This window comes from Mycobacterium sp. NGS50, assembly GCF_059812545.1.
The window spans coordinates 1-57,114 of the sequence record NZ_JCALCW010000009.1; the positions used below are offsets into that span (position 1 = coordinate 1).

At 68.2% G+C, this 57,114-nt stretch carries 50 protein-coding genes (1 of these 50 only partly in view); 28 read left to right on the top strand and 22 right to left on the bottom strand.

The window, feature by feature from the left end:
- Positions 1-65 precede the first annotated feature (65 nt).
- From AC5Y36_RS08260 to AC5Y36_RS08270, 3 genes are all read right to left on the bottom strand, one after another.
- The gene (locus AC5Y36_RS08260; protein ID WP_500040522.1) at positions 66-869 is read right to left on the bottom strand and encodes a phthiotriol/phenolphthiotriol dimycocerosates methyltransferase; all 804 of its coding nucleotides are present in this window, start codon (positions 867-869) and stop codon (positions 66-68) included.
- Positions 870-932: 63 nt separating this feature from the next.
- Complete coding sequence (locus tag AC5Y36_RS08265; protein WP_500040388.1) at positions 933-2,294, bottom strand: cytochrome P450; 1,362 nt, start codon at positions 2,292-2,294, stop codon at positions 933-935.
- 93 nt (positions 2,295-2,387) lie between these two features.
- Positions 2,388-3,224 carry a phthiotriol/phenolphthiotriol dimycocerosates methyltransferase gene (locus AC5Y36_RS08270; protein ID WP_500040389.1) on the bottom strand — a complete coding sequence of 279 codons (837 nt, stop codon included), beginning with the start codon at positions 3,222-3,224 and terminating at the stop codon, positions 2,388-2,390.
- A gap of 339 nt (positions 3,225-3,563) precedes the next feature.
- Here AC5Y36_RS08270 and AC5Y36_RS08275 point away from each other — a divergent pair, with 339 nt between their 5' ends.
- The 3 genes from AC5Y36_RS08275 (at position 3,564) to AC5Y36_RS08285 (ending at position 7,537) form a co-directional block, all read left to right on the top strand.
- A complete protein-coding gene (locus tag AC5Y36_RS08275) occupies positions 3,564-4,001 on the top strand; it encodes an MmpS family transport accessory protein (RefSeq protein WP_500040523.1) in 438 nt (145 codons plus the stop codon).
- Positions 3,998-6,982, top strand: a complete 2,985-nt coding sequence (locus tag AC5Y36_RS08280; RefSeq protein WP_500040390.1) for an MMPL/RND family transporter — start codon at positions 3,998-4,000, stop codon at positions 6,980-6,982. The genes AC5Y36_RS08275 and AC5Y36_RS08280 overlap by 4 nt, the downstream gene beginning before the upstream one ends.
- 90 nt (positions 6,983-7,072) lie before the next feature.
- Positions 7,073-7,537, top strand: a complete 465-nt coding sequence (locus tag AC5Y36_RS08285; protein WP_500040391.1) for a hemerythrin domain-containing protein — start codon at positions 7,073-7,075, stop codon at positions 7,535-7,537.
- A 49-nt stretch (positions 7,538-7,586) separates the two neighbouring features.
- Here AC5Y36_RS08285 and AC5Y36_RS08290 read toward each other — a convergent pair whose 3' ends face one another.
- On the bottom strand, positions 7,587-8,870 hold the full coding sequence (locus tag AC5Y36_RS08290) for a PE-PPE domain-containing protein (RefSeq protein ID WP_500040392.1): 1,284 nt from the start codon (positions 8,868-8,870) through the stop codon (positions 7,587-7,589).
- 185 nt (positions 8,871-9,055) lie between these two features.
- Between AC5Y36_RS08290 and AC5Y36_RS08295 the strand changes: the two genes are divergently transcribed.
- Positions 9,056-10,192 carry an NAD(P)H-dependent flavin oxidoreductase gene (locus tag AC5Y36_RS08295; protein WP_500040393.1) on the top strand — a complete coding sequence of 379 codons (1,137 nt, stop codon included), beginning with the start codon at positions 9,056-9,058 and terminating at the stop codon, positions 10,190-10,192.
- Here AC5Y36_RS08295 and AC5Y36_RS08300 read toward each other — a convergent pair whose 3' ends face one another.
- A complete protein-coding gene (locus AC5Y36_RS08300; RefSeq protein WP_500040394.1) occupies positions 10,193-11,191 on the bottom strand; it encodes an alpha/beta hydrolase in 999 nt (332 codons plus the stop codon).
- 132 nt (positions 11,192-11,323) lie between these two features.
- Here AC5Y36_RS08300 and AC5Y36_RS08305 point away from each other — a divergent pair, with 132 nt between their 5' ends.
- Both AC5Y36_RS08305 and ileS read left to right on the top strand, forming a co-directional pair.
- The gene (locus AC5Y36_RS08305; protein WP_500040395.1) at positions 11,324-11,698 is read left to right on the top strand and encodes an ACT domain-containing protein; all 375 of its coding nucleotides are present in this window, start codon (positions 11,324-11,326) and stop codon (positions 11,696-11,698) included.
- A 253-nt stretch (positions 11,699-11,951) separates the two neighbouring features.
- Positions 11,952-15,068, top strand: coding sequence for an isoleucine--tRNA ligase (gene ileS / locus AC5Y36_RS08310; RefSeq protein WP_500040396.1), 3,117 nt, complete (start codon positions 11,952-11,954; stop codon positions 15,066-15,068).
- A gap of 16 nt (positions 15,069-15,084) precedes the next feature.
- Here the strand turns inward: ileS and AC5Y36_RS08315 are convergent, their stop codons facing one another.
- Positions 15,085-15,651 (bottom strand): class I SAM-dependent methyltransferase, encoded by a 567-nt coding sequence (locus tag AC5Y36_RS08315; protein WP_500040397.1) that lies wholly within the window; start codon positions 15,649-15,651, stop codon positions 15,085-15,087.
- Positions 15,652-15,874: 223 nt separating this feature from the next.
- Here AC5Y36_RS08315 and AC5Y36_RS08320 point away from each other — a divergent pair, with 223 nt between their 5' ends.
- Positions 15,875-16,597 (top strand): hypothetical protein, encoded by a 723-nt coding sequence (locus tag AC5Y36_RS08320; protein ID WP_500040398.1) that lies wholly within the window; start codon positions 15,875-15,877, stop codon positions 16,595-16,597.
- Positions 16,598-16,684: 87 nt separating this feature from the next.
- On the top strand, positions 16,685-18,073 hold the full coding sequence (locus AC5Y36_RS08325) for a DNA polymerase IV (protein WP_500040399.1): 1,389 nt from the start codon (positions 16,685-16,687) through the stop codon (positions 18,071-18,073).
- A gap of 7 nt (positions 18,074-18,080) precedes the next feature.
- Here AC5Y36_RS08325 and AC5Y36_RS08330 read toward each other — a convergent pair whose 3' ends face one another.
- A complete protein-coding gene (locus AC5Y36_RS08330; protein WP_500040400.1) occupies positions 18,081-18,545 on the bottom strand; it encodes a hypothetical protein in 465 nt (154 codons plus the stop codon).
- Positions 18,546-18,553: 8 nt separating this feature from the next.
- A complete protein-coding gene (locus AC5Y36_RS08335; protein WP_500040401.1) occupies positions 18,554-19,498 on the bottom strand; it encodes an asparaginase in 945 nt (314 codons plus the stop codon).
- Positions 19,499-19,543: 45 nt separating this feature from the next.
- Here AC5Y36_RS08335 and lspA point away from each other — a divergent pair, with 45 nt between their 5' ends.
- Together lspA and AC5Y36_RS08345 are read left to right on the top strand one after the other, a co-directional pair.
- Complete coding sequence (gene lspA / locus AC5Y36_RS08340) at positions 19,544-20,140, top strand: signal peptidase II (RefSeq protein WP_500040524.1); 597 nt, start codon at positions 19,544-19,546, stop codon at positions 20,138-20,140.
- 62 nt (positions 20,141-20,202) lie between these two features.
- Positions 20,203-21,123 (top strand): RluA family pseudouridine synthase, encoded by a 921-nt coding sequence (locus tag AC5Y36_RS08345; RefSeq protein ID WP_500040402.1) that lies wholly within the window; start codon positions 20,203-20,205, stop codon positions 21,121-21,123.
- Between the two features lie 21 nt (positions 21,124-21,144).
- On the opposite strand, the gene AC5Y36_RS08350 is transcribed toward AC5Y36_RS08345, so the two are convergent.
- Complete coding sequence (locus tag AC5Y36_RS08350) at positions 21,145-21,906, bottom strand: class I SAM-dependent methyltransferase (protein ID WP_500040403.1); 762 nt, start codon at positions 21,904-21,906, stop codon at positions 21,145-21,147.
- A gap of 72 nt (positions 21,907-21,978) precedes the next feature.
- Here AC5Y36_RS08350 and AC5Y36_RS08355 point away from each other — a divergent pair, with 72 nt between their 5' ends.
- The 3 genes from AC5Y36_RS08355 to dnaE are packed head-to-tail and all read left to right on the top strand — an operon-like array spanning position 21,979 to position 27,194.
- Positions 21,979-22,359 carry a YciI family protein gene (locus tag AC5Y36_RS08355; RefSeq protein WP_500040404.1) on the top strand — a complete coding sequence of 127 codons (381 nt, stop codon included), beginning with the start codon at positions 21,979-21,981 and terminating at the stop codon, positions 22,357-22,359.
- The gene (locus tag AC5Y36_RS08360; protein ID WP_500040405.1) at positions 22,325-23,599 is read left to right on the top strand and encodes an RNA polymerase sigma factor; all 1,275 of its coding nucleotides are present in this window, start codon (positions 22,325-22,327) and stop codon (positions 23,597-23,599) included. The genes AC5Y36_RS08355 and AC5Y36_RS08360 overlap by 35 nt, the downstream gene beginning before the upstream one ends.
- Positions 23,600-23,657: 58 nt before the next feature.
- Positions 23,658-27,194, top strand: a complete 3,537-nt coding sequence (dnaE, locus tag AC5Y36_RS08365; protein WP_500040406.1) for a DNA polymerase III subunit alpha — start codon at positions 23,658-23,660, stop codon at positions 27,192-27,194.
- On the opposite strand, the gene AC5Y36_RS08370 is transcribed toward dnaE, so the two are convergent.
- From AC5Y36_RS08370 to AC5Y36_RS08380, 3 genes are all read right to left on the bottom strand, one after another.
- On the bottom strand, positions 27,191-28,114 hold the full coding sequence (locus AC5Y36_RS08370; protein WP_500040407.1) for an MBL fold metallo-hydrolase: 924 nt from the start codon (positions 28,112-28,114) through the stop codon (positions 27,191-27,193). The genes dnaE and AC5Y36_RS08370 overlap by 4 nt on opposite strands.
- Positions 28,107-28,559, bottom strand: coding sequence for a PPOX class F420-dependent oxidoreductase (locus AC5Y36_RS08375; RefSeq protein ID WP_500040408.1), 453 nt, complete (start codon positions 28,557-28,559; stop codon positions 28,107-28,109). The genes AC5Y36_RS08370 and AC5Y36_RS08375 overlap by 8 nt, the downstream gene beginning before the upstream one ends.
- A 155-nt stretch (positions 28,560-28,714) precedes the next feature.
- Positions 28,715-29,362, bottom strand: a complete 648-nt coding sequence (locus tag AC5Y36_RS08380; RefSeq protein WP_500040409.1) for a fasciclin domain-containing protein — start codon at positions 29,360-29,362, stop codon at positions 28,715-28,717.
- A gap of 168 nt (positions 29,363-29,530) precedes the next feature.
- Between AC5Y36_RS08380 and AC5Y36_RS08385 the strand changes: the two genes are divergently transcribed.
- Positions 29,531-29,935 (top strand): helix-turn-helix domain-containing protein, encoded by a 405-nt coding sequence (locus tag AC5Y36_RS08385; RefSeq protein ID WP_500040410.1) that lies wholly within the window; start codon positions 29,531-29,533, stop codon positions 29,933-29,935.
- A gap of 10 nt (positions 29,936-29,945) precedes the next feature.
- Here AC5Y36_RS08385 and AC5Y36_RS08390 read toward each other — a convergent pair whose 3' ends face one another.
- On the bottom strand, positions 29,946-30,779 hold the full coding sequence (locus tag AC5Y36_RS08390) for a class I SAM-dependent methyltransferase (RefSeq protein WP_500040411.1): 834 nt from the start codon (positions 30,777-30,779) through the stop codon (positions 29,946-29,948).
- A 98-nt stretch (positions 30,780-30,877) separates the two neighbouring features.
- On the opposite strand from AC5Y36_RS08390, the gene AC5Y36_RS08395 reads away from it, so the two are divergent.
- The 7 genes from AC5Y36_RS08395 (at position 30,878) to AC5Y36_RS08425 (ending at position 38,227) form a co-directional block, all read left to right on the top strand.
- Entirely contained in the window at positions 30,878-31,687 is an 810-nt protein-coding gene (locus tag AC5Y36_RS08395; RefSeq protein ID WP_500040412.1) for an enoyl-CoA hydratase/isomerase family protein, read from the top strand.
- Positions 31,684-33,510, top strand: coding sequence for a fatty acid--CoA ligase FadD11 (fadD11, locus tag AC5Y36_RS08400; protein WP_500040413.1), 1,827 nt, complete (start codon positions 31,684-31,686; stop codon positions 33,508-33,510). Before AC5Y36_RS08395 ends, fadD11 begins: the two co-directional genes overlap by 4 nt.
- 61 nt (positions 33,511-33,571) lie before the next feature.
- Entirely contained in the window at positions 33,572-34,048 is a 477-nt protein-coding gene (locus tag AC5Y36_RS08405) for a DUF488 domain-containing protein (protein ID WP_500040414.1), read from the top strand.
- Between the two features lie 64 nt (positions 34,049-34,112).
- Positions 34,113-35,036 carry a metal-dependent hydrolase gene (locus AC5Y36_RS08410; RefSeq protein WP_500040415.1) on the top strand — a complete coding sequence of 308 codons (924 nt, stop codon included), beginning with the start codon at positions 34,113-34,115 and terminating at the stop codon, positions 35,034-35,036.
- 10 nt (positions 35,037-35,046) lie between these two features.
- Complete coding sequence (locus AC5Y36_RS08415; RefSeq protein WP_500040416.1) at positions 35,047-35,484, top strand: nitroreductase family deazaflavin-dependent oxidoreductase; 438 nt, start codon at positions 35,047-35,049, stop codon at positions 35,482-35,484.
- Positions 35,485-35,512: 28 nt separating this feature from the next.
- On the top strand, positions 35,513-36,793 hold the full coding sequence (gene ilvA, locus AC5Y36_RS08420; protein ID WP_500040417.1) for a threonine ammonia-lyase IlvA: 1,281 nt from the start codon (positions 35,513-35,515) through the stop codon (positions 36,791-36,793).
- Between the two features lie 75 nt (positions 36,794-36,868).
- Positions 36,869-38,227 (top strand): threonine/serine exporter family protein, encoded by a 1,359-nt coding sequence (locus tag AC5Y36_RS08425; RefSeq protein ID WP_500040418.1) that lies wholly within the window; start codon positions 36,869-36,871, stop codon positions 38,225-38,227.
- Here AC5Y36_RS08425 and treZ read toward each other — a convergent pair whose 3' ends face one another.
- The 5 genes from treZ to ripD form a co-directional block, all read right to left on the bottom strand.
- A complete protein-coding gene (treZ, locus tag AC5Y36_RS08430; RefSeq protein ID WP_500040419.1) occupies positions 38,228-39,976 on the bottom strand; it encodes a malto-oligosyltrehalose trehalohydrolase in 1,749 nt (582 codons plus the stop codon). It lies immediately after the preceding gene.
- Positions 39,969-42,263 (bottom strand): malto-oligosyltrehalose synthase, encoded by a 2,295-nt coding sequence (gene treY / locus AC5Y36_RS08435; protein WP_500040420.1) that lies wholly within the window; start codon positions 42,261-42,263, stop codon positions 39,969-39,971. The genes treZ and treY overlap by 8 nt, the downstream gene beginning before the upstream one ends.
- Before the next feature lie 3 nt (positions 42,264-42,266).
- Positions 42,267-44,402, bottom strand: a complete 2,136-nt coding sequence (gene glgX, locus AC5Y36_RS08440; protein WP_500040525.1) for a glycogen debranching protein GlgX — start codon at positions 44,400-44,402, stop codon at positions 42,267-42,269.
- Positions 44,403-44,466: 64 nt separating this feature from the next.
- Entirely contained in the window at positions 44,467-46,632 is a 2,166-nt protein-coding gene (gene sucT / locus AC5Y36_RS08445) for an acetyltransferase SucT (protein WP_500040421.1), read from the bottom strand.
- Between the two features lie 81 nt (positions 46,633-46,713).
- Positions 46,714-47,475: an NlpC/P60 family peptidoglycan-binding protein RipD gene (gene ripD / locus AC5Y36_RS08450; RefSeq protein WP_500040422.1), complete on the bottom strand. Its 762-nt coding sequence runs from the start codon at positions 47,473-47,475 to the stop codon at positions 46,714-46,716.
- Positions 47,476-47,798: 323 nt separating this feature from the next.
- Here ripD and AC5Y36_RS08455 point away from each other — a divergent pair, with 323 nt between their 5' ends.
- From AC5Y36_RS08455 to AC5Y36_RS08470, 4 genes are all read left to right on the top strand, one after another.
- Complete coding sequence (locus tag AC5Y36_RS08455; protein WP_500040423.1) at positions 47,799-49,097, top strand: adenosylmethionine--8-amino-7-oxononanoate transaminase; 1,299 nt, start codon at positions 47,799-47,801, stop codon at positions 49,095-49,097.
- Between the two features lie 32 nt (positions 49,098-49,129).
- Positions 49,130-50,281 carry an 8-amino-7-oxononanoate synthase gene (locus tag AC5Y36_RS08460; protein ID WP_500040424.1) on the top strand — a complete coding sequence of 384 codons (1,152 nt, stop codon included), beginning with the start codon at positions 49,130-49,132 and terminating at the stop codon, positions 50,279-50,281.
- A gap of 67 nt (positions 50,282-50,348) precedes the next feature.
- The gene (gene bioD, locus AC5Y36_RS08465; protein ID WP_500040425.1) at positions 50,349-51,029 is read left to right on the top strand and encodes a dethiobiotin synthase; all 681 of its coding nucleotides are present in this window, start codon (positions 50,349-50,351) and stop codon (positions 51,027-51,029) included.
- Positions 51,029-51,550 (top strand): 2'-5' RNA ligase family protein, encoded by a 522-nt coding sequence (locus AC5Y36_RS08470; RefSeq protein ID WP_500040426.1) that lies wholly within the window; start codon positions 51,029-51,031, stop codon positions 51,548-51,550. The genes bioD and AC5Y36_RS08470 overlap by 1 nt, the downstream gene beginning before the upstream one ends.
- Before the next feature lie 66 nt (positions 51,551-51,616).
- Here AC5Y36_RS08470 and AC5Y36_RS08475 read toward each other — a convergent pair whose 3' ends face one another.
- The gene (locus tag AC5Y36_RS08475; RefSeq protein ID WP_500040427.1) at positions 51,617-52,192 is read right to left on the bottom strand and encodes a TetR family transcriptional regulator; all 576 of its coding nucleotides are present in this window, start codon (positions 52,190-52,192) and stop codon (positions 51,617-51,619) included.
- A 32-nt stretch (positions 52,193-52,224) separates the two neighbouring features.
- Between AC5Y36_RS08475 and bioB the strand changes: the two genes are divergently transcribed.
- Complete coding sequence (bioB, locus tag AC5Y36_RS08480) at positions 52,225-53,238, top strand: biotin synthase BioB (protein WP_500040428.1); 1,014 nt, start codon at positions 52,225-52,227, stop codon at positions 53,236-53,238.
- Positions 53,238-53,465, top strand: a complete 228-nt coding sequence (bsaP, locus tag AC5Y36_RS08485; protein ID WP_500040526.1) for a biotin synthase auxiliary protein BsaP — start codon at positions 53,238-53,240, stop codon at positions 53,463-53,465. The genes bioB and bsaP overlap by 1 nt, the downstream gene beginning before the upstream one ends.
- A gap of 6 nt (positions 53,466-53,471) precedes the next feature.
- On the opposite strand, the gene AC5Y36_RS08490 is transcribed toward bsaP, so the two are convergent.
- On the bottom strand, positions 53,472-54,197 hold the full coding sequence (locus tag AC5Y36_RS08490) for a hypothetical protein (protein WP_500040429.1): 726 nt from the start codon (positions 54,195-54,197) through the stop codon (positions 53,472-53,474).
- 365 nt (positions 54,198-54,562) lie between these two features.
- Here AC5Y36_RS08490 and AC5Y36_RS08495 point away from each other — a divergent pair, with 365 nt between their 5' ends.
- Entirely contained in the window at positions 54,563-55,126 is a 564-nt protein-coding gene (locus AC5Y36_RS08495) for a DUF2567 domain-containing protein (RefSeq protein WP_500040527.1), read from the top strand.
- Here the strand turns inward: AC5Y36_RS08495 and AC5Y36_RS08500 are convergent.
- Positions 55,092-56,429, bottom strand: coding sequence for a lipase family protein (locus AC5Y36_RS08500; protein WP_500040430.1), 1,338 nt, complete (start codon positions 56,427-56,429; stop codon positions 55,092-55,094). The genes AC5Y36_RS08495 and AC5Y36_RS08500 overlap by 35 nt on opposite strands.
- Positions 56,430-56,680: 251 nt before the next feature.
- On the bottom strand, positions 56,681-57,114 hold the 3' portion of the coding sequence (locus tag AC5Y36_RS08505) for an NUDIX hydrolase (RefSeq protein WP_500040431.1). Its footprint extends 307 nt past the window's final position; only the last 434 of its 741 coding nucleotides appear in the window; its start codon lies beyond the right edge, outside the window — the gene reads right to left on this strand; it ends in the stop codon at positions 56,681-56,683.

The window sequence follows — 57,114 nt, forward strand, 5'->3', positions numbered from 1 at the left end:
AGCTGAATTTAGGGCACTTTTGCGTCTGCTCGCCGGGGTTTCTCGCCGGGATTACGTGCCGCGGGTCAGTCCTTGGTGAAGCAGTAGATGCGGTATTCGGCTTCGCCGCTTTCGAATACGTTGTACAGCCCGGTGCCCGGCACTCCGGCGAACCGGCGGCCGAACGGCCGGAACACCACCGGCAGCTTGCTGCCGATCAACTCGAGTTTCTGCTGTGAACTGCGGTCCAGCGAACGCAGCACGCTGGCGTTGATCACCCGCTGCGAAACCTGGCGTAGCGGCATGGCGGCCAGTGCGCCGTCCCAGCCGGGGAACTCGTTGCGCCCGCGGAAGTCGGTGTACAGGAAATGCCCCCCGGGCCGCAGCACCCGGGCGACTTCGGCGAGGAAGCGCGACAGCTCCGGGTAGGCGTGTGAGGCCTCGACATTGAGTACCGCGTCGAAGGATTCGTCGTCGAAGGGCAGGTTTCCGGCATCGCCGTGCACGAACGTCAAGCCGGGCAGGTTGTGTGTCTTCTGACAGTAGGCCACGCCGTCCGGGTTGTAGTCCAGGCCGGTGTAGGTGCCCGGCTTCAGGGTCCGGGTCAGGTAGGAGGCGCCACCGCCGTGGCCGCAGCTGACCTCCAGCACCGCCTTACCGGTCAGATCCACCTGGGTCGCGGTTTGCTGGTAGAGCTGAATGGAGTAGCGGTTGGGCTCGTCGGCTTCGTCGAGCGGGATACCCAGCGGTGGTTCGTCCTCGTAGCCGTAGTTGAGGAAGGTGACGCCCTGCGCATCGAGCCGGCGGGTCAGGTACGGATACCAGAACTTGCTCATGAAGGCTTTGAACACGCGGGCAACGACATCGGTGACGCGTTCCGTGGCAGTCATTGTCATGCGAGGCAGTATGCCAGGCTCAGTTGAGCAGACGCCGTCCGGTTGGCCGCGGCGCACTCAGCTGCGGTGTTCGGTGGCCGACATGGAGCGACGATCCCCGGGGGCCCCGGCATTTCGGCGGTACACCACCGCGCGTCCGCCTCGCGACGGCATGATCGCCACGCCGCGGTAGCGGCGCCGCTCACCGTCCTCGGTGGTCGGCTCGAATCGGAATTCACGCAGCAGCGTCCGCAGCGAAATGTCCATCTCCATGTTCGCGTAGGACGCCCCGGGGCACCGGTTCACGCCGCCGCCGAACGGCATCCAGCGAAAGGGCTTCGGGTTGACGTTGAGGAAGCGGTCCGGGTTGAACGACTCCACGTCGGGGAAGTTCTCCGCGGACTCATGGGCCAACTGGAAGTTTACGGTCACATTGGTGCCCTCCGGAAGAACCCACTCTCCCAAGCGAATCCGCTGCTTGGCGCGGCGGAACGATGCCTCGATGCTGGGCCGCATCCGCTGCGCCTCGTAGATGGTCGCCTGCCGCAGATCGGATCCACCCTCGTCCACCTCATCGACCAGGCGCTGCAGCACCTCGGGATGGCGACGCAGCTGCTCCAGGATCCAGGCCAGCTGGTTGGCGGTGGTCTCATGTCCGGCGCCCACCAAAGTCAGTAGCTCGTTGGCGATGTGGCGGTCCGGAATCGGCTCGCCGTCATCGTTGCGCACCCGCAACAGCAGCGCGAGCACATCGGTGCGCTCTTGCAATGCCGGGTCGGAACGTGCCTGGGCGATCAGCGAGTCGATGACGGCATCAAAACGACGCCGGTACTGCGACAGTCGGCCTCCCGGGCTCCACCGGCCCAGATCACGCCGCACCACCGCAGGCAACTGGTGCAGGAACGAGCCGACCGTGACCATCGTCGGTACCACGTTGCGCAGCTCGTTGAGGGCGGACGGCTCGTCGCCGAACATAGTGCGCAGAATCGCGTTGAGTGCGATGCGGTTCATCGACTCATGCGTTTTGAACTCGCGGCCCTCGGGCCAGTTCGCGGTTTCGGCCAGCACCTCTTCTTCGATGATGTGTTCGTAGGCGCCCACCCGCTTGCCGTGGAACACCGGCAGGATCACCCGCCGGCGCTCGAGGTGCGCTTCGCCATTGAGCATGAAGGTGGATCCGGGACCGAACACCTCGCCGAGGTTGGTCGGGCGTTCGAGCAGCTCACCGCTGGTCGAGAAGACGTCTTTGACCAGCGCCGCGTCGCTGACCACTACCGTCTTGCCGAAGACCGGCAGGTTGACAGTGAACGTGCTGCCGTAGCGACGGCCCAGCACCGGTACCACTTCGCATAGCGCGGTCAGACCCACGACGCCTTGGATGGTCTTGGGAATCCGCGGCCCCGGTGGTAGCCGTACCGGCTCGGTTGTCGCCGTTGCCATGTCATCCCCCTCTTTCCTACGGGTATCAAACGTACGCCGGGCTGCCCGCGGGCGGGAACGTACGCTCGGTCGCCCGCGGGAGGGGACGTCGCGTCAGTCCTTGGCGAAGCAGTACGTCCGGTAGTTGAACTCGCCGCGCCGCAGCGCCCCGTTGAACGCCCAGTCGGTCATGTCGCTGGCAAAGCGGGCGAAACCACGCTGCACCGCGGACCCGTGGTGGCTGATGCGGGCCTGCTTGAGCGGGGTGTTCTTCTGGTTTCCGCGCAGCACGTCCGCGCTGATGTCGCGCTGGGACACCATCCGCAGCGGGACGCTGGCCAGCGCCGCATCCCACTCGGGCAGGGCGTGACGACGGCCGAAGTCGGTGTACAGGAAATGGCCGCCGGGCCGCAGCACGCGGGCAACCTCCGCCAGGAAGCGGGGAACGTCGGGGTACAGGTGCGAGGCTTCGACGTTGAGTACCGCGTCGAACGACTCGTCGTCGAAGGGCAGGTTCTGGGCATCGCCGTGCACGAAGTCCAGGCCGGGCAGGTGGTGGCGGTTCTGGCAGAACTCGATACCGGCGGGGTTCAGGTCCAGGCCGGTGTAGGACGCCGGCTTGAGCGTGCGCACCAGATAGGAAGCGCCGCCGCCGTGCCCGCAGCTGGCTTCCAGCACCTTCTTGCCCGCCAGATCCACCTGGGTCGCGGCCTGGTGGTACAGCTGGATGAAGTAACGGTGCGGCTCGTCGGCCTCGTCGAGGGGGACACCCATGGCGGGGTCTTCCTCGTAGCCGTAGTTGAAGAACAACCAGTCATCGCCGCCCAGCAACCGGGTTTGGGAGGCGAATCGCTTGGTGACGAACGACGTGAACAGCAGCCGGAAGGCGAGCGGGTTCGTGACCAGTCGATTGACGAACGGGCTCGATGCCAGACGGTTGGTGGTGACCATCGGGGCAGTATGTCACGCATCGCGGCCCTGGCAGCCAACGGGCCATCGACCGCCGGGTGAGCGCGAACGAAACGCTACGCTCACAATCCCCGCCCGGCCGGCGTGCACCGAAACCGGCCCCCGCCCCGCTGGGCCCGAGCTCAAGGAGACGGAAGCATCGGTATAACTGCAGGTAGTAACCGTCGTGATAGCGTGTCCCGATTTCAGCGAAGCAGACACATTCGCCGCACGACATGGTTTACTCGTGGGTACTGGACGCGGGGTCACCGAGGCGCCGCCCACGTGGTGTGCCCAGTGTGCAGTAAGCGCAGTGTGCAGTAAGCGGAACGGGTGAAGGGGATGGCGATTGTCAGGATCTTGGGGCGGATCTGGATACCGCTGGTTGTATTGCTGGTGATCGGCTGTGGGGGGCTAATCGTGTCGCGAGTTCATGGGATCTTCGGGTCTGAGAAGCGGCCGTCGTACGGCAGCGGGCCGGTCGCCGACAACGACCGTTACAACCCGAAGGAAGTCCTCTACGAGGTCTTCGGCCCGGCGAACACCGTGGCGAGCATCAGCTATTTCAACGCCAACGCTGAACCGCAGGAAGTCAAGCGCGCGTCACTGCCGTGGTCGGTGACGATCACCATGAATTCGCCCGCGGTGGTCGCCAACGTGGTGGCGCAGGGCGACACCAACAGCATCGGCTGCCGCATCGTGGTCGACGGTCAGGTCAAAGCGGAAAGAATCACGAACGAAGTGAACGCCTACACGTATTGCCTGGTGCAGGGCGCATGAGCAGCATGCAACGAGGTTCCGAGCGGTCGCGGGCCGCCGTCGTCGTCCGCCGGTATGCCGGTCTGATCATTCTCGCCTGGCTGGCGATCACGGTTCTGGTCAGTGTGGGCGTTCCGGCGCTCGAACAGGTCGCCAAAGAGCGGTCCGTGTCGATGAGCACCAAGGAAGCGCCGTCGATCCAGGCGATGTCGCGCATCGGCAAAGTCTTCAAGGAGTCCGACAGCGACAGCGTCGCGATGATCGTCCTGGAAGGCGACGAGCCGCTGGGCGAGGCGGCCCACCGGTACTACGCAGACCTCATCGGTCAGCTGGGCGCGGACACCAAGCACGTGCAGCACATCCAGGACTTCTGGGGCGACCCGCTGACCGCACCGGCAGCGCAGAGCCCGGATGGCAAGGCCGCCTACGTCCAGCTGAACCTGGCCGGCAACCAGGGTGAATCGCTGTCGCTCGAATCGGTCGACGCGGTACGCAACATCGTCAAGCACACCCCGCCGCCAGCCGGGGTGAAGGCCTACGTGACCGGGCCGGCACCACTGGTCGCTGACTCCAACGCCAGCAGCAACCGCACGGTCATCAAGATCACCGTAGCCGCGGTCGCGGTCATCACCATCATGCTGCTGCTGGTCTACCGATCGATCACGACGGCGCTGTTCCTGCTCGCGATGGTCGGCGTTGAGCTCGGGGCGGTCCGCGGAGTCGTTGCGGCGCTAGGCCATTACGGCGTCATCGGGCTGTCCAGCTTCGCCGTCAACATCCTGATCACCCTGGCGATCGCGGCCGGCACCGACTACGGCATCTTCTTCATGGGCCGCTATCACGAAGCCCGGCAGGCCGGCCAGGACCCGGAGCAGGCCTACTACACCACCTATCGCGGCGTGGCCCATGTGATCCTGGCATCGGGCCTGACCATCGCCGGGGCCACGTTCTGCCTCAGCTTCACCCGACTGCCGGCCTTCCAGACCATGGGTATTCCGTGCGCGGTCGGCATGCTGGTCGCGGTCGCGGTGGCGCTCACGCTGGTTCCCGCCGGACTGAGCGTGGCCAGCCGATTCGGTCTGCTCGAGCCCAAACGTACCGTGTCGGTCCGCGGCTGGCGCCGGGTCGGCACCGCCGTGGTCCGCTGGCCCGCCCCAATCCTGCTGGCCTCGTGCGCGATTGCACTGGTCGGGTTGTTGGCGCTGCCTGGATACCAGGTGAGCTACAAAGACCGCCAGTACATGCCACAGGACGTCCCGGCCAACCTCGGCATGGTGGCCGCCGAACGGCACTTCTCGCAGGCCCGGATGCTGCCCGAGGTGCTGATGGTCGAAACCGACCACGACATGCGCAATCCGGCGGACTTCCTGGTGCTGAACCGGCTGGCCAAAGGCCTGTTCGCGGTTGAGGGGGTGGCGCTGGTTCAGGGCGTCACCCGCCCGGAGGGCTCGCCGCTGCAACACACCTCGATCCCGTTCCTGCTGAGTATGCAAAGCGCCGGCACGGCGCAGAACATGCAGTTCGTCAAGGACCGCATGGACGACATGCGTTCGCAAGCAAAGGAATTGGGCGGAACCATCGGCACGATGGAGCGCGCGTTCGGGCTGATGCGACAGCTGTCCGACACCACCCACCACATGGTCGGTGTCACCAACGAAATGGTGGACATCACCAAGCAGATGCGGGATGACCTCGCCAACTTCGACGACTACTACCGCGGGTACCGCAACTCCTACTACTCGGAGCCGCACTGCTACGAGATTCCGTCGTGCGCGGCGATGCGGTCGGTGTACGACGCTTCCGACGGTGTCGACAAGATCACCGAGCAGCTGGATCGCCTGCGCCCCGACCTGAGCAACATCGACACCATCATGCCGCAGCTGATCGACCTGCTGCCGCCGCAGATCAGCGCGCTCAAGAGCGTGCAGAACATGATGATGACGATGAACAGCACCATGTCCGGAATCATGGACCAGATGGACCAGCTGAGCGGCGACGCCAGCGCGATGGGCCAGGATTTCGACGCCGCGCAGAACGACGACTCCTTCTACCTGCCGCGAGCGGTGTTCGACAACCCGGAATTCCAGCGGGTGATCAGCCTGTTCGTGTCTCCGGACGGCAAGGCGGCGCGGTTCATCATCACGCACCGCGGTGACCCGGCGACCAAGGAAGGCATCGCGCGCATCGACGCGATCAAGACCGCTGCCGAAGAGTCGCTCAAGGGGACGCCGCTGGCCGCGTCCAAGATCTATGTGGCCGGTACGGCGGCGATCTTCAAAGATCTCCGCGAAGGATCCAACTACGACCTGTTGATCGCGGGCACCGCGTCGCTGTGCATCATCTTCATCATCATGCTGCTCATCACCCGCAGCCTGATTGCGGCGCTGGTGATCGTGGGCACCGTGGTGCTGTCGCTGGGGGCGTCCTTCGGGTTGTCGGTGTTGCTGTGGCAGCACATCCTCGGCGTCAACCTGCACTGGCTGGTGCTGGTGATGGCCGTGATCATCCTGCTGGCGGTCGGTTCCGACTACAACCTGCTACTGGTGTCACGGTTCAAAGAGGAGATGGGCGCGGGGCTCAAGACCGGCATCATCCGCAGTATGGGCGGCACCGGCAAGGTGGTGACCGCAGCCGGCCTGGTCTTCGCGTTCACGATGGCGTCGATGATCGTCAGCGATCTGCGGGTGGTCGGCCAGGTGGGCACCACGATCGGGCTGGGACTGCTGTTCGACACGCTGATCGTGCGGTCGTTCATGATGCCGTCGATGGCGGCGCTGCTGGGCCGGTGGTTCTGGTGGCCGCTGAACGTCCGGACGCGGCCGCTGCGGGACAGGCCGATCCCCGGTGGTGGCTCCGGCGGCGGTGCGCCGAAGGCTGCGGTCGAACAGGAAGTGCTGCCGTCCGAGCCGGTGCTGGCCGATCTGCCGACGCTGCAGTTGCCCGCCCGGGCCATGAGCGGCTCAGGTCTGCAGCGGGTGCTGCACCGCCTGAATCTGTGGTGACGATTACCGGCCTGCCCCGGTAGCCAATCCCGAAGGCGCAGGAGTATTTTCACAGGTAGGATTTGTAACAACTACCTGTGAGGTGATGCCGTGTCGGAGAGCCTGTCGGTCGCGCTAGAACGAGAACATCGCGAGATCGATGGCGGCATCGAGGCATTCCTCGATGCGCTGGATGCCGGCACCCTGCGCCCCGAACCGCTGACTGCGGCCCTGGAGGCGCTGCGCCGGCACATCTACGCCGAAGAGGTCTTCCTGTTCCCGCCGGTTCGCGAGGCCGGTCTGGTGATGCCGATCTTCGTGATGCTGCGTGAACACGGTGAACTGTGGAAGCGGATCGACACGCTGTGCGGGCTCCTGACCGACGGCACCGACACCGAGCAGCTGCGCGACACCTGCCGACAGCTGCTCGATCATCTGGCCCAGCACAACGCCAAGGAAGAACCGATCGTGTATCCGCACGCGGACTCCGCGCTGCCGTCACACACCAGTGCGGAGTTGACCCGGTTCCTCAACACCGGAAGCACTCCGGACGGATGGGTGTGCCAGCTGGCCTGACCGCCGGCGCACCCCGCCGGGAATGCCCCGGTGGGCCCGATCAGCCCAATTAGCCCAGCCAGCCCCAGTATTGGTTGATCCAGTCGTTGAGCGCGTCGATGACCGGTGTTCCGTCGAACAGCGGCTGCCCGTCGAACAGGAAGTCCGGATCCAGGACGGACCAACCCGGCAATGCCGACAGCTGGGTCAGTCCGGAGAGCATCATCTGGTCCATCCAGACGGTGAGGTCGTACCCCGTGGTGGCCTTCAAGATGTCGGTGACATAGTCCGGCAACGAGCCCAGCCCGCCGTAATGCAGCAGGTCGTTGGTGTAGTTGACGGTTCCCTCGATCTGCCCCAGTTGTAGAGCGGCGGCCACGGCGAGCGGGTCCAGTTTCGGCACGAATCCGATCAGTCCGGCCCCATCCACGCCGCCGGGGTCGGCCACCTCGCCGTGCTGCAGGTTGCCGTAGCCCATGTCGATGAGCACCTTCAGTTGCGGCTGGATCAGGTCGACGAGCATCTTGCCCGCGTCACCGCTGTCGTACAGCGGCTGCAGCAGCGGCAGGACCTTGGTGGGGATCATGTAGAAGTCGGTCAGCCCGTCGTGGCCGAGGTGCGTCGCCGACTCGACCTCATCTGCGGTGAGGTTCCCGTAGTTGAGGTGCACATACTGCATGCCCGCGAATGCGTTGAGCACCGCCAGGATGTTGAGCGGGTCGCGGGGGAAATCCGAGACGCCGTCGTACTCGCCGCTGTAGATATCGGTCTTGAACAGGTCGGTCGGCGTCGGGGGATAGTAGGAGAAGTGCACGCCCGGAATCTCCAGGCCGCTGAAGCGCTCGAAAATGCCGCCCATCGGGTTGTCGGGACCGCCCAGCAACGCGAAGTGCACATCACCCAGACCGGCGGGCCGGTTATCGGCGAGGTTCTGCATCTCGCGGGCGGCGATCAAGGCGCTTTGCGAGACGCCGAAGATCAGCAGGTTGTCGCCCTCATAGGTGTGGGTGATCGCGGTGTTCAGATCCTTGACACCCATGGCGACCGACTGGTCGCCGGTCAGCCAGCCGAAGATCGGCCAGGCCTCGGCCGGCGTGTGTAGGGCGACCGTCTCGTAGCCCGGGAAGTTGGGGTCGACGTAGATGTCGTTGACCTTGTCCAGGTACCACTGCGGCGGGTCCGGCATACCGGTTCCGCCCATGATCAGTGCGATGTCATCGGCGAGCAGCTTCGGCGCTGCCGCAACGGTTTTCACGCTGGAATCGGATGCCGACGTCGTCAACGGCATGGTGGTCAGCATGGCGGCGGTTGCCGCCACCACCATCGTCGAAAGACGAAACCTTTGAAGAACCATCTCAATTCCTTGGAGTCACCGAGCAGCCAACTGAGCGCACACTAAATTACCGCACACGTAGATTCGCACGTTAACTCATGTGACGCTAATTCGTCACCGTTTTGGGTGTGCAAGTTGAGGCGGGAGGGGAGGCTGTGCCGACGATCCGGTCCGGTGCCCGACCCTCACCGGCTACCGTCGGATCCATGCGAACCAGAGTTGCCGAACTCCTCGGCGTCGACTTCCCGATCTGCGCGTTCAGCCACTGCCGTGATGTGGTGGCGGCGGTGTCCAATGCCGGCGGGTTCGGCGTGCTCGGGGCCGTCGCGCACACGCCTGAACGCCTGGAGTCCGAGCTGACCTGGATCGAGGAACAGACCCACGGCCGGCCGTTCGGCGTGGACCTGCTGCTGCCGCCGAAGTATGTGGGGGCCGAACAGGGCGGGATCGACGCACAGCAGGTCCGCGCCCTGCTTCCCGTCGAGCACCGCGAATTCCTCGACGACCTGCTGACCCGGTACGGCATCGCTCCGGCGGCCGCCGACCCGAGCCTCTCGCCGCGCGCCGGCCTGAACGTGTCCCCGAAGGGCTACGAGCCGCTGTTGGAGGTGGCGTTCGCGCACAACATTCGGCTGATCGCCAGCGCGTTGGGCCCACCGCCCGCCGATTTGGTACAGCGCGCCCACGCCAACGGGGTTCTGGTCGCCGCACTGGCCGGAACCACGCGGCACGCGCTGCGGCACGCCGAATCCGGCGTCGACCTGATCGTCGCGCAGGGCACCGAGGCCGGCGGGCACACCGGTGAGGTGGCGACCATGGTGCTGGTGCCCGAGGTCGTGGATGCCGTAGCCGCCGTCGGGAAGGTGCCGGTGCTGGCGGCCGGAGGAATCGGAAACGGCCGACAGATGGCTGCCGCACTGGCGCTGGGCGCCGAGGGAGTGTGGTGCGGGTCGGTGTGGCTGACCACCGAGGAAGCCGAGACGTCGCCGGTCGTGCGGGACAAATTCCTGGCCGCCGGCTCCTCGGACACGGTGCGGTCCCGGTCACTGACCGGCAAACCGGCCCGGATGCTGCGCACCGCCTGGACCGAGGAATGGGAGAGCCCGGACAGTCCCGCGCCGTTGGGCATGCCGCTGCAGAGCGCCCTGGTGTCCGAGAGCCAGCTGCGGATCGGGCAGGCCGCCGCTCACCCCGACGCCAAGGCCCGCGAATTGGCGACCTACTTCGTCGGCCAGGTCGTCGGCTCGATGACCAAGGTGCGACCGGCCCGGGCCGTGGTGCTCGACATGGTCAACGAATTCATCGACGCCGTGCAGCGCCTCGACAGCCTCGCGGAAGGCTGATCAGGCGCCTGCGGCTTGCAGACCCGCGCCGCCCTGGTCGGCTTGGGCCAGCAGGGCCCAGGCGAACCGGGCGATGCAATCCATGGCGTCCTTGCTTTCCGGCAGGAACGGGAAGATCGCCGGGAAGGCGTGTACCTGGCTGCGCCAGGTCCGCAACTCGCAGGGCCGGCCCGCGGCGGTCAGCGCGTCGCGCAGCCGTTCGGCATCGCAGCGCAGGATCTCCGAGTCGGCGGCGATCAGCAGCGACGGCGGCATCGCCTGCAGGCGGCCGTTGATCGCCGACAAGGAGTGCACCAGCTCGGCAGACGGGCAGACGTTGTCCACCAGGGACGGCAGCGCCGCGGAGATGCCGAGCGCATCCAGGTCGAAGTTGACGTGCGTGCTGCGGGCGGTGCTGTCCAGCTCCAGCAGCGCGGAGACACCGACGACGCCGGCCGGCGCCGGCAGACCCAGCTCCTGCACCTGCAGCGCCGTCGCGAAGGCCAGGAATCCGCCAGCGGAGTCACCGGCGAAGATCACCTTCGCGGGATTGGCGCCCTGGGTGAGCAGCCAACGGTAGGCCTGGCAGCAGTCCTCGACCGAGATGTCGACCGTCCCGACCGGAAATTGCCGGTATTCGACGTGCACCACCGGAAGGCGGGTTCGCCGGGCCAGGGCGGCTACCGCACCCAGGTGGGTGTCCAGGCCGCCGGTGACGAAGCCGCCGCCGTGGAAGTACAGGATGACGCCGTCGCTGATCGGCGCCGTGCACTCGGTGCTGCGGACCATTTCGGTGAGGGGCTCGCTGGTGTGCCGGGTGATGGTGATGCCGCGAAAGGGCCGCCGTCGCTGCAGGCGGGCAAGGGCGTTGACACGCTGCCCGGTGCGGCTGAGCCGGTCGGGGAACGGTCGGCTGCTGGTGCTGGTGACCATGCGGTTCACCATCAGCGGTGTCATTCGGCGCGAGGCGCCATAGATCATCCTGGCGCGCAGGCTTGCTTTGCCCGGTGATACCGACATCTGGCCCCCTCCGGTGCTGCGCCGGTCCACGCCGGGCACGTAATCGCGCAATGTAGCCAGCGGGCGCCGGGAAAGTCAATGACGGCCGAATCCGCAGTAGCGTGTTGGCAGGACCCGCGAAGGGAGCGTGCGATGGCCACCGATCTGACGCTCTATCTTGACCACGAGCCGGGCGAGTTGGCCCGGGTGGGGGATTTGTTGGGCGAAGCGGGCGTCAACATCGCCGGCCTGTGCGCGCTGGACAGCGGCGGCGGCCAAGCCGAACTGCACATCCTGGTCGCCGATCCCACGCCGGCCTTTGAAGCCCTGCAGCGTGCCGGGATCCGGGTCGCCGAGGAGCAGGAGGTCATCGTGCTGGACATCGAGGACCGGCCCGGTGCCCTGGCCGAGTCCATTCACAAGCTCGGCGCGGCGAACGTCAATCTGGACACCGTCTACCTGGCGTCGCACACCCGGCTGGTGCTCGCCGCCGACGATCTGGCCGGGGCCAAGGCCGCGCTGGGCTGACGGCACCCGGGCTGCCCCGTCCCCGGACGTCGTGGTCCGTACAATCGAGCCAACGGCATCGATCCGGCCATCACCGGGGAGCCTTCGGAAGAACAGCCCAGCTCGCCGAGGCGAGCAGGCCCAGTAGAACCGAACGGGTAGGCCCGTGACAGCCGTATGAGCGGTCGCGCTGCGCGCGGCAAGCGGGGTGGTACCGCGGCGCTCGCGCACCTGCGCGTCGTCGTCCCCGGCCGGAGCGCACAGGAGACGACGCGTGGTGCAAAACGCCTACCCCAAGCTGGCTGGTGGGGCTCCCGACTTTCCGGCGATGGAAACCGGGGTCCTCGAGTACTGGGCGAACGACGACACGTTCCGCGCCAGCATCGCCCGCCGCGACGGCGCGCCGGAATACGTGTTTTACGACGGACCGCCGTTCGCCAACGGGCTGCCGCACTACGGGCACCTGCTGACCGGCTACGTCAAGGACATCGTGCCGCGGTATCGCACCATGCGCGGCTACAAGGTGGAGCGCCGGTTCGGCTGGGACACCCACGGGCTGCCCGCCGAACTCGAGGTGGAACGCCAGCTCGGGATCACCGACAAGTCGCAGATCGACGCGATGGGTATCGCCGCGTTCAACGAGGCCTGCCGCGAATCGGTGCTGCGCTACACCGCCGAATGGCAGGCCTACGTCACCCGGCAGGCCCGCTGGGTGGACTTCGACAACGACTACAAGACGCTGGACCTGCCGTTCATGGAGTCGGTGCTGTGGGCGTTCAAGCAGCTGTGGGACAAGGACCTGGCCTATGAGGGCTACCGGGTCCTGCCGTACTGCTGGCGCGACGAGACCCCGCTGTCCAACCACGAGCTGCGGATGGACGACGACATCTACCAGAGCCGACAGGATCCGGCGCTGACGGTCGGATTCAGGTTCGCCGGTGGCGCATTGGACGGTGCCCACCTGCTGGTGTGGACCACCACACCGTGGACGTTGCCGTCCAACCAGGCCGTCGCGGTCAACCCGGACGTCACCTACGTGCAGATCGCGGTGGGGGAGCGGCGGTTCGTCCTGGCGGAGGCGCGACTGGGGGCCTACGCGCGCGAGTTCGGGGAAGAGCCGCAGATCCTGGGCAGCTACCGCGGCGCCGACCTGCTCGGCATGCGTTACCTGCCGCCGTTCGACTATTTCGCGGACTCGCCCAACGCCTTTCGGGTGCTGGCCGCCGACTTCGTATCCACCGAGGACGGCACCGGAATCGTGCACCTCGCGCCGGCCTACGGCGAAGACGACAAGAACACCACCGACCCCGCCGGAATCGTCCCGGTCACCCCGGTCGACGCCAAGGGGCGCTTCGACGCCACCGTCCCCGACTACACCGGACAGCACGTCTTCGAGGCCAACAAGGCGATCATCGCCGACCTGAAGAACAGCACCGGCCCGGTCGCCGCCAACGGGGCGGTGCTGGTGCGCCACGAAACCTACGAGCACCCGTATCCGCACTGCTGGCGGTGCCGCAACCCGTTGATCTACCGGGCGGTGTCGTCGTGGTTCGTCGCCGTGACGCAGTTCCGGGACCGCATGGTCGAGCTCAACCAGCAGATCACCTGGTATCCCGAACACGTCAAGGACGGAATCTTCGGCAATTGGCTGCGCGGCGCACGGGACTGGTCGATCTCGCGAAACCGCTACTGGGGCACCCCGATCCCGGTGTGGAAGTCCGACGACCCGGCCTACCCGCGGATCGACGTGTACGGCAGCCTCGACGAACTCGAGCGCGACTTCGGGGTGCGTCCGGACAACCTGCACCGGCCCTACATCGACGAGCTGACCCGGCCCAACCCGGATGACCCGACCGGCCGTTCGACGATGCGGCGCATTCCCGACGTACTCGACGTGTGGTTCGACTCCGGCTCGATGCCGTATGCCCAGGTGCATTACCCGTTCGAGAACTCGGACTGGTTCGAGACGCATTACCCCGGCGACTTCATCGTCGAATACATCGGCCAGACCCGCGGCTGGTTCTACATGATGCATGTGCTGGCGACCGCGCTGTTCGACCGGCCGGCGTTCAAAACCTGTGTGGCGCACGGCATCGTGTTGGGCAGCGACGGGCAGAAGATGAGCAAGTCGCTGCGCAACTACCCGGATGTCACCGAGGTGTTCGACCGCGACGGCTCCGATGCGATGCGCTGGTTTTTGATGTCGTCGCCGATCCTGCGCGGCGGCAACCTGATCGTCACCGAACCGGGCATCCGCGAGGGTGTGCGCCAGGTGATGCTGCCGTTCACCAACGCCTACAGCTTCCTGGCGCTGTATGCCCCGAAACCCGGTCGCTGGCGGGCCGACTCGACGCACGTGCTGGACCGCTACATCCTGGCCAAGCTGTCCGCCCTGCGCGACGGCCTCACCGCGGCGCTGGACGTCTGCGACATCTCCGGTGCCTGCGAGCAACTGCGGCAGTTCACCGAGGCACTGACCAACTGGTACGTGCGACGCTCCCGGCAGCGGTTCTGGGACGAGGACGCCGACGCCATCGACACCTTGCACACCGTCCTGGAGGTCACCGCACGACTGGCGGCGCCGCTGCTGCCGTTGACCGCCGAGAAGATCTGGCGCGGCCTCACCGGCGAACGCTCGGTGCACCTCACCGACTGGCCCGAGGCCGGTGTCGTGCCCGCAGATCCCGCGCTGGTCGCGACGATGGACCAGGTGCGGGAGGTATGTTCGGTCGGGTCGTCGCTGCGTAAGGCACACAAGCTGCGGGTGCGGTTGCCGTTGCCGAAACTGTCGGTGGCGGTGCACGATGCGCAACGCCTGGCGCCGTTCGTCGACCTGATCGCCGACGAGCTCAACGTCAAGGCGGTCGAGCTCACCGATGACATCGACCGGTACGGCCGCTTCGAGCTCACCGTCAACGCCAAGGTCGCCGGCCCCCGATTGGGCAAAGACGTCCAGGCCGCGATCAAAGCGGTCAAGGCCGGGGAAGGCATCGTCAACCCGGACGGCACCCTGAGCGTCGGACCGGCGCTGCTACAGCCGCAGGAGTACAACTCCCGGTTGGTCGCCGCCGAGCCCGAGTTCACCGCCGCACTGCCCGAGGGCGCGGGCCTGGTGGTACTGGACAGCGCCGTCACCCCCGAACTGGAGGCCGAAGGCTGGGCCAAGGACCGGGTCCGCGAACTTCAGGAGTTGCGCAAGTCGACCGGCCTGGAGGTATCCGACCGGATCAGTGTGGTGCTCGCGGTGCCCGCCGAACGGTTGGCCTGGGCGCAGACGCACGCTGGGCTCATCGCCGGTGAAATCCTGGCCACCCGCTTCGAATTCGGCGAGCCCGGTTCGGAGGCCGCCGAGATCGGCGACGGCGTGCGGGTGGCGATCGCCAAGGCCTAGCGGTGCGGGTACGGCATCACGCCTTGGCGGCCCGCCAGCGTTGGGTCCCGTCGCGGATCTCGACCTGCACATCGGTGAATCCGGCGCGTTGCAGCCGTTCCGGCAGCGTTTCCGGCGGGACCGGGTTGTAGGTGTCGCGCAGGTGTAGCAGGCGGAAGGTTCTCGAGTGCACGCCGTCGCTGCCGGCGAACACCCCGCCGGGCGCCAACACACGAAACGCTTCGGTGAACAACTGGTCCTGCAGCGACGGTGTCGGCACGTGATGCAGCATCGTGAAGCACACCACCGAGCTGAACCGGTCGGCGGACAGCCCGGTGTCGGTGCCGTCTGCGTTGATGATGCGGGCCTTCGCGCCGTACTTGGCCTGTAAGCGCTCGGTCATCGGCGGGTCGATCTCCACGGCGGTCAACTGCGGTGTCATATCCACCAGGCACCGCATGTTGGCGCCGTAGCCGGGTCCGATCTCCAGGGTGTCGTCACCGAGGTCGACGTCGGCCAGCGCCCACGGCAACAGCTTGCGCTCCACCCCGCGCGCCCAGTACTGCGAACTGCAACACAACCGGTGAACCAGATTCATCGCCATGCCGACGACGTTAGGGCATTGCGCAACTGATTTTGGGGGCTACCTGGCGCAATCCAGGCGCAATCCAGCGGCCGTTCGGCTGCCGGCCCCGGGCGCTGCGGGGCCGGCCCTTCCCTTAAGGTTTCCTTCGATTATGATGACGATTCCATATCACCCAGGTAACTTTGGCACCGTCCTGCACACCGGTAATTCCCGTACCTCCAACCTCCCCTCGGAGATCCTTATGGCAAGGCCACACCGTTTCATTGCTTCGCTCGGCATCGCCGCCGGCGCCATGCTGGGCGCCTTCGCGCTGTCGACAGGTGTCGGGCATGCGACCGACCTGATCGACTTCGACCCGAGCGACTACTACACCTGTGACGGCGATGTGTGCCTGGTGATGGGTGATGCGGCCTGGTCCGACTGGAGCTACACCGGCGTTCGCCCGTTCATCACCGATTGGCACGGCGACCCGCAGCCGTACAACGTCGTCGTGCAGGGGGCGGACGGCTCGTCGGTCACCGCCGGCAGCTACGACATCACCATCCAGGACTTCTGGTCGCCGGTCTTTTCGCTGTACCAGTACCACTACGGTGACTTCACCGCGACCGACGGCGCGGCCGGACTCGACCTCGGCTGGATGGGCGACCTGTCCGGCGCCACGGTCTACGACCTCACCCTGGGCGATTTGCACAGCCTGGTGCTGGAGAACGTCGGACCGCACGACGCGAGCTACTTCGTCACCACGATCGGCGACTTCACCAACACGATCGTGCTGGCCGGCGGCACATCCGCGGACTTCATCCAATCCGGCGACGGCCCCCAGATGTTCTTGTGGAACAGCCTGTTCCACGGTGACCTGCTCGAGGCGCAGGTGCCCGACTACGTCGTTCCCGCCGATCCGTTCAGCGGCGTCGACTTCGATCCCAGCCAGTACCTCGGCGGTGATCTGATCGACGGCATCTAGGGCTTGAGCACCGCTGCGCGCGGGTCGCGTCGGCAACGCAGCTGAGCGTCTCGGACGTGGCGGTGGCGACGCTCTAGCATCGCGGTTGTGGAGTCCCGCTGGGTCCTGCATTTGGACATGGACGCGTTTTTCGCGTCGGTGGAACAGTTGACCCGACCCACCCTGCGCGGCCGCCCGGTCCTGGTCGGTGGGCTCGGCGGGCGCGGTGTGGTGGCCGGCGCCAGCTACGAGGCGCGGGTATTCGGGGCGCGCTCGGCGATGCCGATGCATCAGGCCCGACGCCTGGTCGGTGGACCGGCGGTGGTGCTGCCGCCGCGCGGTGCGGTGTACGGGATGGCCAGCCGCCGGGTCTTTGCGACCGTGCGTGCGGTGATCCCGGTCGTCGAGCAGCTGTCCTTCGACGAAGCGTTCGGCGAACCGGCGGAGCTGGCCGGGGCCCCAGGCGAGCGGGTCCGACGGTTCTGCGAGCGGCTGCGGCACCGGGTACTCGACGAAACCGGTCTGGTGGCCTCGGTCGGGGCGGGGTCGGGCAAACAGATCGCCAAGATCGCGTCGGATCTGGCCAAACCCGACGGGGTGCGGGTGGTCGACCGCGCCGAGGAACGCATGCTGCTGGACGCGCTGCCGGTGCGCCGGTTGTGGGGGATCGGGCCCGTCGCCGAGGAGAAGCTGCACCGGCTGGGCATCGGTACCATCGGGCAGTTCGCCGCCCTGACCCACACCGAGGTCGCCAGCATCCTGGGTGCCACGGTCGGGCCCGCCCTGCACCGGTTGGCCAGCGGAATCGATGATCGTCCGGTCGCCGAACGCGCCGAAGCCAAACAGATCAGTGCGGAGTCGACGTTCGCGGTCGATCTGACCACCCTGGAGCAGCTGCGGGCCGAGGTCGGCCCGATCGGCGAACACGCCTACCGGCGCCTGCTGCGCGACGGTCGCGGCGCCCGCACCGTCACGGTCAAGCTCAAGAAGGCCGATATGAGTGTCCTGACCCGCTCGGCCACCCTGCCCTACGCGACGACCGACGCCGCCGCGCTGACCTCGGCGGCCGGCCGGCTGTTGCTCGACCCGCAGGACATCGGCCCGATTCGGCTGCTCGGGGTGGGGTTTTCCGGGCTGACCGACGTCCGGCAGGAGTCACTGTTCCCCGAGCTGGTGTTCCCGGACGCGGCCGCGGCGCCGGAGGCTCCGGAACTGCACGCGCCGGCACCGACCTCACCGGTGCCGGAGGCCGGCACCCCGTGGCGAATCGGCGACGACGTCGCACACCCCGAACTGGGGCACGGCTGGGTCCAGGGGGCCGGACACGGAGTGATGACCGTGCGGTTCGAGACGCGCAGCTCCGGTCCGGGCGTGGCGCGGACGTTTCCCGCCGACGCCCCGGACATCACCCGCGCCGATCCGCTCGACAGCCTGGACTGGCCGGCGTTCGTCGCCACCGCGGCCGGCGAGGCGGCGCATCCCGAGCCCGCCGGTTAGGGCCGATTCACCACAGCACGCCATACACGCTGGAAATCGTGAAACCGTGGTACCCGTAGCCTTTGCAGGTCACCGTGCCCTGGTGGCCGACAGCGCAGCTGGAACCCCAGTTCTCCAGCCGGTAGCCCTCGGGCAGGACGTCGACGTTGCGGGTGAACGACGCGGTGTTCCAGTGCCGGTAGGCGGCGGGCACCCCGCCGACCTCGACGATCGTCTGGTTGGTGTGCGCGGGTGCGTCCATCGGCACCGCATCGCACCCGATCGGGCCGCCGTTCGGGCCGATGCCGCAGGACCTGCCGTCGGGTGCTTTGAAAAAGACCCAGTAGAAGTCGCTGGGTGACGCGTAGTGGCCGGTTGTGGCGAGCGGGTAACTGTCGATATCGTCCGCGCCGGGCGGCGGTTCGGCGGGAACGGCGGCAGCGGTGCCGATCGCGAGGACGGCGGCACCGATCATCGGCAGCACAGGGCGCATGGGTCCTACTAATACTCGCGGCCGGCGGGCCACGTCAGCCGGTTGACGACATCGCCGACGGTCAGCCCCGCAGCCAGCGCTGCCATCACCAGCACCCGGGCCTGCGCGGCCCGCAGCCCGGGCACCATGACCGCGCCGGCGTCCACCAGTGCCCGGCCCGGACCGTAGTCGGGGGCGACCGAGCCGCCGGGCACCCGCGTGCACACCGCCACCGCCACCCCGTCGGCACAGTGCCGACGAACGCCCGCGATCGCCGGCGCTCCGGCGTTACCGGCCCCCATCGCCTCCAGCACCAGGCCGCGGGCGCCGGCGTCCACAGCCGCATCCATCCCGGCCTGGTCCGCGCCGGGGTAGAGCGCCACGATATCCACCCGCGCCGTCGCGGTCAGATCACCGAGGTACAACCCGGTTTTGGGCCGGGACACGGTGAACTCGCCGTCGGCGACGGTGCCGACCTGCGGACCGGTGAAGCCGCTGAGATCAGCGGTGGCCGTCTTGTACAGGCCCAGCGGCTGCCACACCCGCCCGGCGAAACAGACCAGCACCCCCAGCGCGGCGGCGGCCGGGCTGGCCGCCACCGCCAGCGCGTCCCGCAGGTTGCCCGGGCCGTCCGCGTCGGGGGTGTCGGCGCTGCGCTGTGCCCCGGTGATGACCACCGGGACCTCGCCGGTGTGGGTGAGGTCGAGCCACAGCGCGGTTTCCTCGCAGGTGTCGGTGCCGTGGGTGAGCACGACACCGTCGGCTCCACTGTCTGCGGCGGCCCGCACCGCCGCGCGGATTCGGTCCCAGTCGGCCGGCGTCAAATCGGAGCTGTCGAGCGCCATCAGGTCGGTGACCTCGACGTCCAGACCGGCGGTCAATGCGGCACCGCTGCGGGTGGGACGACGCACGCCGTCGTCATCGACGCTGGTGGCTATGGTTCCGCCGGTGGTGATGACGGCCAGGCGACTCATGGCTCAAATCATCCCCGAACGTCGGGCAATCCGGTTTAAGGGATGATGGTGGGCGTGGCTGACGAATCAACGGGCGAGACCGAACCGGCGGTCGAGGCGGCCGAGGCGCCGCCGCGGCGTCGGCTGCGACTGCTGCTGTCGGTCGCGGTGGTGGTGCTGGTGCTCGACGTCATCACCAAAGTCCTCGCCGTCAAGCTGCTCACCCCCGGGCAGCCGGTATCGATTCTCGGCGACACCATCACCTGGACATTGGTCCGCAATTCCGGGGCCGCGTTCTCGATGGCCACCGGCTACACCGCGGTGCTGACCGTGATCGCCAGCGGCGTGGTGGTCGGTATCTTCTGGATGGGACGCCGCCTGGTGTCGCCCTGGTGGGCGATCGGGCTGGGCATGATCCTGGGCGGCGCGATGGGCAACCTGGTCGACCGCTTCTTCCGCTCGCCGGGACCATTGCGCGGCCACGTGGTGGATTTCCTGTCGATCGGCTGGTGGCCGGTGTTCAACGTCGCCGACCCGTCGGTGGTGGGCGGGGCGATCCTGCTGGTGGTGCTGTCGGTTTTCGGCTTCGACTTCGACACCGTGGCGCGGCGGACCTCCGGCGATGACGCCGAGCGCAGCGATGCCGAGAAGCGGCACGTATGACGAGCCGGCGATGACCCCGCGCCGGTGACGATGCAGAGCGAAGCGATGAGGAGGAACGGCGCTTGAGGCATCGTTCGATGCCGATCCCGGAGGGATTGGCCGATATGCGGGTGGACGCCGGGTTGGCCCGGCTGCTGGGGGTGTCGCGCACCGTCGCCGCCGCACTGGCCGAATCCGGCGATGTCGAACTCGACGGCGTCGCCGCCGGCAAATCGGATCGGCTGACCGCCGGCGCCTGGCTGGAGGTCCGTCTCCCGGATGCGCCCCCGCCGCTGGAGAACACGCCCGTCGAAATCGAGGGCATGACGATCCTGTACTCCGACGACGACATCGTGGCGGTCGACAAACCCGCCGGGGTGGCCGCGCACGCATCGGTCGGCTGGACCGGGCCCACCGTGCTGGGCGGTTTGGCGGGCGCCGGCTACCGCATCACCACCTCCGGCGTCCACGAACGCCAGGGGATCGTGCATCGGCTGGATGTCGGCACCTCCGGGGTGATGCTGGTGGCCCTGTCCGAACGGGCCTACACGCTGCTGAAGCGCGCCTTCAAGCAGCGCACCGTCGACAAGCGTTACCACGCGCTGGTGCAGGGACATCCGGACCCCTCCAGCGGCACCATCGACGCTCCGATCGGCCGGCACCACGGCCACGACTGGAAGTTCGCGGTCACCGCCGGCGGCCGGCACAGCATCACCCACTACGACACGGTGGAAGCCTTCGTCGCCGCCAGCCTGCTCGATGTGCACCTGGAAACCGGGCGCACCCACCAGATCCGGGTGCATTTCGCCGCCCTGCACCACCCGTGCTGCGGGGATCTGACCTACGGCGCCGACCCGAAGCTGGCAGCCAAGCTGGGGTTGGATCGGCAGTGGCTACACGCCCGGTCGCTGGCGTTCACCCATCCCGGAGACGGGCGGGCGATGGAGATCACCAGCCCCTACCCGGCGGACCTGCAGCACGCTTTGGACGTTCTTCGCTGTTGACACTGCGCCCAGGGCGGATAGTCAACGGGCCGGTTTGCGGGCGTCGATAAGCACCCGGGTGGCGTGCGCGACGAACGGGCCGCTCGCCTGGATCTCGTCGTGCATGTCGCGCAACCGGTCCCGGTATCCGTCGACGCTGAAACCCGGCACGATCCAGATGACCTTGCGCAAGAAGTAGATCACCGCGCCGACGTCGAAGAACTCGACCCGCAGCCGCTCCATCCGGGCATCGACCAACCGCAGTCCCGCAGCCTGCGCCTGGGCGACCTGCTCGTCCAGGCTGGCCGCGGCGTGCCGCCCGGACGGTGCGACGTCGAAGTATTGCGCCAGCTCGTCCACGGTCGCCGGCCCGATGTGCTGGGCCAGGTAGCCGCCGCCGGGGCGCAACACCCGGACGATCTCGCGCCACAGCACCTCGATGGGATGCCGGCTGCTCACCAGATCGAAACATTCGTCGGCGAACGGCAGCACCGGCTCGCCGTTGGTCGCCACGAGCACCACGCCCCGCGGATGCAGCAGCTCGGCGGCGCGTGCGGCATTCGGTGGCCACGATTCGGTGGCGGCCATGGTGGGCGGAAAAACGTCGGCACCGGCCAGTACCTCGCCGCCGCCGGTCTGCAGATCCACCGCGGCGCAGACCCCGGCCAGCCGCTCGGCCAACAGCCGCTGATATCCCCACGACGGGCGCTCCTCGGTGGCCCGACCGTCCAGCCAGGAGAAATCCCAGCCTTCCACCGGTTCTGCGGCGGCGCCGGCCACCAGGTCATCGAACGTCGCGGGCATCCGCACATTGTCGATTACGCCGGGTCTGAATCGTCATAGAAATGACATCATCGACACGGGAAGGACATCACCATGCAGTACTGCCTGCTCACGCACTACATGGAGGCCGACGACGCCGGGGTCAGCGAGGAGGCCCTGGCCCAGGGCCGGGCGGCATTCGCCCAATACGCCGACGACCTCGACGAGGCCGGGGTGCTGATCGGCACCCAGGTGCTGCAGCCCGCCGCCGCCTCCACGACTGTCACCGCCCGCCACGGTGTGCCCGAAGTGCAGGACGGCCCGTTCGCCGACACCAAGGAGCGCCTCGCCGGGGTGTTCGTGATCGACGTCGCGGACCTGGACGCCGCCCTGTCGTGGGCGAAGCGGTGCCCGGCGGCCGCGTGGGGTTCGATCGAGATCCGCCCGGTGGCGGTGACGTATGCCCACGGCAAAGGCTGGTACCGCCCTGAGTGAGCCGCAGGCGCGGGTCGCCGAGCTGGTCCGCGTTTCCTACGGACGGCTGCTCGCGCTGCTCGCGGCACCCAGCGGCGATATCGCCGCCGCCGAGGACGCCCTTGCTGACGCCCTGGAGCGCGCGTTGGCCGGCTGGCCGACCGCCGGGATCCCGGTCAACCCGGAGGGCTGGGTCCTGACGGTGGCGCGCAACCGGCTGCGGGACCGATGGAAATCGTCCGCGTACCGGATGACGCAGGCGCTGCCCGAAACCCCGGACAGCTCAGCTGAGCTCGACGTGGCCGCCTTCCCCGATCGTCGGCTGGAATTGATGCTGGTGTGCGCGCATCCGGCGATCGCCGCCAACGTGCGCACCCCGCTAATGCTGCAAACCGTGCTGGGCGTGCAGGCCGCCGCGATCGCCGAGGCCTACGCGGTGCCGCCGGCGGCGATGGCGCAGCGCCTGGTGCGCGCCAAGCGCCGGATCCGGGATGCCCGCATTCCATTCGTCGTGCCCGAGCGTGACGACCTCGACGAGCGGCTACCCGCCCTGCTGGAGGCGATCTACGGCGCCTACGCCATCGACTGGCAGGTTGAGCCGGTCGGCGCGCCGATCGAATCCCTGTCGGCCGAGGCCCTGCATTTGGCGTTGCTGCTGGCCGACCTGCTGCCCGAGCAGGCCGAGGTGCTCGGGTTGGCCGCGCTGGTCTGTATGGCCGAGGCGCGCCGGCCCGCGCGCCGGGACCGCACCGGCGCGTTCGTGCCGCTCGACGAGCAGGATGCGCAGCGCTGGAACACCGGGCTGCTGGCTCGCGGCGAGGACCTGCTGCACCGCGCACACGGCTTCCGACGTCCGGGTCGCTACCAGTACGAGGCCGCAATCCAGTCGGCGCACTGCCGTCGCCCGGTCGACTGGGTGGCGCTGCGCAAACTGCACCGTGCGCTGTTGCGGGTGGCGCCGTCGGTGGGCGCCCGGGTGGCGCTGGCGGCGGTCGACGGTGAGATCGACGGGCCGCAGGCCGGGCTGCGCGCCCTTGACGGCATCGCAGATCCGGCGCTGGAGCGGTTTCAGCCGGCCTGGGCGACGCGCGCTCACCTGTTGGCCCGCCTCGGGCAGGCCGACGCGGCCGCCGCCGCCTATCGCCGCGCGATGCTGCTCAGCGCCGACCCGGCTGCGCGTGACTACCTCGCCGGGCGTGCGGCGGAGGCGGAAAATGCCGGGAAATCTCGTCGTGGACGCGCGTTCGGCCAGGACGGCTGAGACACGGGCGCCGACACGCCCGAGAACCGTCGGAGGGCGGTCATAGACTGGCGGTCCTATGGGATCTTCGTTCGTTCACCTGCATAACCACACCGAGTACTCGATGCTGGACGGTGCGGCGAAGATCTCCCCGATGCTGGCCGAGGCGCAGCGGTTGGAGATGCCCGCCATCGGGATGACCGACCACGGAAACATGTTCGGGGCCAGCGAGTTCTACAACGCGGCCACCAAGGCCGGGATCACCCCCATCATCGGCGTGGAGGCCTATATCGCGCCGGCGTCGCGTTTTGACACCCGGCGGATCCTGTGGGGCGACCCCGGCCAGAAGAGCGACGACGTGTCCGGCAGCGGGTCCTACACCCACCTGACCATGGTCGCCGAGAACGCCACCGGGCTGCGCAACCTGTTCAAGCTGACCTCGCTGGCCTCCTTCGAGGGGCAGCTGGGTAAGTGGCCGCGGATGGATGCCGAGATCATCGCCGAGCACGCCGAGGGCATCATCGCCACCACCGGCTGCCCGTCCGGTGAGGTACAGACCCGGCTGCGGCTGGGCCAGGACCGCGAGGCGCTGGAGTCCGCGGCGAAGTGGCGGGAGATCTTCGGCCCCGACAACTACTTCCTCGAAGTGATGGACCACGGGCTGTCCATCGAGCGCCGGGTCCGCGAAGGACTGCTGGAGGTCGGCCGCAAGCTCGACATACCTCCGCTGGCCACCAATGACTGCCACTACGTCACCCGCGACGCCTCCGGAAACCACGAGGCGCTGTTGTGCATTCAGACCGGCAAGACCCTGTCGGACCCCACCCGGTTCAAGTTCGACGGGGACGGCTACTACCTGAAGTCAGCCGCCGAAATGCGCGCCCTGTGGGACGACCAGCTACCCGGGGCGTGTGACTCCACCCTGTTGATCGCCGAGCGGGTGCAGCCGTACGCCGAGGTGTGGGCGCCGCGCGACCGGATGCCGGTGTTCCCGGTTCCCGACGGTCACGACCAGGGCTCCTGGCTGCGGCACGAGGTGCGCGCCGGACTGCAGCGACGGTTTCCCGCCGGCGTGCCGCAGGCCTACACCGAACGCGCCGACTATGAGATCGACGTCATCTGCGGCAAGGGGTTCCCGTCGTACTTCCTGATCGTCGCGGACCTGATCAGCTACGCCCGCTCGATCAACATCTGGGTGGGCCCGGGCCGTGGCTCGGCAGCCGGATCGCTGGTCGCCTACGCGCTGGGCATCACCAACATCGACCCGATCCCGCACGGACTGCTGTTCGAACGCTTCCTCAACCCGGAGCGGCCGTCGGCACCCGACATCGACATCGACTTCGACGACCGTCGTCGCGGCGAGATGGTGCGTTACGCCGCCGAGCGGTGGGGCAGTGACCGGGTCGCCCAGGTGATCACCTTCGGCACCATTAAAACCAAAGCTGCGCTGAAGGATTCAGCGCGGGTGCACTACGGTCAGCCGGGGTTCGCGATCGCGGACCGGATCACCAAGGCGCTGCCGCCGCCGATCATGGCCAAAGACATCCCGCTGTCGGGTATCACCGATCCGAACCACGAGCGGTACAAGGAGGCCGCCGAGGTTCGCGGGCTCATCGACACCGACCCCGACGTGCGCACCATCTACGAGACCGCCCGGGGGCTGGAGGGCCTGGTCCGTAACGCCGGTGTGCACGCCTGCGCGGTGATCATGAGCTCCGAGCCGCTCATCGACGCCATCCCGTTGTGGAAACGGCCGCAGGACGGCGCCGTCATCACCGGCTGGGACTACCCGTCGTGTGAAGAAATCGGCCTGCTGAAGATGGACTTCCTGGGCCTGCGCAACCTGACGATCATCGGTGACTGTCTGGAGAACATCAAGGCCAACCGCGGAGTGGATCTGGATCTGGATGCGCTGCCGCTGGACGACCCGGCCACCTACGAACTGCTGGGCCGCGGTGACACCCTGGGCGTGTTCCAACTCGACGGCGGCCCGATGCGAGACCTGCTGCGCCGCATGCAGCCCACCGAGTTCAACGACATCGTGGCGGTGCTCGCGCTGTACCGGCCCGGCCCGATGGGCATGAACGCCCACAACGACTACGCCGACCGTAAGAACAACCGCCAGGCGATCAAACCCATCCATCCCGAGCTCGAAGAGCCGCTGCGCGACATCCTGTCCGAAACCTACGGTCTGATCGTCTACCAAGAACAGATCATGTTCATCGCGCAGAAGGTCGCCTCCTACACGATGGGTAAGGCCGACGCGCTGCGTAAGGCCATGGGCAAGAAGAAACTCGAAGTGCTCGAAGCCGAATACAAGGGCTTCTACGAGGGAATGACGGCCAACGGATTCTCCGAGCGTGCCGTCAAAGCGTTGTGGGACACCATTCTTCCGTTCGCCGGTTACGCGTTCAACAAGTCGCACGCGGCCGGCTACGGGCTGGTGTCCTATTGGACCGCCTACCTGAAAGCCAACTATCCGGCCGAATACATGGCCGGGCTGTTGACCTCGGTCGGGGACGACAAGGACAAGGCCGCGATCTACCTGGCCGACTGCCGTCGACTGGGCATCACGGTGCTGCCACCCGACGTCAACGAATCCGGGCTGAACTTCGCGTCGGTGGGTAAGGACATCCGCTACGGGCTCGGCGCGGTGCGCAACGTCGGTGCCAACGTCGTCGGCTCGCTGATCGGAACCCGCACGCAGAAGGGAAAATTCACCGACTTCTCGGACTATCTCAACAAGGTCGACATCGCCGCGTGCAACAAGAAAGTCACCGAATCGCTGATCAAAGCCGGGGCGTTCGACTCGCTGGGACATCCCCGGAAGGGCCTGTTTCTGGTGCACACCGACGCGGTCGACTCGGTGCTGGGCACCAAGAAGGCCGAGGCGATGGGCCAGTTCGACCTGTTCGGCGGCGCCGACGGGGAGGGCGCCGCCGACGCGGTGTTCACCATCAAGGTGCCCGACGACGAGTGGGAAGACAAGCACAAGCTCGCCCTGGAGCGGGAGATGCTGGGCCTGTATGTATCCGGGCATCCGCTCAACGGCATCGCGCACCTGCTGGCCACCCAGGTCGACACCCAGATCCCGGCGATACTGGAGGGCGACATCGCCAACGACACCCAGGTGCGGGTGGGCGGCATCCTGGCGTCGGTGAACCGCCGGGTCAACAAGAATGGAATGCCTTGGGCATCAGCGCAGTTGGAAGACCTCACCGGTGGGATCGAGGTGATGTTCTTCCCGCACACCTACTCCGCCTACGGCGCCGAGGTGGCTGACGACGCGGTGGTTCTGGTCAACGCCAAGGTGGCGATCCGCGACGACCGGATCTCGCTGATCGCCAATGAGCTGGTGGTGCCCGACTTTTCCGGCGCGCAGGTGGACCGACCGCTGGCGGTGAGCCTGCCGACCCGGCAGTGCACCATCGACAAGGTCAGCGCGCTCAAGCAGGTTCTGGCGCGCCACCCCGGTACCTCGCAGGTGCATCTGCGGCTGATCAGCAGCGACCGGGTCACCGTGCTGGAGTTGGATGCCTCGCTGCGGGTGACGCCATCCTCGGCGCTGATGGGGGACCTGAAAGCGCTGCTGGGGCCGGGGTGCCTCGGCGGCTAGTCCGCAAGCTGCGCCGCAGCCTGATGGTCATGGGTGGGAATGATGGTCACCGCGTGGCGCGCCAGGTGCAGCCGATGCAGGGTCCGGAACGTTTCATCGCGATTCTCATCGGCGAAATTCCCCGGATAACTTGACTTTTGCCGAACATTGTCGATCTGCAGGTGATGCCACGCTGCATCACCGGCGATCAGGACCCAGCCTCGGGCGGTGTGCGCCAGCACGCCCACGCTGCCCGGGGTGTGCCCGGCCAGGTCGACCAGGACGACGGAGTTGTCGCCGAACAGGTCGTGGCTGCGGGTGAACGTTAGCACCGGCGGTCCGTCCAGGTCGTATCGGACCAGGGTGCGATCGCGCAGCGAATCGCGGACCCCGCCGACCGGCGCGATCGGCCCCGCATCGACCCAGTCGAGTTCCCTGCGGTGCATGTGTACCGGCAGGCCCGGCATGTCCAGGAGCCCGCAGACGTGGTCCCAGTGCGCGTGGGTGGGCAACGCGAAATCCAGCGACGGGCTGTCGATCTGGTCCAGACCCGCGACGGTCGGCAAGGTGCTCGCCGGGGGCCGTACCGCTGCCCGCAGTACCGCCGGGATCTGGGCGATCGCCCGATGCTCGGCGTCCACGCAGACGGCCGGATCCACGATGAAGGTGGCCGACGGGTGAGCAACGACGAAGGACGCCAACGAGTTGTGCACCCGTCGGGGTGCGAACATGCCCTCCACGATCATGGCGGTCGGAACCGAACGGGGCACCTGCGGCACGGCGGTGATCCGCACGGTGACCCCCGCCGCCGGCAGGCCGGCGTCGACGATGCTGTCCAGGAAACGCTGATCGGGCCGTCGGGGCCGGATCATGCCGTGGATGAGCCCCGCGGCGGCACCGCAGCATTGGTTGAAGCTGGGGGAGCGCACGGGATCAGGCATCGACCGACTCCACCCGCACGATCACGCTGTCCGACCAGACCGCGCGGGTGCGGGCCCGACGCAGCCTTTCGCGGATGGACAAGTCTCGGTGCACGTTGGTGACACCGGGGACGTTGATCATCGGCATGACGTTCCACTGCCAGCCGTAGCGCCGGTGCAGCACGCGGTTGGCGGTTTCGGCCGGAGTGCCCGACAGGATGGTGGCCCGGCCGGCGACTGTTCCCGCGCCGGTACGGCGTCGGCCGCGGTAGTCGCAGGCGGTCAGTTCCACGTCGGGACGCACGGTGAGTCGTCGGGACTTCGGGCCGACCTTGGTCCGGAACAGCACGGTTTCGGCGTCGACCGCGAACCAGATCGGGGTGTCTACCGGCGTGCCGTCGCGGCGGAAGGAACGCAGCAGCGCGTAGCGGGCGTCAAGCAACTCGTTGAGTGGTGAGGTGTGCATTCCACCAGGGAACAACTTAAAGTTGGCTTTAAGTCAAGCCCGCACCGTGAAAGCAGCGGCGATACGCGGCGATATTGCGCCTAGGGTCGTGAAGCGGTCGAAAGCACGACCATATCCGCAATACGAAGATCGGTGCGGGATTACGCCCGGGCGGTTCAGCCGGCCGTCGTCGCGGGTGCGGGCGCCGCGGCGGGCGCACCCGGAGCCTGCGCGGGGTCCAACACGTGGTCGATGATGTAGATCCGGGCGTTCGCGGCCTGGATACCACCGCAAACTTCCTTGGCCACGTCATTGACTACGATGTCGCCGCCCTTGCCGGTTACGTTGATCAGGGCCCCGTCCTGAGTGGGCCGCTGTCCGTGCACATTCTCCGGGCCGAGCAGGCCGAGGAACACGTGGTAGTAACCGAACTTGGTCAGCTCTTCGATGCTGGACGCCTTGAGCGCCTCGAACTTGCCCGGGTCCATCGCCGCGAACGCGGCGTTCGACGGCGCGAACACCACGTACGGGCCGTTTTCCAGCACGCCGATGATGTTGGCGCCGGGGTTGACACCGCCGGCGATCAGCGAATTGAACGTCGAGATGTCGGGGATGCTGGACAGTGCGACACCGACCGGCTGGTTGTTGAGGTCTTTCCAGTTCGGCACCGCTGCCTTGAAGGCGTCGCAGCCCGGACCCTGCGGGTCGGGGATCTGCGCGACCGGGGTGTCCGGGTCCGCGTATGCGTTGGTGGCCAGTGGCAGCGACGCCACGACAGCGGCGATCCCAGCCGCTGCCAATACCTTGCCGGCGCGAGTCTTCAAAGTCGGCTCCTTCGTTAGGTCGCATCGCATGTTATGCGTAGGGGTCACGCAACACCAAAGTCGCCGAGCCGCGCTCGCCGGGTGACGTGAGGTTGACCAGCCCTTTTGTGCGTCCCCGCCTTGTACTAGAGTTGACTCGAACTCAAATATCGAAGGTAGGGGGTCGCGATGGCCGGCCGGCTGACGATCGGCGAGGTGACCCGACGCAGCGGGGTCGCCGCAACCACGCTGCGCTACTACGAGCAGATCGGCCTGCTGGCGCCACCGGCCAGGGTCGGTGGCCAGCGCCGCTACGACGACGCGGTCCTGACCCGACTCGAGGTCATCGGCCTGTGCAAATCGGCGGGTTTCGCCCTGGACGAGATCCAGCTGCTGTTCAGCGACGAGGCGCCCGGGCGCCCGACGAGCCGCGCGCTCGCCCAGGCGAAACTGGCCGAGATCGACGCGCAACTGCAATCGCTGGCCCGCGCCCGTGCGGTGATCGAATGGGGAATGCGCTGCACCTGCCCGTCCATCGACGCATGCACGTGCGGCATCCATCCGATGCCCGCGCAGGTAGGTCAACCGCGCTGACCGGACACCTTCAGAACCGGTACCGCAGAATCCGAGCCTTGCGGGCGCCGGCTCGGGTTCTCCCCGACAACCGGGTCGCCACCCGCACCCATCCGGGGAACTTCTCGACCTCGGGGGCGTGAGTCAGGCTGGCCTCCTCGACCAGCGTCAGCCGCGGATTCCAGCTCTGCGGGTGCCGGGCGTCCTTGAATCCGCGGTAACCCCACTGGCTGCCCACCGCGCTGAACATCTTCTGCGGTGCGACCTTGATCGCCAGCTGGCTGAACCAGCCGATCCGCCCGTAGTCGTTGAAGGCCAGCTCGCCGGCGCCGAAGTGCTCGCTGATCCGCCGGAACAACGCAGCGATTACCGGTTCGGGCAGAAAGGCGAACAGCCCGTCGGCGATCACCATCGTCGGCCGATCGGCCGGGATCGTCTCCGGCCAGTCCGGGGCGGCCACCGAGGCTGCCACCGCGTGGGCACCGTCGCGGGCCGGCATCAGCTCCCCGCGCAAGGCGATGACGTTGGGCAGATCGACGCTGTACCAGTCGACGCCGACCGGCGGATCGACCCGCTGCACGCCGCTGTCCAGGCCCGCTCCCAGATCCACCACCACCGCGTCGGGATGACGCGCGATGAAGTCCCGCACCCGGTCGTCGAGCATTTTCGCGCGCAGCGCCGTCTGACAGACCACGCTGGACGGCACGCCCAGGCCGGCGAAGTCGTAGTCGATGCGCCCGACGATCTCATCGGCCAGCGTGTCGTGCAGGATCGGCCGCGGCCCACGGCTATCCACCGCGCGGGCGTATTCGGTGAGCAACGCGGTCTGTTCGACCGGGCTGAGTTCGGTGACGGTGACAGGCATGTCTTTGAAGCTACTCCGCCGTGCGAATGCCACCACCGGCTGAACGGAACGCCCAAAACGTTCACCGCAGTGGCGGTTACACCGCTACCGTCGCAGTCATGCAGATGCAGGACGCGGGCACCCTCATGGTGCTGGCCGACGGGCCCCGCGGCTCGATCACGCTGAACCGGCCGGACAAGCTCAACCCGCTGGGTACCCAGACTCTCAACGAACTCGTCGCCGCGGCCCGCTGGCTCGACGCCCGACCGGAGGTCAAGGTCGTCGTGGTGGCGGGCAACGGCCGGGCATTCAGCGCGGGCGCCGATCTGGCGGCGTTCACCGGGGCAGGGGACGGTGCCGCGGTCACGCCCCGGGAATCCGCCGACGCGGGCCGGCGGATGGCCGACGCGATCGAAGCCATGCGCGCGGTGACGGTGGCGCGGCTGCACGGGCATTGCGTTGGCGGCGGCGTGGTTCTGGCCGCCGCCTGTGATCTGCGGGTGGCGGCCGAAAGCACCCGCTTCTCGATTCCCGAGGTCGATCTGGGCATCCCGTTGGCCTGGGGCGGCATCCCGCGGCTGATCCGCGAAATCGGGCCGGCACTGACCAAGGAACTGGTCATGACCTGCCGCCCATTCGGGCCGGCGGAAGCCAAGGCGGCCGGGTTCCTCAACCGGGTGGTGCCCGAGGCCGCTCTCGATGAGGCGGTGGAAGATCTCGTCGGCCAGTTGATCACCAAATCGGCGCTCACCCTGAATGCGACCAAACGCCACACCAACGCCGTCACCGAGGGCATGGTGGCAACCGCACGCAGCTGGAGTGACGCCGACAGTCTCGTCACGGCACTGCTCGACCCCGAGTCACGCGATGCGGCAACGGCTTACCTGGGCCGAGTCGCCGACAGCACACGCAGAGGAGAATCGAAATGAGCACTTCCGAATGGCCGACGACGCTGTGCGAGGCGTTCCAGCGGGTCGCCGCGGTCGACCCGGACGCCGTGGCATTGCGCACCGTCGGCGACGGTCAGACCCTGACCTGGCGGGATTACGCCACCCAGGTGCGCCAGGTCGCGGCCGGACTGGCGGGGCTCGGTGTGCGACGCGGTGACACGGTTTCGTTGATGATGGCCAACCGGATCGAGTTCTATCCGCTGGAGGTGGGGGCCCAGCATGTCGGAGCCACCTCGTTCTCGGTGTACAACACGCTGCCCGCCGAGCAGATGACCTACCTGTTCGACAACGCAGGCACCAAAGTCGTGATGTGCGAAGAACAATACGTCGACCGGATCCGGGCCAGCGGCGCCGCCATCGAGCACATCGTGTGTATCGACGGCGCGCCGCAGGGAACGCTGTCCGTCGCTGACCTGCTCGCCGCCGGCGCCGAGGACTTCGACTTCGACGCCACCTGGCAAGCGGTGCGGCCCGACGACATCGTCACGCTGATCTACACCTCCGGGACGACCGGCACCCCCAAGGGTGTGGAGATGACACACACCAACCTGCTGTTCGAGGCGCAGGCCCTCGACAACGTCCTCGGCGTGCAGTTCGGCGACCGCATCACGTCGTTCCTGCCGTCGGCGCACATCGCCGACCGAACCATGGCGCTGTACAACCAGGAGGTCTTCGGTGTACAGGTCACCACCGTGCCCGATGCGCGCGCGATCGCCGGGGCCTTGCCCGACGTGCGCCCGACGATCTGGGGCGCGGTTCCGCGGGTGTGGGAAAAACTCAAGGCCGCAATCGAATTCGCGGTGGAAAACGAGCCCGACGAGCACCGCCGCGCGGCCCTGAACTGGGCGTTGGAGGTCGGCGCGAAGCGGGCGGCGGCGATGCTGGCCGGACAGCAGGAGCCCGCCGACGTCGCCGCGGAATGGGCGACGGCCGACGAGCTGGTGCTGTCCAAACTGCGCGCCAAGCTGGGGTTGGACGAGTTGCGATGGGCGGTGTCGGGCGCGGCGCCGATCCCCAAGGAGACGCTGGGCTTCTTCGCCGGTATCGGCATCCCGATCGCCGAGGTGTGGGGGATGTCGGAGCTGAGCTGCGCCGCCTCCGCTATCCACCCCAGCGAGGCGCGGCTGGGTACGGTCGGCAAACTGTTGCCGGGCCTGGAATCCCGGATCGCCGAGGACGGCGAGTTCCTGATCCGCGGTCCGCTGGTCATGCGGGGATACCGCAAGGAGCCGGCCAAGACGGCCGAAGCGGTCGACGCCGACGGCTGGTTGCACACCGGCGACATTCTCGAAGAAGATGCCGACGGAAACCTGCGGGTGGTGGATCGCAAGAAGGAACTGATCATCAACGCGGGCGGCAAGAACATGTCGCCGGCCAACATCGAGAACGCGATCCTGGCGGCCTGCCCGCTGATCGGCGCCATGGTCACCGTTGGCGACGGTCGCCCGTACAACACCGCGCTGATGGTGTTCGACGCCGATTCCGTCGAGCCGTACGCCGCCCGCCACGGCCTGTCCGACGCCTCACCGGCGGCGCTGGCCGGCGACCCCGCGGTGATCGCGCAGATCGCGGCCGGGGTCGCCGCCGGGAACGCCAGACTGTCGCGGGTCGAGCAGATCAAGCGCTTCCGGGTGCTGCCCGCCCTGTGGGAGCCGGGCGGCGACGAGGTGACGCTGACCATGAAGCTCAAGCGCAAACCGATCGCCGCCAAATACGCCACCGAGATCGAGGAGCTCTACGCCGCGCAACCCGGCCCGGATGTCCACGAGCCCGCCGCCGCGGAGCCGGCGGCCACCGCGTGAGGTGAACGCCACGGCGCCAACCGTTCTCACGTTCGGGCACGGCACCGCCGACGCGGCGGGGATGACGTCGTTGCTCCGGGACGCGGGCGTCCGGCAGCTGGTCGACGTGCGCACCGCGCCCGGTAGCCGGCACAACCCCGATTCCGCGCGCGAGGCGATGGCGGGCTGGCTGCCCGCCGCCGGCATCGGGTACCGGTGGGAGCCGCGACTGGGTGGTTGGCGTCGGGTTCCCGGCGACAGCCCCGATATCGGCCTGCGCAACGCGTCGTTTCGGTCCTATGCCGGGCACATGCGCACACCCGAGTTTCGGGCGGCCATCGACGAGCTGCTGGTGACCGCCGCCGAACAGCGGGTCGCGGTCATGTGCGCCGAAACGGTCTGGTGGCGCTGTCACCGCAAGCTGATCGCCGACCACCTCACGCTGGTGCGCGGTGTCCAGGTGCGCCACCTCATGCATGACGGAAAACTGCGGCCGCATCGGCCCACCGCGGAGGCGCGCGTCGACGGCGACCTGCTGGTCTACGACGCAACGGCCTGACGCCGGGTTTTTCTTTCGCACCAATGGGCACTCATGACGTAATCGACGCCGTGAGGAGTGACCGATGAACACAGCGATAGCGCACCACGACGGGTATCCGGCGCATCGGCGGAAGGTTCGTTTCGACTGGTCGGACACCCCGCTGCACTGGGTGCCCGGTGACCCGTTCGCCACGCACATGATGAACGTGCTGCATCTGCTGCTCCCGGAGGGCGAACGGCACTTCATCAAGGCCGTCAACGAGGCCGCGCCCCTGGTCGACGACGCCGAGCTGGTGGCGGCGATCAAACCGTTCATCCAGCAGGAAGCCTGGCACGCCTGGGCGCACCAGATCGTCCTGGATCACCTGGCCGAGCAGGGCATCGATACCGAGCCCTACACCGACCAACTGGGCGGATGGCTGTCCGCGTTGGGGAATACCCGCGAGAACTGGCCGCCGCTGCTGCAGCGATGGTGGCTCTACCGGCGGTTGGCCGACGTCGCCGCGCTGGAGCATTTCACTGCGGTGCTGGGGCATTGGGTGATCCAGAATCGGGGTTTGGACTACGCCGGAACCGACCCGGTGATGCTCGACCTGCTGCGCTGGCACGGGGCCGAGGAGATCGAGCACCGCTCGCTGGTGTTCGACGTCTACCAGAACGTTTGCGGCAACTATCCGCTGCGAGCAGTGTCGATGCTGCTGACCGGCCCGCAGTTCCTGTACTGGTGGGTTCGTGGCGCACGGTTCTTGATGGCGAATGATCCGACCGTCGACGCCAAACCACGGTGGCGCGACTGGTTGCGTGCCGCCCGCGAATACAAGGTGCCGGGGCCCTGGAAGCTGCTCGTGACGGTCCCGCTGCGGTATATGCGGCCCGGCCATCACCCCAGCGCGGAATCCTCGACGTCGATGGCGATGGACTACCTGCGACACTCGCCGGCCGCGCTGGCCGCGCGTGAGCGCCGTGCCGGACAAGACGAAGGTCGCGCCGGAGAGGAACGCGGCTAGGCTGACGGGTATGCCACTTTCCGGAGAGTATGCACCCAGCGCATTGGATTGGTCTCGCGAGAACGCCGAGAAGTACATGGCCTCGGGCGGCACCGAGGGCACCGAGATGCGAGGTATGCCTGTCATCTTGCTGACCACGGTCGGAGCCAAGACCGGCAAGCTCCGCAAAACCCCGCTGATGCGGGTGGAGCACGACGGCCAGTACGCGATCGTCGCCTCGCTGGGCGGGGCCCCCAAACACCCGGTCTGGTACCACAACGTCAAAAAGAACCCGCGCGTGGAGCTGCAGGACGCGACGGTCAGCGGGGACTACGACGCGCGTGAGGTGTTCGGCGAGGAGAAGGCGCTCTGGTGGGAACGCGCCGTGGCCGCATACCCGGACTACGCCGACTACCAGAAGAAGACCGACCGCCAGATCCCGGTGTTCGTCCTTACCCCGGTGAGCTGAATCGCCTGTTGGGTGGCACCATGAACCGGTGTCCGCCGAACCGAGCCGTCGCCTGAGCAACCTGCCGCTGACCGCGGCTGATATCGACGCGGCGGCCAAGCGAATCGGCGGGGTGGTCACCGCCACCCCGCTGCAATTGAGCGACCGGCTGTCGGCGGCCACCGGCGCCACGGTCTACCTCAAACGTGAGGACCTGCAGGCGGTGCGGTCCTACAAGCTGCGCGGCGCCTACAACCTTCTGGTGCAACTGACCCCGCAGGAGATCGCCGCCGGCGTGGTCTGCTCCTCGGCCGGTAACCATGCGCAGGGCTTCGCGTTCGCCTGCCGGTCCCTGGGTATCCACGGCCGGATCTACGTGCCGGCGAAAACACCCAAGCAGAAGCGGGACCGGATCCGCTACCACGGCGGACAATTCATCGAGCTGATCGTGGGCGGCGCCACCTATGATGTGGCGGCCGAGGCGGCACTGGCGGACGTCGCCCGCACCGGTGCCACCCTGGTGCACCCCTATGACGATCCGCGCACCATCGCCGGCCAGGGCACCATCGCCGTTGAGCTGCTCGACCAGCTGGACACCGAACCCGACCTGGTGGTGATCCCGGTCGGCGGCGGCGGCTGTATCGCCGGCATCACCACCTATCTGTCCGAGCGGGCACCCAACACCTCGGTGCTGGGCGTCGAACCGGCCGGCGCCGCCTCGATGTCGGCGGCGTTGGCCGCGGGGGAGCCGGTGACGCTGGGTGCCGTCGACCAGTTCGTGGACGGTGCCGCGGTGAACCGGGCCGGCGCGAATCCGTTCACGGTGCTGAACGCCGCCGGTGACATGGTGTCGGTTCACGCCGTCGACGAGGGTGCGGTGTGCACCGCGATGCTCGACCTGTACCAAAACGAGGGGATCATCGCCGAACCGGCCGGCGCTCTGTCGGTGGCCGGAATGCTGGAGACCGGTGTCGAACCCGGATCCACTGTGGTGTGCCTGATCTCGGGCGGCAACAACGACGTGTCGCGCTACGGGGAAATCCTGGAGCGCTCCCTGGTGCACCTGGGTCTCAAGCACTACTTCCTGGTCGACTTCCCCCAGGAGCCCGGCGCGCTGCGGCGTTTCCTCGACGAGGTGCTCGGACCCAACGACGACGTGACCCTGTTCGAGTACGTCAAGCGCAACAACCGGGAGACCGGCGAGGCGTTGGTCGGCATCCAGCTGAGCTCGGCCGACGACTTCGGCGGGCTGTTGGACCGGATGCGGGCCTCGCAGATTCACGTCGAACCGCTGGAGCCGGGCTCGCCGGCCTACCGCTACCTGCTCTAAGAGTTGCCCGCGCGGCCGGGACTAGGGCTGGAAGTGGGTACCCGGTTGCGCATGGCACCATCGGAGGGGATGCGCATGGACGAAACTGATGTCCGCCGGGTTCTAGATATCGCGCTGCGCTTCGGGCAGCTGCTGCTGGGCTCGCAGGCGGGAACCGCGGACGTGGCAGCCAGTATGCTCGCCGTCGCCACCGCCTACGGGCTGCCCCAGACCCAGGTCGACATCACCGCGAACTCGATCACCGTCTCGGTACCCCGCGGGGTGCCGGGTGCGCCGGTCACCGCCATGTATCTGGTGCAGTCGCGCTCGCTGGACTACACCCGGCTGCAGCTGACCACCGACCTCGCCCAAAAGGTCGTCGACACCACCCCGGACCCCGAGTGGGTGCAGCACCAGCTGGACACCTTGACCCGGGCCGAGCACCCCTATCCCCGCTGGGTGGCCACCGCCGGCTGGGCGGTGATGGCCGGGGGGTTCTCCGTGCTGATCGGCGCCGGGCCGCTCGTCGCGCTGATCTCGGCGCTGACCACCGCACTGATCGACCGGGTCGGTCGCATCCTCAACCGCTGGCGCCTGCCGTTCCTGTTCCAACAGGCCGTTGCCGCCACGCTGGCCACCGGGGTGGTCATCGGGCTGCATGCGGCCGACTGGTTACCGGCCGGCACGCCGATATCACCGGTGGTCGCGGCCACCATCGTGGTGCTGTTGTCGGGGCTGGCCACGGTCGGCTCCGTGCAGGATGCCATCACCGGCTACCAGCTGACCGCCGTCTCGCGGATGCTGGACATCCTGCTCTCGTCGGCCGGGATCTTGGTCGGGGTCTCGATCGCGGTGCGGATCGGCGCGGCCCTCGGTATCCATGTTCAGGTGAACGCGGCGGCACCGGTAGCCGCCCTCAGCGTGCCGCTGTACATGCTGTCCGGCGGTATCGGCGCTGCGGCTGCCGCCGTCGCGGGTTATGCGCCGCTGCGGGCGGCGACGGCCGCGGGCATCGCCGGAGCGACCGCAACCCTGATCTTCTTCGAGATGCAACTGATCCGGGCCGACGCCATCGTCGGCTCGTTCGTGGCTGCTGCTGCGACGGGCCTGGTGGGCACCCTGCTCGCGCCGCGGCTGCGGGTCACGCCGCTGGTGATCATCATGGCCGGCATCGTGCCGTTGGTGCCGGGGCTGACGCTGTTCCGCGGCTTCGTGCAACTGGTCAACGGGCAGCCGGATGCCGGGGGCTCCCTCGGGATGGCGGCGGGGCTGGCACTGGCGCTGGGTGCGGGCGCGGTGCTCGGGCCGCTGTTGGCACCCTCGGTGCGGCGCGAACTCGGTCGCTACCACCTGCGGGGCCGCGGTCGTGCGACGCGCCGCATCCGCAGCCCGTACCGGATTCCGCAGTTGGCCGGTATCCGCTACTTCGGGCGCAGAACAGCCCAAGCGCGCTGATCAACCTGCGCTCGTGGCCGGGGTCCGCAGGATCGCGAACGAGTGCCCGGGCAGCACGGTGACCGCGTCGGCCGGCGCCGGTTCATCCCAGGCCAGCACCACCTCACCGGTCACCGGGACGGTCACCGGCTCGGCGCCCAGGTTGCAGGCGATCGCCAGCCGGCCCCGGTGCATGACGATCCAGCGGGCATCCTCGTCGTAGTCGATCGCCAGGTTCGAGAGCCACGGGTCGCCCAACTCAGGTTCGGTGCGGCGCAACGTGATCAGCTGCCGGTACAACTGCCGCAGCCGGGCGTGCTCACCGGTGTGCTGCTCGGCCCAGTCCAGTTTGGAGCGCTGGAACGTCGCCGGATCCTGCGGATCCGGAATCTCGGTGGCATCCCAGCCGTGCTCGGCGAATTCACGCTTGCGGCCCTCGGCGGTGGCCCGCGCCAACTCGGGCTCCGGATGGGAACTGAAAAACAGGAACGGGGTGCTGGAGCCCCATTCCTCACCCATGAAAAGCATTGCGGTATACGGCGATGCGAGTACCAGCGCGGCCCGCACAGCAAGCTGGCCCGATGTCAGGTAGTGCGATGGGCGATCCCCCAGTGCACGGTTGCCGACCTGATCGTGCGTGCAGGTGTAGGCCAGCAGCCGGGTAGCCGGGATCCCGGAATTCTGCGAGGTATCCAGCGGGCGCCCGTGCCGACGGCGCCGAAACGTCGAATACGTCCCGGCGTGGAAGAAACCGTTGCGCAGTGTCGTCGCCAGCGTGGCCAGCGACCCGAAGTCGGCGTAATAGCCCTGGCGCTCACCGGACACCGCGGTGTGCACGGCGTGATGGATGTCGTCGTCCCACTGCGCGCTCAGCCCGTAGCCGCCCCCGGTGCGCGGCGTGATCAGGCGCGGATCGTTGAGGTCGCTTTCAGCGATCAGCGCCAGCGGCCGGCCCAGCTCGGCCGCCAACCGGTCGGTCTGACCGGCCAATTCCTCGAGCAGGTGGATCGCGGTGGTATCGGTCAGCGCGTGCACCGCGTCCAGTCGCAGGCCGTCGGCGTGAAACTCGCGCATCCAGCGCAGTGCGCAGTCCAGGATGTAGCGGCGCACCTCGTCGGAGTCGGGGCCGGCGATATTGATGCCCGCGCCCCACGGGCTGTCCGCCGCCGAGAGGTACGGGCCGAACCGGGGCAGATAGTTGCCGGACGGCCCGAGATGGTTGAACACCGCGTCGATCAGCACGCCCAGCCCGCGGGCGTGGCAGGCGTCGACGAAGCGAACCAGCCCGTCGGGACCGCCATACGGCTCGTGCACCGCGTACCACAGCACCCCGTCGTAACCCCAGCCATGAATTCCGGAGAAGGCGTTCACCGGCATCAACTCGACGAAGTCGGCGCCGAGATCGACGAGGTAATCCAGCTTGTCGGCGGCCGCATCGAATGTGCCCTCAGCGGTGAACGTGCCCACGTGCAGCTCGTAGATCACCGCGCCGTGCACCGATCGGCCCGGCCAGCCCAGGTCGGTCCACGCCGCGTCCGACGGATGCCACAATTGCGAATGCCCATGGACGCCGTCGGGCTGCCGCGGGGACCGCGGATCGGGCAGCACGGCGGGGTCGTCGTCGAGCAGATATCCGTAGCGGGCGCCCGGTGCGGCGTCGACACAGGTGCGCCACCAGCCGTCGTCAGCTCGGGTCATCGGGTGCGTCACACCATCGACATCAAGGCGAACCCGCCCCGGATCCGGTGCCCAGAGCGCGAATTCAGCCATCGGAACGTTCCAGCAACGCGACCGGCAGTTCGGCGAACAGCGAGGCCAGCGGTGTCGCACCCGACCACCTGCCCCCGGTCAGCCGATCGGTCCAGGCGCCGGCGGGCAGCGCGATTGAGGTGTCGCCCCAGCCGCGGTCGCCGAGCCGCACCGTCCAGCGGGTCACGGCCACCACGACGTCGCCGCCGCGACGAAAGCTCACCAGGTGATCGGCCGCCGATCCAGTCGCCAGCATCGGGAGGTGGCCGCCGTGCAGATAGGCGGTCGGGTGCTTGCGGCGTGATTGCAGTGCCGCCGCCACCACCCGCATCTTCGGGTGTGTCAGCGCGGCCAGTTCGGCGCGCCGCGCCCGATAGTCGACCGGGCGCCGGTTATCGGGGTCGACCAGGCTGTCCTCCCACAGCTCGGTGCCCTGGTAGACGTCGGGTGCGCCGGGAACGGTGAGGGCAAGCAGCTTCTGGCCCAGGGCATCGCTTTGGGCATGCGCATTGAGCTGTGCGACAAGCTCGGTCAGCTCGCCGGCAACCGGGCCGTCCAACACGGTGTCCAGCCAGTCGTGCACGGCATCCTCGAACCCGGGGTCCGGATCGTGCCAGCAGGTGTGCCACGCCGCCTCCCGAATCGCTTTCTCGGCGTAGCCGTGCAGCCGTTCCCGCAGCACCTCGGTGACCTCGCCGCCGACCGGCCACACCCCGAAGATGTTCTGCCACAAGAACAATCCGGTTGCCGCGTCGGGGCAGGGCGCAAGGCCGTCCCAGCGGCCGACCAGCTCGGCCCACAGCGCCGGCACCTGCGACAGCACACCGATTCGGGCACGCACGTCCTCGCCGCGTTTGGTGTCGTGGGTGGACAACGTCGTCATGGTGTGCGGCCAGGTCCGGAGGCGGGCGGCGGCGCGGTGGTGAAATTCGGCCGGGCCGACCCCGAATCGCTGCGGTTCACCGCCCACCTCGTTGAGCGACACCAGCCTGGGGTCGCGGTAGAACAGGCAGTCCTCGGTCGCCTTGGCGGTGACCGCACCGCACAGCTGCTGGAACCGGGACGCGGCTTCGTTGTCGCCGGCCAGTGCGGCGACCACGATCTGCAGCGCCGGACCCAGATCCGGGACCGCATCGGCCTGAGCCAGCGCGGTCGGCAATACCGCTGCCAGACCGTGGTAGTCGCAGCGGTAGACGTCGATGAGGCTGACCAGAAGCGCCAATGCCTCGGCCAGCCGCGGATGGTCGCGCCCACCCGCGGCCACCACGCAGCGCCGCAGCCGGTCGAGTTCACTGGCCAGCGTTTGGGTGGCGGCGCCGACTTTGAGGTCGCGCACCAGCGCGGGCAGCCCGGCGTGGTTGAGCCCGGCCGACTCGACCAGGGCGGTCAGCGACGGTGCACCCGCCGGGTCGATGAAGACCCCACCGATCTCACGCAGGGCGTCGTAGCCGGTGGTGCCGGCCACCGGCAGCGTGGGCTCCAGCGCCTCGTCGACCGCCAGGATCTTCTCGATCACGATCCAGGCCTGCGGCCCGGTGAGCTCGCGCAACCGGGCCAGGTAGCCGGCCGGATCGGCGAGCCCGTCGGGGTGGTCGATGCGCAGTCCGTCGACCAGGCCGTCGGCGAACCAGCGAGCCACCTCGGCGTGCGATGCGTCGAATACCGCGGGATCCTCCTGACGCAGCGCCGCCAGCGACGTGATGGAGAAAAAGCGGCGGTACCCGCATATTCCGCGACGCCATCCCACCAGCCGGTAGTGCTGTCGGTCGTGCACCTCGGAACCGGTGCCCTCGCCGGTGCCCGGGGCGATCGGCAGCGCCAGATCACCCAGCCGCAGCACCGTCCCGTCCACCCGAAGCTCTGCCACGTCGTCATCGGATCCCAACAGCGGCAAGACGATCCGTCCGCCGTCCAAGTCCCAGTCGATGTCGAAGAACTCGGCATAGGACGACGCGCGCCCGTGCATCAGCACGTCCCACCACCACGGGTTGTTTTCCGGTCGGTCCACCCCGACGTGGTTGGGCACGATGTCGACGATCAGGCCCATTCCGCGGGAGCGGGCGGCAGCCGATAGCCGGCTCAGCCCGTCAGCCCCGCCCAGCTCCCGCGACACCGTGGTCGGGTCGGTGACGTCGTAGCCGTGGCTGGAACCCGGGGCGGCGGTCAGCACCGGGGACAGATAAAGGTGCGAGACCCCGAGTAGGTCAAGGTAATCGAGCAGGTTCTCGGCGTCGGCGAAGGTGAACCCGAAGCCGCTATCGGGTCCGCGGAGCTGTAGTCGGTAGGTGGACAGTACCGGTACAGCCATCGCTCACTGCGTCTTCCGCAGGATGATCAGGGAACGCGGCTGCAGTGAGATGGTCGCCCCGGCGTTGACGACCAGCCCGCATGCGCCGGTGGGGTCGGCGGTGTCCAGCTCGGCCGCCCACTCCCGGGCATAGTCGTCGTTGGGGGTGACGAAGTCGACCGGATCGTGGTGGGCGTTGAAGCACAGCAGAAACGAGTCGTCGACCACTCGCTGGCCGCGGGCATCCGGTTCGGGCAGGGCGTCGCCGTTGAGGAAGACCATCACACATTTGCCGAACTCGCTGCCCCAGTCCTGCTGGGTCATCTCCTGACCGGCCGGTGTCAGCCACGAGATGTCCCGGACTTCGTCGCCGCTGCGGATCGGGCGGCCCTCGAAGAACCGACGCCGGCGAAACACCGGATGGTTGCGGCGCAGCGCGGTGGCCTTGCGGGTGAATTCCAGCAGGGCGGCGTTGCGCTCCAGCAGCGACCAATCCATCCAGGACAGCTCGGAGTCCTGGCAGTAGACGTTGTTGTTGCCGTGCTGGGTGCGCCCGATCTCGTCGCCGTGCGCGATCATCGGGGTGCCCTGGCTGACCAGCAGGGTGGCCATGATGTTGCGGATCTGCTTGGCGCGCAGCGCCGAGATCTCCGGGTCGTCGGTGGGGCCTTCGACGCCGCAGTTCCAGGACCGGTTGTAGCTTTCGCCGTCGCGGTTGTCCTCGCCGTTGGCCTCGTTATGTTTGTCGTTGTAGGACACCAGGTCGGCCAGCGTGAACCCGTCATGGCAGGTGACGAAGTTGATGCTGGCGCTGGGGCGCCGCCCGGTCGCCTCGTAGAGGTCCGATGATCCGGTGAGCCGCGAGGCGAACTCGCCGAGGGTTTCCGGCTCGCCGCGCCAGTAGTCGCGCACGGTGTCGCGGTACTTCCCGTTCCACTCCGTCCACAGCCCGGGGAAGTTGCCCACCTGGTAGCCGCCTTCGCCGACATCCCACGGTTCGGCGATCAGCTTGACCTGGCTGACCACCGGGTCCTGCTGCACCAGGTCGAAGAATGCACTCAGCCGGTCGACGTCGTGCAACTCGCGCGCCAGCGTGGACGCCAGGTCGAAGCGGAATCCGTCGACGTGCATCTCCGTCACCCAGTAGCGCAGGGAGTCCATGATCAGCTGCAGGGTGTGCGGGTTGCGGGCGTTGAGCGAGTTGCCGGTGCCGGTGTAGTCCTTGTAGAACCGGGGGTCGTCGTCGAGCCGGTAGTAGGCGGCGTTGTCGATGCCGCGGAAGTTGATCGTCGGCCCCAGATGGTTGCCTTCGGCGGTGTGGTTGTAGACGACGTCGAGGATGACCTCGATGCCGGCTTCGTGGAAGGTGCGCACCATGGCTTTGAACTCGGCCACCGCGCCGCCGGCGTGCCGGATCGACGCGTACTGGTTGTGCGGCGCGAAGAAGCCGAAGGTGTTGTAACCCCAGTAATTTCGCAGTCCCATCTGCAGCAGCCGGTGGTCGTGCAGGAACTGGTGCACCGGCATCAGTTCGATGGCGGTCACGTGCAGGGACTTGAGGTGATCGATGATCACCGGATGGGCCAGGCCCGCGTAGGTGCCGCGCTGATCTTCCGGGATCGCCGGATGCAGCTGCGTCATGCCCTTGACGTGGGCTTCGTAGATGACGGTCTCGTGGTACGGGGTGTGTGGTGCCCGGTCAGAGGCCCAGTCGAAGAACGGGTTGATCACCACGCTGGTCATGGTGTGGCCCAGGGAGTCGATCAGCGGCGGGGTGCCGACCTCGTCGGGATTTTCCGCGGCGGCGTCGGTGCCGATGGCATAGGAGAACAGCGCCGGGCCGAAGTCGAACTCGCCGTGGAACGCCTTGCCGTACGGGTCGAGCAGCAGCTTGCTCGGGTCACAGCGATGCCCCGACGCCGGGTCGAACGGCCCGTGCACCCGAAATCCGTAGCGTTGGCCGGGGGAGATGGTGGGCAGGTAGGCATGCCAGACGTAGCCGTCCACCTCCTCGAGGTCGACACGGCTTTCCGCGCCGTCCTTGGCGATCAGGCACAGCTCGACCCGCTCGGCCACCTCGGAGAACAACGCGAAGTTGGTGCCGGCACCGTCGTAGGTGGCGCCCAGCGGATAGTTGTGCCCGGGCCACACGGCGCTCATCGCGGACCCTTGCTGAGCGTCGGAAGACACCTATCGACTCTATCCGGATTCAGCGCGCGCGAGGTCACCACCAGCCGGTAGCCGCGGCGATCTGCCGGCCCAGTTCGCCCGCCATGGTGCGTACGTAGGTGGCGGACAGGTGGTGAGAATCGTGGTAGATCAGCACATTTCCTTCGACGGCGCGACAGACTTCGGCACGGCACACCGCGTCGGACATATCCAGCGGCTTGAGCATCGGGAACTGGGACACGAAGTCCAGCGTCGGGTTGTGATCGGCGAGCACCTCGGCCCGCTTGATCCCGCACGACGTCGAACTGCCGCCGTCAGCCAGGCAGTCCGCGGGTTCGAAGGGCCCGCCGTCGCGAACCAGCCACGGCGTGTCTCGCATCGCGAGGATTGGGATCCCATTGCTGGACAGCGCCTTCCAGATTCCGATGTAGGTCGCCGGCATCACGTCACCCGGTTTGATGTTCCAGGGCCGAGTTGAGGTGGTGAACACGAAGTCCGGGTGATCGACGATCAGCTTGTCCATCGTCTGCTGCACCCATTCGTGGCACTGCGGATACGGGGCGTTGTTGCCCATGATCAGCGGGACGTCCTCGGTGGACAGCGGACAGCCCATCTTCAGATAGGTGACGACCTTGAAGTGGTGGGTGCGGCCCAGGATGTCCAGCGCGGTCAGCCAGTGCTCGGCATGCGAACCGCCGGCCAGCGCGATGGTGCGGATGGCGTCGGGGTCACCGTAGGTGCAGTTGAGGATCGCCGGGTTCTTGAAGTCGCTGATGCAGCCGTCGTGGGTGGACGGCGGCAGGTCTTCTTTGACCTCCAGAACGGTCGGGCGCATCCGCAGCTTGGGCACCCGGGTGTGCTTGATCAGCGCCCGGGCACCCGGGTAGTCGCGGGAGTTGAGTCCGGCGAGTTCTTTACCGTTGGCGCGCTGCACCGTCACGTGCTCCCGCCAGGTGAACGATGTCGCCGTCAGTGCGACACCCAGCAGCACCACGATCGAGCCCAGCGCCAGGGTGGGCCGACGCAACCGCACCCACAGCGGAATCGCCGGCGGCGCCTTGGCGGCACTTGCCCGGTAGCGCAGCGGATCCTCGACGAACCGCATCGTCAGATAGGCCAGCACCCCGGAAACCAGCAGGACCACGGTTCCTTCGAGGAAGTTCGCGTGCCGGTGCCCGCTGTAGGACAGCCAGAAGATCAGCAGCGGCCAATGCCACAGATACAGGGCGTAGGCCATCGACCCCAACGTCATCAGCGGCGCCGCCGCCAGCAGCCGGTTGGGCAGCGGCAGGGCGTCGGTGCCGGGCCGGGCGTAGCGGTTGGCGCCGGCGAGGATGAACAGCACCGTGGCACCGATGGGTACCAGGGCCCAGGGCCCGGGGAACTCCTTGACGCCGTTGATCAGTGCCCCGCACGACAGGATCGCCGCCAGCGACACGCTGGCGATGACGGTGCGCAGCCACAGTGGCCAACGGATGTAGGGAACCAGCGCGCCGGCGAGCGCACCGATGAGCAACTCCCAGCCGCGGGCGAAGCTGTTGTAGTAGGCCTCCTGCTGGTCGGCCTGGTGGGCGAAGATCGCGTATACGAACGACGCGACGGTCAACACGCTCAGCAGCACCACGAACGCGACGCGCAGCCCGCTGCCCAGTGACCGCCGAAATGCGTAGGCGAACCCGAATACCAGCGCCAGGAACGCGATGTAGAACTGGCCCTGCACCGACATCGACCAGATGTGTTGCAGCGGGCTGACCGCCTCGCCGGCCCGCAGATAGTTGCTCGCGCTCTGCGCAAGCTCCCAGTTCTGGTAGTAGCCCAGGCTGGCCAGGCTCTGGTCGGCGAACGTTTCCCAGCGGGTCTGCGGCTGAATCAGGATGGTCAGCACCCCGCACACGGCCAGCACCACCACCAGGGCCGGCAGCAGGCGGCGGATCAGCCGGACCACCTGCGGCCCCACCGAAAGCGACGACTGCGGGTTGAGCGCGGCCCGCAGCAGCTTGCCGCCGAAGAAGAAGCCGGACAGCGCCAAGAACACGTCGACGCCACCGGAGACGCGGCCGAACCACACATGGAACATGGCGACCAATGCGATCGCGACACCACGCAGCCCATCGAGGTCGTGGCGGTAAAAGCCCGACGTTCGAGTGCCCATTACGGCAGCGCTGGGGGCGGGCTCCGGGACGGTGGCTGGCGTCGGCCGAAGCGGGGTCAGGGTCAACATGATCGACAGACAATCTACCGAATCAGTGGTCCGTGATCGGCCTAACACCTCCGCCCGGGCCGGGCGGGTGGACGGGTGCGGTTACTGGACGACGCGCACCAGGAACGGGGCCATGTCGTTGCTGCGGACCGGTGAGACCTGGACCACGTCACCGACCTCGACCATCTGGCCGTTGCCCAGGAACAGCGCCACGCTCTGGCTGCCGCCCGGGCCGTAGAAGATCAGGTCGCCGCGCTTGGCCTGCGCCGGCACGATCTTGCGGCCGGTGGCGTACTGCTCGCCCGAGGAGCGCGGCAGTTTGATGCCGACGCCGGCGTAGGAGTAGACCACCAGCCCAGAGGCGTCGAAACCGACAGCGCCGGGTGCGGCACCCGCGCTCGGGCTGGCCGGGCTGGCCGGATAGCCGGCGCCCGGCTGTGCGGGGTTGGCGGGGTAAGCAGCAGTGCCCGGAACCGTGGGACCGGCCGGGTAACCGGTGGCGCCGGGGATGCTCGGCGACGCCGGGAAAGTGCCTGCACCAGGCGCCGCCGGGCTTGCCGGGTAGGCGCCGGGGACGGTCGGGCTGGCGGGGTACGCGCCCGCACCCGGCACGACCGGGCTGGCGGGAAAGGTGCCTGCGGCCGGGCCGGCGGGCACCGGCCGGGCGCTGGGCCCCGAGGCGCCGCCACCGCCGTAGACGAACGGCACGCCGCGTTGCGACAGGGCCCGCTGCACCACCACTTCGATGGCTTGCTGGCTGGTCATCGGCGAGGCCCCCGGGTTGGCGGTGGCCACACCGGGCACGGCCGCCCACGGGGCGAGCACCACGGCCAGGCTGATCGCGAAGGTGAAGAGGTGTTTCATCGGGGATTCCATTCCAGTCACAACAGTCACTTATGACACTTCTACACCAGCTGGCGGTGGCAGCCTAGGTGTCTGCCAGGTCTGGAAGGGGAAGTTCGCCATACCGTTTCCGAACGGTGACTCTGGCCTGCTCACAGCTGTGATCTCGCTCTCAAACGCGATCTCGGGCGTGTCTTGACACCGTCGCGCGTACCGCCTCGTCCGAGCCCTCCCATGCCCGAGAGTGCACTGAGGCAGAGAAAGGTCGAGTCGGTGCCTGCGTGGCTGCACTCGCGGCGCCTGACGCGACGCGTCGGGGCCACACCGACCCTGCGTTAGGCTCGGTGGCCGTGGCCAGGCTGAGCGCCGAACAGATCAGCGCGATCGATGCCGCCCACATCTGGCATCCCTACAGCACCATCGGCGCCGAAGCCGTGCCACCGGCCGTCGTGCAAAGCGCCCGCGGTGCGTCGCTGACGCTGATGCACAACGGTCGGCCCGTCGAGGTCGTCGATGCGATGAGCTCGTGGTGGACCGCGATCCACGGCCACGGCCACCCGACGCTGGACGCGGCGATGACCGCGCAGCTGGCCACCATGAGCCACGTCATGTTCGGCGGACTCACCCACGAACCAGCGGCCCGGCTGGCGCAGCTGCTGGTGCAGATCACCCCGGCGGGGCTGGACACCGTCTTCTTCTCCGACTCCGGCTCGGTGTCGGTCGAGGTCGCGGTGAAGATGGCGTTGCAGTTCTGGCGGGCCCGCGCCCAACCCGCCAAACATCGGTTGATGACCTGGCGCGGCGGCTATCACGGCGACACCTTCACCCCGATGAGTGTCTGCGACCCCGACGGCGGCATGCACTCGCTGTGGACCGACGTGCTGACCGCCCAGGTCTTCGCCCCGCAGGTGCCCCGCGACTACGACCCCGCCTACAGCGCCGCGTTCGAGGCGCAACTGGCCCGCCACGCCGGTGAGTTGGCCGCCGTCATCGTCGAACCGGTCGTACAGGGTGCCGGCGGGATGCGCTTTCACGACCCGCGCTACCTGGGGGACCTGCGCGACGCCTGCACCCGGCACGGCGTGCTGTTGATCTTCGACGAGATCGCTACCGGATTCGGTCGCACCGGAGAGCTGTTCGCCGCCGACCACGCCGGGGTCAGCCCGGACATCATGTGCGTCGGTAAGGCGCTCACCGGCGGCTACCTGAGCCTGGCCGCCACCTTGTGCAGCGCTGAGATCGCGCACACCATCAGCGCGGGGGAGGCCGGTGCACTGATGCACGGCCCCACCTTCATGGCCAACCCGTTGGCCTGCGCGATATCGGTTGCCAGCACCGAACTACTGCTCAGCCAGGACTGGCGCGCGACGGTCGCCGAGCTCAACGCCGGGCTCGCCGCAGCCCTGCAGCCGGCCCGAGCCCTGCCCGGCGTCGCCGATGTCCGGGTCTGCGGCGCGATCGGCGTCATCGAATGCGAAAACCCGGTGGACCTGGCGGTGGCGACCCCCGCCGCCCTGGACCAGGGGGTGTGGCTGCGTCCGTTCCGCAACCTGGTGTACGCCATGCCGCCGTATGTCTGCACCGCCGACGAGATCGCACAGGTCGGCGCGGCGATGATCGGTGTGGTCCGTGCATTAACCTGAACGGTGTTCAAGTCTTGTCGAAGGAGCCCACGGTGACCCGCACGGATCTGTCTCCACTGGCCTGGCTGGCCGAGGTGGAACAGCGGCGCCGTCAGGACGGGCTGCGGCGCTCACTGCGGGTGCGCCCCGCGGTCGCCACCGAACTGGACCTGGCCTCCAATGACTACCTCGGGCTGTCCCAGCACCCGGCTGTCATTGCCGGCGGCGTCGAGGCGCTGCGCACCTGGGGCGGCGGTGCCGGCGGCTCGCGGCTGGTCACCGGCAACACCGAACTGCACGAGCAGTTCGAACGCGAGCTGGCCGACTTCGTCGGTGCGCCAGCGGGTTTGGTGTTCTCCTCGGGGTACACGGCCAACATGGGCGCCGTCGTGGCCCTGTCCGGGCCGGGTTCGCTGCTGGTTTCCGACGCCTACTGCCACGCATCGCTGGTGGATGCCTGCCGGCTGTCCCGCGCGCGGGTGGTCATCACCGATCACCGCGACGTCGACGCCCTCGCCGCCGCACTGGCCGGGCGCCATGAGGAGCGCGCGGTCGTCCTCACCGAGTCGGTGTTCAGCACCGACGGCGCGCTGGCCCCGCTGCGCGATCTGCACGAGGTGTGCCGCCGGCACAAGGCGCTGCTGATTGTCGACGAGGCGCACGGACTCGGGGTGCGCGGCGACGGGGGACGGGGACTGCTGCACGAGGTCGGCCTCGCCGGGGCGCCGGATGTGGTGATGACGACGACGTTGTCCAAGGCGCTGGGCAGTCAGGGCGGCGCGGTGCTGGGCCCTGTCGAGGTGCGTGACCACCTCATCGACGCCGCACGGTCGTTCATCTTCGACACCGGACTGGCTCCGGCGGCGCTGGGTGCGGCCTCCGCCGCCCTGCAGGTACTGACCACCGAGCCGTCCCGAGCCGGCGACGTACTGCGCCACGCCCGCACCCTGGCCGAGGTGTGCGACGTGCCCGAACAACCCGAATCCGCCGTGGTTTCGGTGATTCTCGGCGATCCCGAGGTGGCGGTGGCCGCCGCCACCGCCTGCCTGAACGCCGGGGTGCGGGTGGGTTGCTTTCGGCCACCGACGGTTCCGGCGGGCACCTCGCGGTTGCGGCTGACGGCGCGGGCCTCGCTGACCGCCCACGACCTGGAATTGGCCCGCCGAGTGCTGACCGACGTGCTGTCCGCCGCCGGGCGGACATGACTCCGCATCGCTACATCCCCCTGGCCGCGGCGCGGCTGGGGGTACTCCCACTGCCTCGGCGGCGGGCGTGACCGTTCTCGTCCTTACCGGCACCGACACCGGGGTCGGCAAGACGATCGCCACCGCCGCCCTGGCCAGCTGCGCCCGACAGGCAGGCCTGGAGGTGGCGGTGTGCAAGCCGGTGCAGACCGGCACCGCCGACGGCGACGACGACCTCGCCGAGGTCGCGCGGCTGACCGGGGTGACCGAGCTGGTCGGGATTGCCCGCTACCCGCAACCGATGGCCCCGGTGGCCGCCGCCGGGCAGGCCGGCCGGGCGCTGCCGACCCGCGCCGAGCTGCTGCAGCGGATCGCGGACCTGGACCGGCCCGGCCGGCTGACGCTGGTCGAGGGGGCCGGCGGGCTGCTGGTGGAACTCGCCGCCGGCGGCCTGACCCTGCGGGACCTGGCCGCCGAGCTGAACGCGCCGGTGTTGGTGGTGGTCAGCGCGGGGCTGGGCACCCTCAACCACACCGCGCTGACGCTGGAAGCACTGGCGACCCGAGGCCTGAGCTGCGCCGGAGTGGTCATCGGCAGCTGGCCCGGTCGGCCGGACCCGGTGTCGATCTCCAATCGGGCGGCGTTGGCGCGCCTGGCGCCGCTGCGCGCGGTGTTGCCCGCCGGCGCCGGTGCGGCCGGCGCCGAGGAGTTCGCTGCGATCAGTGCCGGGGCATTCGAACGTTCCTGGGTGACCGGTCTGGTCCGCTGATGGTGCATTCGGTCGAGCTGGTCTTCGACGACGGCACCGAGGCGCAGATCCGCCGGATCTGGGCGGATCTCGCCGAAGCCGGCATACCCAGCCAGGCCCCGGCGGGCCGCCCGCACGTGACCCTCACCGTCGCCGACCGGATCGACCCGCAGGTCGACACCGAACTGGTCGCCGTCGCTGGCCGGCTGCCGCTGGCCTGCATCCTGGGTGCGACGCTGATCTTCGGGCGCTCACCCGGCGTGCTGGCGCGGCTGGTGGTGCCGACCGGGGGACTCCTGGACCTGCACACCGAGGTGCACCGGGTGTGCGCGCCGTATCTGATGCCCGGCCCGAAGCCGAACGTTCTACCCGGTCAGTGGACCGGTCACGTCACGCTGGCCCGCCGGGTCGGCCCGGCGCAGTTGGGCCGGGCCCAGCGCATCGCCGGCCGATCGGACATCTCGGGCAGTTTCGTCGGGTTGCGCCGGTGGGACGGCCACGCCCGCACCGAGCATCTGATTCGCAGGATCAGCACGCGGTGATCGCCAGCGCGGCGAAGCCGGGCGCTGGGGGCACCTCCCGCTTGCGGGGACGGGTCACCGCCAGGATCAGCGGAGCGTGACCTGCGCCCGTACCCCAAGGCCGTCGATCAGCAGCCCCAGCCCGAACGCGAACGCACTGCTCGGATCGGCGTCGGGGGCGATGTCCGACGCCCCCGCGGCATCCCACTGCATGCGGGACTGCTCGTCGGCGGTGAAGCCCAGCACGTAGTAGACGACGGTGCGCGCCGCCAGCTCAGCCTGATCCGGATGAACGCCCGCGGCGGTGGCCGCCTGGGCCAGCAGCGCCACGATATCCGCGGCGGCCTGGGACTGTCCGGCCGCCAAGCTCGCCGACACCAGCTCGGCGCCGTCGGTGTGCGACAGCAGCGCATCCCGGAGCCGTTCGCATACCGTCTGGATCCGCCACTGCCAGCTGCCGGGCCCCGGATCGGCGCAGGCCGGACCCAGCAAGCCGTCGGCGACCGCACCCAACAACTGCTGCTTGTTGGCGAAATGCCAGTACAGCGCGCCGGGGCTGATGTTGAGCTCGCGCGCCAGCCGACGCATGGTCAAGTCGGCGATGCCGTAGTTGTCCAGGAGGGTGGTTGCCGCGGCGACCACGTCACGTTTGTGCAGCTGCACCCGGCTAGCCTAACCTGAACACTGTTCAAGTCTTGAGGGGAGTACGTGTGACCGACGACATCTTGGCGCTGGCCCGTGAGCAGGTACTGGAGCGCGGCGAGGCGTTGCGTCGGGATCAGGTGCTCGAGGTGCTGCAGCTGCCCGACGAACGGCTCGAGGAGCTGCTGGCGCTGGCCCATGAGGTCCGGATGCGCTGGTGCGGGCCCGAGGTCGAGGTCGAGGGCATCATCAGCCTGAAAACCGGCGGCTGCCCGGAGGACTGCCACTTCTGTTCGCAGTCCGGGTTGTTCCAGTCGCCGGTGCGTAGCGCCTGGCTGGACATCCCCAGTCTGGTGGAGGCGGCCAAGCAGACCGCCAAGACCGGCGCCACCGAGTTCTGCATCGTCGCCGCGGTTCGTGGCCCCGACGAGCGGCTGCTCGCGCAGGTCGCGGCCGGGATCGAGGCGATTCGCAACGAGGTCGACATCCAGATCGCGTGCTCGCTGGGCATGCTGACCCAGGAGCAGGTGGACCAGCTGGCGGCGATGGGTGTGCACCGCTACAACCACAACCTGGAGACCGCCCGCTCGCACTTCCCCAACGTCGTCACCACCCACAGCTGGGAGGAGCGCTGGGAGACCCTGCGCATGGTGGGTGAAGCCGGCATGGAGGTGTGCTGCGGCGGCATCCTCGGCATGGGGGAGACGCTGGAGCAGCGTGCGGAGTTCGCCGCCGACCTGGCCGAGCTGAACCCCGACGAGGTGCCGCTGAACTTCCTCAACCCGCGCCCGGGCACCCCGTTCGGGGACCTCGACGTGCTGCCCGCGGCCGACGCGCTGCGGGCGGTCGCCGCGTTCCGGCTGGCGCTGCCGCGCACCATGCTGCGGTTCGCCGGGGGCCGCGAGATCACCCTGGGTGATCTGGGTGCCAAGCAGGGCATCCTGGGCGGCATCAACGCCGTCATCGTCGGCAATTACCTCACCACGCTGGGCCGGCCCGCCGAGGCGGACCTGGAATTGCTCGACGACCTGCAGATGCCGATCAAGGCACTCAACGCCACCCTGTGATGGTTCGCGACCTGCCCGCCCCGGTGGGGGCCGGCGTCTACAACATCTACACCGGAGCCCAGGGCGGCACCTCGATCCCGACGGCGGCGCAACTCGGCCTGGAACCGCCGCGCTTCTGCGCTGCCTGCGGCCGGCGGATGGCCGTGCAGGTCCGCCCGGATGGCTGGTGGGCCAAGTGTTCTCGGCACGGGCTGGTGGACTCGTCGGAGCTCGACGCGCAGCGCTGAGCCGACTCACATGGACTGCGGGGTACCTCCGCACGTGTGCTTCTGACCTGCTTGCACATCGAAGTGCGCCGCCAGCACCTCGGCGATACATCGCGTGTTCTGTTCCAGATCGGAACGCAGGGCCGGAGTGTCCTGGAAGAATGATGACGGCGGCGTGAAGTTGTGGCCGCTCAGTTCAACCGAAAAGCTCAGATTGCTGGCGCGGAAGCCCAGGTGCCGTTCGGGTGTTTCGTAACCCGTTGTCCAACAGCTGAATGCTTCATCGCCGAGGCCGGGCTCGTCGGACAATCCCGTTGCGTCGGCTGTCTCGCATTCGGAGCGATCGTGCTGAAACCGCTCACGGGCTTCTTCGACACCGCCACGCAGAAAGATCGGCGATCGGGCGCTGTCCCACTCCTCGCGAGTCAGATGTGACCGCACTTGCAGGCGGCGGTCCCACGACGTTTCAGTCTGTGCATACTTCCCGTCGGTGACCAGGGGAATCACCCAGACCATGCACAGCGGCGAGTCGGGAAAGTCCATGTAATTCGTGTCCCGTTGCTCCCAGAAGATGCCCAACGCGGTTCGTGCCGCGTCCACCATCGCCGTCCAGGTCATTATGGCCGCGCAGGTCGGCGCCGACTTGAACCGGGGCCGGGGCTGCAACCATCCGGTCCGGGGGGCCACCAGCACTACCGCGGCGACAAGTGTGATCGTGGCGGCTATCACCACCGTCCACCTACGACGTGACACCGGATGCCTCAATCCTCCGGCCGCTCTCTTGACGGCGGCGAGGGCGCGCTGGCGCCATGTCGCCGGAAATTGCGCCCGCGGGTTGGGTTCTCACCGGATGCAGCGGTGCCCGTGGGCAGCATCGACCGGACGCCGATCCGTCGCAGCATTGGGAGTCCGTTTCGCCAGTGTTGCCGATGGTCATCCAGTATGACGCCCGGCCGGGTGTGCCGGTGCGGGCGTCTTGTACGAGCCGCCCGTCATCGTGCGCTTCGATAGGCTTGGGCGATTGTTTCGATGGGAAGGCGCAGTTTGTGGTTGAGGGGACGACGGCTGCCGATGTCGGCCAGCAGCCGCCACGACGGGCAGTCGGGGCGCGGCCCTACCTGGTCGTGGTGGCCGGCCTGACCGGGTCAGGGCTGGTGATCGGTGCGCTGTGGGCGTGGCTTGCCCCCGCGATTCACGGCGTGGTGGCGTTGACCCGCAAGGGCGAGCGGGTGCACGCCTACCTCGGACCCGAGTCCGACCACTTCTTCTTGGCGCCGGCCCTGATGTCGGGGCTGTTGAGCGTGCTGGCCGTGGTGGCCGCGGTGCTGTTGTGGCAGTGGCGGACTCGCCGCGGCCCGGGCATGGTGATCGCGCAATCGTTCGGCTTGATGGCCGCCGCGGCGGTGTCGGCCGGAGTGGCGGCCGTGGCGGTGCACCAGCGCTATGGCGCGGTGGACATCGACGGTGCGCCGGTGACACCGGAGAACCGGGTGCATTACGTCACCGAGGCGCCCCCGGTGTTCTTCGGGCACTCCTACCTGCAGATCGAGGCCAGCCTGCTGCTGCCGGCCGCCGTCGCGGCCCTGGTATGGGCGTTGTGCGCCGCCGCGAGCGCACGCGACGATCTCGGCGCCGATCCGGAGGCGGTCAGCGCGAACGACGCGACAGCAGCCCGCCGGTGATCACCTTGGCGGCAATCACACCCAGGTGCGCCATCCCCAGGTAGGTCGTCGGGTTCAGCAGCATCGACCAGGTCCGGCGCGCCGGGCGTCGGGCCGCCGGCCGACCCGCGAAACGATCGCGCAACCACTGCAACACCATCGGGGTGGACAGCGGGTGCAGCACAATGTGGTCGCTGAACGCATCACGGAAATAGGTGAGGCTGGCGCCGCCGGCCTCATAGACGTCGGCCAGATGATCGATGTGCTCGATCGAAATCACTTGGTCGTGCACGGCCTGCACCATCAGCACCGGCAGCGTCGGGGCCTTGGTGCCCAGCTTGGTGTCCTCGAAGACGTGTTGCACCGCGGGCAGCTGAAGGATGTCTTCGAGAGGCTGGTCCACGTAGTCGGCCATGGACTTGTTGCGCATCCGCATCACCGCGCCGGCGGTGGTCATCGTCTCCAGCGCGCGCAACATCGCGCGCCCCTCGTCGGTGGCGTGCTCGTCGACAACCTGGTCCAGGTCGGGGTAGGTGTGCGCCAGGGCGGCGATCATCACCGCGGGCAGCCCGGAGAAGAACGAGCCGTCCAACCGGCGGAACGTGTGGCCGAGGTCGCCCACAGGTGATCCGAGTACCGCGCCGACGATGTTGAGGTCGGGCGCGTAGTCCGCCGCCACCTCGGCTGCCCAGCCGGTGGCCAGGCCGCCGCCGGAGTAGCCCCAGAGACCGACCGGCGATGAGGCCGCCAATTCCAGCTGGTCGCTGCCGAAAGCGGCGCGAAGGCCGTCGAGGACGCAATAACCGGGTTCGTAGGGTGCCCCCCACAGGCCGTCGGGCCCCTCGTGGTCGGGAATCGACACCGCCCAGCCCTCGGCCAGTGCCGCGGCGATCAGGACGAACTCCAGCTGCGCGAACGAACCAGCCGCGCGGGCGTGACGGCGGAGCGCGTACGACGGGAAACACCGGCGGCTCGCGGCGTCGATGGCGCACTGGTAGGACAGCACCGGGCAGGGCGTGGCGCTGTCGCGGTCAGCCGGCGCCAACACGGTGGTCACCGTGACATCCGGGCTGCCGTCACGACGCGAGGTCCGGTACAGCAGCTGCGTCGCGGTCAACTGCTGCGGGATGAAACCGAGGAAGGCCAGCTCGACCTCACGGGAACGGAGCACGGTGCCCGGCTCGGCGTGCTGGAAGCCCGGCGGCGGCTGGTAGAAGGGGTCGTCGTCCGGGTTGAGCGGACGCGTACCCCGCTGGAGGCTCTCGTGCGGGGCCTGGCCGATCCACTCGACGCTGGGCTGGCGCGCCAGACTGTCATAGTCCATCCCGGCATTCTTGCTTAAGGGGGGGTTAAGAATCCAATCCGGCGCGCCGGTTTTTCCGACCCGCGACTCGGGCGAGCGGACGCACCAGCCCGCATCGGCCCCTAAGCAGCGGCTTTTGGCTCGGCTCGACCACAAAATGCGCGACGGTGAGTGCAATCACCCCTCTGGGACCGATGGGACTGATGGGACAGGTGAGGCGAAGCGCCCGCACATCCCGGCATGCGGCGCGGACATGCCCGGACAAACGGGGGTCACCCGGGTGGGCGCAGGGCCGCGAACTCGTCGGTGACCCGCAACTGCGAATCGGCGAAGCGGTACAGCGCCGCCGGACGTCCGCCGCTGCGGCCTGACTGCGCGGTGATTCCGGTCCGGGTGATGACGCCGCGGCGGGCCAAGACCCGCTGCAGGTTGGTCGCGTCGACCTGATAGCCCAGCGCCGCACCGTAGATGTCCCGCAACGTCGACACCGCGAACTCCCTTGGCGCCAAGGCGAATCCGATATTCGTGTACGACATCTTGGCGATCAGCCGAGCGCGGGCGTGCGCCACCATCGGGCCATGATCGAAGGCCATCGGCGGCAGATCGGCGACCGGATGCCAGCGGGTGTCGGCCGGCAGCTCGGGGATGGCGGGGGAGGGCACCAGCCCCAGGAATGTCGACGCGATCATCCGGGTGCCCGGCACCC

Bases quoted from the DNA above. Each gene is read 5' to 3' on its own strand.
- ripD (WP_500040422.1), bottom strand. From the start codon at position 47,475: ATGAAACACCTCTTCACCTTCGCGATCAGCCTGGCCGTGGTGCTCGCC.
- AC5Y36_RS08320 (WP_500040398.1), top strand. From the start codon at position 15,875: ATGGCAAGGCCACACCGTTTCATTGCTTCGCTCGGCATCGCCGCCGGC.
- AC5Y36_RS08405 (WP_500040414.1), top strand. From the start codon at position 33,572: ATGACGTCGTTGCTCCGGGACGCGGGCGTCCGGCAGCTGGTCGACGTG.
- AC5Y36_RS08375 (WP_500040408.1), bottom strand. From the start codon at position 28,559: ATGCACACCTCACCACTCAACGAGTTGCTTGACGCCCGCTACGCGCTG.
- AC5Y36_RS08330 (WP_500040400.1), bottom strand. From the start codon at position 18,545: ATGCGCCCTGTGCTGCCGATGATCGGTGCCGCCGTCCTCGCGATCGGC.
- AC5Y36_RS08290 (WP_500040392.1), bottom strand. From the start codon at position 8,870: ATGGTTCTTCAAAGGTTTCGTCTTTCGACGATGGTGGTGGCGGCAACC.
- AC5Y36_RS08390 (WP_500040411.1), bottom strand. From the start codon at position 30,779: ATGCCTGTCACCGTCACCGAACTCAGCCCGGTCGAACAGACCGCGTTG.
- AC5Y36_RS08265 (WP_500040388.1), bottom strand. From the start codon at position 2,294: ATGGCAACGGCGACAACCGAGCCGGTACGGCTACCACCGGGGCCGCGG.
- AC5Y36_RS08395 (WP_500040412.1), top strand. From the start codon at position 30,878: ATGCAGATGCAGGACGCGGGCACCCTCATGGTGCTGGCCGACGGGCCC.
- AC5Y36_RS08425 (WP_500040418.1), top strand. From the start codon at position 36,869: ATGGACGAAACTGATGTCCGCCGGGTTCTAGATATCGCGCTGCGCTTC.
- AC5Y36_RS08315 (WP_500040397.1), bottom strand. From the start codon at position 15,651: ATGGCGATGAATCTGGTTCACCGGTTGTGTTGCAGTTCGCAGTACTGG.
- AC5Y36_RS08260 (WP_500040522.1), bottom strand. From the start codon at position 869: ATGACTGCCACGGAACGCGTCACCGATGTCGTTGCCCGCGTGTTCAAA.
- AC5Y36_RS08305 (WP_500040395.1), top strand. From the start codon at position 11,324: ATGGCCACCGATCTGACGCTCTATCTTGACCACGAGCCGGGCGAGTTG.
- sucT (WP_500040421.1), bottom strand. From the start codon at position 46,632: ATGTTGACCCTGACCCCGCTTCGGCCGACGCCAGCCACCGTCCCGGAG.
- AC5Y36_RS08350 (WP_500040403.1), bottom strand. From the start codon at position 21,906: ATGCCCGCGACGTTCGATGACCTGGTGGCCGGCGCCGCCGCAGAACCG.
- AC5Y36_RS08355 (WP_500040404.1), top strand. From the start codon at position 21,979: ATGCAGTACTGCCTGCTCACGCACTACATGGAGGCCGACGACGCCGGG.
- glgX (WP_500040525.1), bottom strand. From the start codon at position 44,402: ATGAGCGCCGTGTGGCCCGGGCACAACTATCCGCTGGGCGCCACCTAC.
- AC5Y36_RS08410 (WP_500040415.1), top strand. From the start codon at position 34,113: ATGAACACAGCGATAGCGCACCACGACGGGTATCCGGCGCATCGGCGG.
- treY (WP_500040420.1), bottom strand. From the start codon at position 42,263: ATGGCTGTACCGGTACTGTCCACCTACCGACTACAGCTCCGCGGACCC.
- AC5Y36_RS08300 (WP_500040394.1), bottom strand. From the start codon at position 11,191: ATGTCGGTATCACCGGGCAAAGCAAGCCTGCGCGCCAGGATGATCTAT.
- AC5Y36_RS08415 (WP_500040416.1), top strand. From the start codon at position 35,047: ATGCCACTTTCCGGAGAGTATGCACCCAGCGCATTGGATTGGTCTCGC.
- dnaE (WP_500040406.1), top strand. From the start codon at position 23,658: ATGGGATCTTCGTTCGTTCACCTGCATAACCACACCGAGTACTCGATG.
- treZ (WP_500040419.1), bottom strand. From the start codon at position 39,976: ATGGCTGAATTCGCGCTCTGGGCACCGGATCCGGGGCGGGTTCGCCTT.
- bsaP (WP_500040526.1), top strand. From the start codon at position 53,238: ATGGTTCGCGACCTGCCCGCCCCGGTGGGGGCCGGCGTCTACAACATC.
- AC5Y36_RS08295 (WP_500040393.1), top strand. From the start codon at position 9,056: ATGCGAACCAGAGTTGCCGAACTCCTCGGCGTCGACTTCCCGATCTGC.
- AC5Y36_RS08500 (WP_500040430.1), bottom strand. From the start codon at position 56,429: ATGGACTATGACAGTCTGGCGCGCCAGCCCAGCGTCGAGTGGATCGGC.
- AC5Y36_RS08360 (WP_500040405.1), top strand. From the start codon at position 22,325: ATGCCCACGGCAAAGGCTGGTACCGCCCTGAGTGAGCCGCAGGCGCGG.
- AC5Y36_RS08275 (WP_500040523.1), top strand. From the start codon at position 3,564: ATGGCGATTGTCAGGATCTTGGGGCGGATCTGGATACCGCTGGTTGTA.
- lspA (WP_500040524.1), top strand. From the start codon at position 19,544: ATGGTGGGCGTGGCTGACGAATCAACGGGCGAGACCGAACCGGCGGTC.
- AC5Y36_RS08280 (WP_500040390.1), top strand. From the start codon at position 3,998: ATGAGCAGCATGCAACGAGGTTCCGAGCGGTCGCGGGCCGCCGTCGTC.
- AC5Y36_RS08470 (WP_500040426.1), top strand. From the start codon at position 51,029: ATGGTGCATTCGGTCGAGCTGGTCTTCGACGACGGCACCGAGGCGCAG.
- AC5Y36_RS08270 (WP_500040389.1), bottom strand. From the start codon at position 3,224: ATGGTCACCACCAACCGTCTGGCATCGAGCCCGTTCGTCAATCGACTG.
- AC5Y36_RS08385 (WP_500040410.1), top strand. From the start codon at position 29,531: ATGGCCGGCCGGCTGACGATCGGCGAGGTGACCCGACGCAGCGGGGTC.
- AC5Y36_RS08370 (WP_500040407.1), bottom strand. From the start codon at position 28,114: ATGCCTGATCCCGTGCGCTCCCCCAGCTTCAACCAATGCTGCGGTGCC.
- AC5Y36_RS08335 (WP_500040401.1), bottom strand. From the start codon at position 19,498: ATGAGTCGCCTGGCCGTCATCACCACCGGCGGAACCATAGCCACCAGC.
- fadD11 (WP_500040413.1), top strand. From the start codon at position 31,684: ATGAGCACTTCCGAATGGCCGACGACGCTGTGCGAGGCGTTCCAGCGG.